The 57,026-nt window shown below is 64.9% G+C and carries 52 protein-coding genes (1 of these 52 running past the window's edge); 24 read left to right on the top strand and 28 right to left on the bottom strand.

Translation table 11 applies throughout. The features are described 5' to 3' along the window. Positions 1-125, bottom strand: partial view of an acyl-ACP desaturase gene (locus tag Q0D45_RS01080; RefSeq protein ID WP_293387403.1) — the beginning only. 862 nt of this gene lie to the left of the window's left edge; 125 of the gene's 987 nt are visible here — the first part of the coding sequence; the start codon lies at positions 123-125; its stop codon lies beyond the left edge, outside the window. Positions 126-252: 127 nt separating this feature from the next. After that, entirely contained in the window at positions 253-807 is a 555-nt protein-coding gene (folE, locus tag Q0D45_RS01075) for a GTP cyclohydrolase I FolE (RefSeq protein ID WP_273453450.1), read from the bottom strand. A gap of 147 nt (positions 808-954) precedes the next feature. On the opposite strand from folE, the gene Q0D45_RS01070 reads away from it, so the two are divergent. The 3 genes from Q0D45_RS01070 to Q0D45_RS01060 all read left to right on the top strand — a co-directional run bounded on the left by Q0D45_RS01070 (position 955) and on the right by Q0D45_RS01060 (position 3,211). After that, positions 955-1,755: a ParB/RepB/Spo0J family partition protein gene (locus Q0D45_RS01070; protein WP_293387401.1), complete on the top strand. Its 801-nt coding sequence runs from the start codon at positions 955-957 to the stop codon at positions 1,753-1,755. Positions 1,756-1,925: 170 nt separating this feature from the next. Then, positions 1,926-2,708 (top strand): SprT family zinc-dependent metalloprotease, encoded by a 783-nt coding sequence (locus Q0D45_RS01065; RefSeq protein ID WP_293387399.1) that lies wholly within the window; start codon positions 1,926-1,928, stop codon positions 2,706-2,708. Between the two features lie 101 nt (positions 2,709-2,809). After that, positions 2,810-3,211 (top strand): CBS domain-containing protein, encoded by a 402-nt coding sequence (locus Q0D45_RS01060; RefSeq protein WP_293387397.1) that lies wholly within the window; start codon positions 2,810-2,812, stop codon positions 3,209-3,211. Positions 3,212-3,233: 22 nt separating this feature from the next. On the opposite strand, the gene Q0D45_RS01055 is transcribed toward Q0D45_RS01060, so the two are convergent. The 6 genes from Q0D45_RS01055 to Q0D45_RS01030 all read right to left on the bottom strand — a co-directional run bounded on the left by Q0D45_RS01055 (position 3,234) and on the right by Q0D45_RS01030 (position 12,885). Next, positions 3,234-5,555, bottom strand: coding sequence for a Calx-beta domain-containing protein (locus tag Q0D45_RS01055; RefSeq protein ID WP_293387395.1), 2,322 nt, complete (start codon positions 5,553-5,555; stop codon positions 3,234-3,236). 96 nt (positions 5,556-5,651) lie between these two features. Further along, positions 5,652-6,122: a DUF3617 domain-containing protein gene (locus Q0D45_RS01050; protein ID WP_293387393.1), complete on the bottom strand. Its 471-nt coding sequence runs from the start codon at positions 6,120-6,122 to the stop codon at positions 5,652-5,654. 157 nt (positions 6,123-6,279) lie between these two features. Further along, positions 6,280-9,030, bottom strand: a complete 2,751-nt coding sequence (locus tag Q0D45_RS01045) for a hypothetical protein (protein WP_293387391.1) — start codon at positions 9,028-9,030, stop codon at positions 6,280-6,282. A gap of 179 nt (positions 9,031-9,209) precedes the next feature. After that, entirely contained in the window at positions 9,210-11,096 is a 1,887-nt protein-coding gene (gene mnmG, locus Q0D45_RS01040) for a tRNA uridine-5-carboxymethylaminomethyl(34) synthesis enzyme MnmG (RefSeq protein ID WP_293387389.1), read from the bottom strand. Positions 11,097-11,161: 65 nt separating this feature from the next. Beyond that, entirely contained in the window at positions 11,162-11,494 is a 333-nt protein-coding gene (locus tag Q0D45_RS01035) for a DUF962 domain-containing protein (protein ID WP_293387387.1), read from the bottom strand. Between the two features lie 26 nt (positions 11,495-11,520). Continuing rightward, a complete protein-coding gene (locus Q0D45_RS01030; RefSeq protein ID WP_293387385.1) occupies positions 11,521-12,885 on the bottom strand; it encodes an NADH:flavin oxidoreductase/NADH oxidase family protein in 1,365 nt (454 codons plus the stop codon). A gap of 127 nt (positions 12,886-13,012) precedes the next feature. Between Q0D45_RS01030 and Q0D45_RS01025 the strand changes: the two genes are divergently transcribed. Then, positions 13,013-15,802 (top strand): hypothetical protein, encoded by a 2,790-nt coding sequence (locus Q0D45_RS01025; protein WP_293387383.1) that lies wholly within the window; start codon positions 13,013-13,015, stop codon positions 15,800-15,802. Between the two features lie 9 nt (positions 15,803-15,811). Here Q0D45_RS01025 and mutM read toward each other — a convergent pair whose 3' ends face one another. From mutM to Q0D45_RS00980, 9 genes are all read right to left on the bottom strand, one after another. Next, positions 15,812-16,630, bottom strand: coding sequence for a bifunctional DNA-formamidopyrimidine glycosylase/DNA-(apurinic or apyrimidinic site) lyase (mutM, locus tag Q0D45_RS01020; protein WP_293387381.1), 819 nt, complete (start codon positions 16,628-16,630; stop codon positions 15,812-15,814). A 34-nt stretch (positions 16,631-16,664) separates the two neighbouring features. Further along, the gene (locus Q0D45_RS01015) at positions 16,665-16,958 is read right to left on the bottom strand and encodes a type II toxin-antitoxin system RelE/ParE family toxin (RefSeq protein WP_293387379.1); all 294 of its coding nucleotides are present in this window, start codon (positions 16,956-16,958) and stop codon (positions 16,665-16,667) included. Next, positions 16,955-17,179: an addiction module protein gene (locus tag Q0D45_RS01010; RefSeq protein ID WP_293387377.1), complete on the bottom strand. Its 225-nt coding sequence runs from the start codon at positions 17,177-17,179 to the stop codon at positions 16,955-16,957. The genes Q0D45_RS01015 and Q0D45_RS01010 overlap by 4 nt, the downstream gene beginning before the upstream one ends. 125 nt (positions 17,180-17,304) lie before the next feature. Next, positions 17,305-17,697: a DUF3427 domain-containing protein gene (locus Q0D45_RS01005; protein ID WP_293387375.1), complete on the bottom strand. Its 393-nt coding sequence runs from the start codon at positions 17,695-17,697 to the stop codon at positions 17,305-17,307. Between the two features lie 115 nt (positions 17,698-17,812). Then, a complete protein-coding gene (locus tag Q0D45_RS01000) occupies positions 17,813-18,718 on the bottom strand; it encodes a DUF4340 domain-containing protein (RefSeq protein WP_293387373.1) in 906 nt (301 codons plus the stop codon). Between the two features lie 16 nt (positions 18,719-18,734). Beyond that, complete coding sequence (locus Q0D45_RS00995; protein ID WP_293387371.1) at positions 18,735-20,120, bottom strand: DUF4350 domain-containing protein; 1,386 nt, start codon at positions 20,118-20,120, stop codon at positions 18,735-18,737. 5 nt (positions 20,121-20,125) lie between these two features. Then, complete coding sequence (locus Q0D45_RS00990) at positions 20,126-20,872, bottom strand: ABC transporter permease (protein ID WP_293387369.1); 747 nt, start codon at positions 20,870-20,872, stop codon at positions 20,126-20,128. Next, positions 20,872-21,822, bottom strand: a complete 951-nt coding sequence (locus Q0D45_RS00985; protein ID WP_293387367.1) for an ABC transporter ATP-binding protein — start codon at positions 21,820-21,822, stop codon at positions 20,872-20,874. Before Q0D45_RS00985 ends, Q0D45_RS00990 begins: the two co-directional genes overlap by 1 nt. Before the next feature lie 30 nt (positions 21,823-21,852). Continuing rightward, entirely contained in the window at positions 21,853-22,734 is an 882-nt protein-coding gene (locus tag Q0D45_RS00980) for a lysophospholipid acyltransferase family protein (RefSeq protein WP_293387365.1), read from the bottom strand. A gap of 37 nt (positions 22,735-22,771) precedes the next feature. On the opposite strand from Q0D45_RS00980, the gene dtd reads away from it, so the two are divergent. From dtd to Q0D45_RS00950, 6 genes are all read left to right on the top strand, one after another. Continuing rightward, a complete protein-coding gene (dtd, locus tag Q0D45_RS00975; RefSeq protein WP_293387364.1) occupies positions 22,772-23,218 on the top strand; it encodes a D-aminoacyl-tRNA deacylase in 447 nt (148 codons plus the stop codon). A 24-nt stretch (positions 23,219-23,242) separates the two neighbouring features. After that, the gene (locus tag Q0D45_RS00970) at positions 23,243-23,422 is read left to right on the top strand and encodes a hypothetical protein (RefSeq protein WP_293387362.1); all 180 of its coding nucleotides are present in this window, start codon (positions 23,243-23,245) and stop codon (positions 23,420-23,422) included. A 124-nt stretch (positions 23,423-23,546) separates the two neighbouring features. Continuing rightward, positions 23,547-24,434, top strand: coding sequence for a tRNA 2-thiocytidine(32) synthetase TtcA (gene ttcA, locus Q0D45_RS00965; protein WP_293387360.1), 888 nt, complete (start codon positions 23,547-23,549; stop codon positions 24,432-24,434). Beyond that, entirely contained in the window at positions 24,424-25,386 is a 963-nt protein-coding gene (locus tag Q0D45_RS00960) for a TraB/GumN family protein (protein ID WP_293387358.1), read from the top strand. The genes ttcA and Q0D45_RS00960 overlap by 11 nt, the downstream gene beginning before the upstream one ends. Then, positions 25,364-27,151 carry an autotransporter assembly complex family protein gene (locus tag Q0D45_RS00955; protein ID WP_293387423.1) on the top strand — a complete coding sequence of 596 codons (1,788 nt, stop codon included), beginning with the start codon at positions 25,364-25,366 and terminating at the stop codon, positions 27,149-27,151. Before Q0D45_RS00960 ends, Q0D45_RS00955 begins: the two co-directional genes overlap by 23 nt. A 23-nt stretch (positions 27,152-27,174) precedes the next feature. Next, entirely contained in the window at positions 27,175-31,176 is a 4,002-nt protein-coding gene (locus Q0D45_RS00950) for a translocation/assembly module TamB domain-containing protein (protein ID WP_293387356.1), read from the top strand. A gap of 114 nt (positions 31,177-31,290) precedes the next feature. Here Q0D45_RS00950 and Q0D45_RS00945 read toward each other — a convergent pair whose 3' ends face one another. Continuing rightward, positions 31,291-31,965 carry an alpha/beta hydrolase gene (locus Q0D45_RS00945; RefSeq protein ID WP_293387354.1) on the bottom strand — a complete coding sequence of 225 codons (675 nt, stop codon included), beginning with the start codon at positions 31,963-31,965 and terminating at the stop codon, positions 31,291-31,293. A gap of 116 nt (positions 31,966-32,081) precedes the next feature. Here Q0D45_RS00945 and Q0D45_RS21565 point away from each other — a divergent pair, with 116 nt between their 5' ends. The 3 genes from Q0D45_RS21565 to polA all read left to right on the top strand — a co-directional run bounded on the left by Q0D45_RS21565 (position 32,082) and on the right by polA (position 36,493). Beyond that, entirely contained in the window at positions 32,082-32,327 is a 246-nt protein-coding gene (locus Q0D45_RS21565; protein ID WP_366946298.1) for a lipoprotein, read from the top strand. Positions 32,328-32,338: 11 nt separating this feature from the next. Next, positions 32,339-33,586, top strand: a complete 1,248-nt coding sequence (lysA, locus tag Q0D45_RS00935) for a diaminopimelate decarboxylase (RefSeq protein WP_293387352.1) — start codon at positions 32,339-32,341, stop codon at positions 33,584-33,586. A gap of 72 nt (positions 33,587-33,658) precedes the next feature. Next, a complete protein-coding gene (polA, locus tag Q0D45_RS00930) occupies positions 33,659-36,493 on the top strand; it encodes a DNA polymerase I (RefSeq protein WP_293387350.1) in 2,835 nt (944 codons plus the stop codon). A 426-nt stretch (positions 36,494-36,919) separates the two neighbouring features. On the opposite strand, the gene yihA is transcribed toward polA, so the two are convergent. Continuing rightward, on the bottom strand, positions 36,920-37,519 hold the full coding sequence (yihA, locus tag Q0D45_RS00925; RefSeq protein WP_293387348.1) for a ribosome biogenesis GTP-binding protein YihA/YsxC: 600 nt from the start codon (positions 37,517-37,519) through the stop codon (positions 36,920-36,922). Between the two features lie 176 nt (positions 37,520-37,695). Between yihA and Q0D45_RS00920 the strand changes: the two genes are divergently transcribed. From Q0D45_RS00920 to Q0D45_RS00910, 3 genes are all read left to right on the top strand, one after another. Continuing rightward, positions 37,696-38,325 carry a c-type cytochrome gene (locus tag Q0D45_RS00920; RefSeq protein WP_293387346.1) on the top strand — a complete coding sequence of 210 codons (630 nt, stop codon included), beginning with the start codon at positions 37,696-37,698 and terminating at the stop codon, positions 38,323-38,325. 18 nt (positions 38,326-38,343) lie between these two features. Next, on the top strand, positions 38,344-38,994 hold the full coding sequence (locus Q0D45_RS00915) for a thiol:disulfide interchange protein DsbA/DsbL (protein WP_293387344.1): 651 nt from the start codon (positions 38,344-38,346) through the stop codon (positions 38,992-38,994). 130 nt (positions 38,995-39,124) lie between these two features. Continuing rightward, a complete protein-coding gene (locus Q0D45_RS00910; RefSeq protein ID WP_293387342.1) occupies positions 39,125-39,442 on the top strand; it encodes a hypothetical protein in 318 nt (105 codons plus the stop codon). A 12-nt stretch (positions 39,443-39,454) separates the two neighbouring features. Here the strand turns inward: Q0D45_RS00910 and apaG are convergent, their stop codons facing one another. Together apaG and sufT are read right to left on the bottom strand one after the other, a co-directional pair. Further along, complete coding sequence (gene apaG, locus Q0D45_RS00905) at positions 39,455-39,838, bottom strand: Co2+/Mg2+ efflux protein ApaG (protein ID WP_293387340.1); 384 nt, start codon at positions 39,836-39,838, stop codon at positions 39,455-39,457. Further along, the gene (gene sufT, locus Q0D45_RS00900; RefSeq protein WP_293387338.1) at positions 39,835-40,383 is read right to left on the bottom strand and encodes a putative Fe-S cluster assembly protein SufT; all 549 of its coding nucleotides are present in this window, start codon (positions 40,381-40,383) and stop codon (positions 39,835-39,837) included. Before sufT ends, apaG begins: the two co-directional genes overlap by 4 nt. Before the next feature lie 188 nt (positions 40,384-40,571). Between sufT and Q0D45_RS00895 the strand changes: the two genes are divergently transcribed. From Q0D45_RS00895 to Q0D45_RS00885, 3 genes are all read left to right on the top strand, one after another. Next, on the top strand, positions 40,572-41,318 hold the full coding sequence (locus Q0D45_RS00895) for an SIMPL domain-containing protein (protein ID WP_293387336.1): 747 nt from the start codon (positions 40,572-40,574) through the stop codon (positions 41,316-41,318). Positions 41,319-41,465: 147 nt separating this feature from the next. Then, positions 41,466-41,933, top strand: a complete 468-nt coding sequence (gene purE, locus Q0D45_RS00890) for a 5-(carboxyamino)imidazole ribonucleotide mutase (protein WP_051144382.1) — start codon at positions 41,466-41,468, stop codon at positions 41,931-41,933. A 17-nt stretch (positions 41,934-41,950) separates the two neighbouring features. Next, positions 41,951-43,051, top strand: coding sequence for a 5-(carboxyamino)imidazole ribonucleotide synthase (locus Q0D45_RS00885; protein WP_293387334.1), 1,101 nt, complete (start codon positions 41,951-41,953; stop codon positions 43,049-43,051). 19 nt (positions 43,052-43,070) lie between these two features. On the opposite strand, the gene Q0D45_RS00880 is transcribed toward Q0D45_RS00885, so the two are convergent. Further along, positions 43,071-44,123: an alpha/beta fold hydrolase gene (locus tag Q0D45_RS00880; protein ID WP_293387332.1), complete on the bottom strand. Its 1,053-nt coding sequence runs from the start codon at positions 44,121-44,123 to the stop codon at positions 43,071-43,073. Positions 44,124-44,257: 134 nt separating this feature from the next. On the opposite strand from Q0D45_RS00880, the gene Q0D45_RS00875 reads away from it, so the two are divergent. Next, on the top strand, positions 44,258-45,226 hold the full coding sequence (locus Q0D45_RS00875; protein ID WP_293387330.1) for a C-terminal binding protein: 969 nt from the start codon (positions 44,258-44,260) through the stop codon (positions 45,224-45,226). A 20-nt stretch (positions 45,227-45,246) separates the two neighbouring features. Here Q0D45_RS00875 and Q0D45_RS00870 read toward each other — a convergent pair whose 3' ends face one another. The 6 genes from Q0D45_RS00870 to dnaA form a co-directional block, all read right to left on the bottom strand. Then, positions 45,247-45,996 (bottom strand): ParA family protein, encoded by a 750-nt coding sequence (locus tag Q0D45_RS00870; protein ID WP_293387328.1) that lies wholly within the window; start codon positions 45,994-45,996, stop codon positions 45,247-45,249. 66 nt (positions 45,997-46,062) lie between these two features. Further along, a complete protein-coding gene (locus Q0D45_RS00865) occupies positions 46,063-47,910 on the bottom strand; it encodes a PQQ-binding-like beta-propeller repeat protein (RefSeq protein WP_293387326.1) in 1,848 nt (615 codons plus the stop codon). Positions 47,911-48,039: 129 nt separating this feature from the next. Continuing rightward, entirely contained in the window at positions 48,040-50,460 is a 2,421-nt protein-coding gene (gene gyrB / locus Q0D45_RS00860) for a DNA topoisomerase (ATP-hydrolyzing) subunit B (RefSeq protein WP_293387324.1), read from the bottom strand. Next, the gene (gene recF / locus Q0D45_RS00855; RefSeq protein WP_293387322.1) at positions 50,457-51,536 is read right to left on the bottom strand and encodes a DNA replication/repair protein RecF; all 1,080 of its coding nucleotides are present in this window, start codon (positions 51,534-51,536) and stop codon (positions 50,457-50,459) included. Before recF ends, gyrB begins: the two co-directional genes overlap by 4 nt. Before the next feature lie 30 nt (positions 51,537-51,566). Next, positions 51,567-52,667 carry a DNA polymerase III subunit beta gene (dnaN, locus tag Q0D45_RS00850; protein WP_293387320.1) on the bottom strand — a complete coding sequence of 367 codons (1,101 nt, stop codon included), beginning with the start codon at positions 52,665-52,667 and terminating at the stop codon, positions 51,567-51,569. A gap of 260 nt (positions 52,668-52,927) precedes the next feature. After that, positions 52,928-54,259, bottom strand: coding sequence for a chromosomal replication initiator protein DnaA (dnaA, locus tag Q0D45_RS00845; RefSeq protein WP_366946299.1), 1,332 nt, complete (start codon positions 54,257-54,259; stop codon positions 52,928-52,930). A 233-nt stretch (positions 54,260-54,492) separates the two neighbouring features. On the opposite strand from dnaA, the gene rpmH reads away from it, so the two are divergent. The 4 genes from rpmH to yidC are packed head-to-tail and all read left to right on the top strand — an operon-like array spanning position 54,493 to position 56,916. Beyond that, positions 54,493-54,630 carry a 50S ribosomal protein L34 gene (gene rpmH, locus Q0D45_RS00840; protein ID WP_022976731.1) on the top strand — a complete coding sequence of 46 codons (138 nt, stop codon included), beginning with the start codon at positions 54,493-54,495 and terminating at the stop codon, positions 54,628-54,630. A gap of 24 nt (positions 54,631-54,654) precedes the next feature. Further along, on the top strand, positions 54,655-55,050 hold the full coding sequence (rnpA, locus tag Q0D45_RS21560) for a ribonuclease P protein component (RefSeq protein WP_366946297.1): 396 nt from the start codon (positions 54,655-54,657) through the stop codon (positions 55,048-55,050). After that, entirely contained in the window at positions 55,002-55,217 is a 216-nt protein-coding gene (gene yidD, locus Q0D45_RS00835; protein WP_022976729.1) for a membrane protein insertion efficiency factor YidD, read from the top strand. Before rnpA ends, yidD begins: the two co-directional genes overlap by 49 nt. A gap of 4 nt (positions 55,218-55,221) precedes the next feature. After that, positions 55,222-56,916, top strand: a complete 1,695-nt coding sequence (gene yidC / locus Q0D45_RS00830; protein ID WP_293387314.1) for a membrane protein insertase YidC — start codon at positions 55,222-55,224, stop codon at positions 56,914-56,916. Positions 56,917-57,026: the final 110 nt, after the last annotated feature.

Raw genomic sequence — 57,026 nt, 5'->3', positions numbered from 1 at the left:
GGGAACCACAGCTTGCGGCGTTCAAGATGCTCGGCGGTCTGCCGCTCGACAAAGGCTTGGAGATCGACCATGACGGCGATCTGGTCCGGCGTGCCGAACGTGTGACGAGGCGCTGCGCTGCCCATGGTTTCTGACTCCGGTATACAGGACGCGGCAATCGATGTGATGACTGCGCCGGTTGGAACTGCGGCGATTATACGAACGTGACGCCGGCCCGTAGCAATCGATACGGTGCCCGGCCCCCGATCGGATTCAGCCGCGGATCAGGGTCAGGAACTCCTGGCGGGTGCGCGGATCGTCCCGAAAGCGGCCGAGCATCATCGATGTGGTCATCGACGAGTTCTGCTTTTCGACGCCACGCATCATCGCGCACAGATGTTTCGCTTCCACGACAACAGCCACGCCCTTGGCGTCGGTCACTTCCTGCACGCAGTTGCCGATCTGCTGGGTCAGCTTCTCCTGAATCTGCAGGCGGCGCGCGAACATGTCGACGATGCGCGGAATCTTGGACAGACCGATGACCTTACCGTTCGGCAGATAGGCAATATGAGCCCGCCCGAGGAAGGGCAGCAGATGGTGTTCGCACATCGAATACAGCTCGATGTCGCGCACGATCACCATCTCGTTGTTCGAGGTGGTGAACACCGCATCGTTGACCAGTTCTTTCAGATCCTGCTTGTAGCCCTGGGTCAGGAATTCCATCGCTTTTGCGGCGCGCTGCGGCGTGCGCAGCAGACCTTCGCGATTCGGGTCCTCGCCAACGGCTTCGATGATCGCCTTGTAGTGCTCTTCCACGGACGTTCCTATTGAATGGCAAATAATTCGGGGATAGGTCCGGCGCGCAGATTGCAGCGACTCAAGGACCGATGTTCGGATGGCGACCCGCGCCGACCGCATGGCCGCGCACTTTGATGGTTCAATATCGGGATTATCCCACAGGGATCAAGCTACCCCTTGACCGTTCCGGGCGAAACCATCCGCCGCATTCCGCTGGACCTGATCCGTCCGGGCACCACCCAGGCCCGGCGCCGCTTTGCGGCCGATGCGCTGCGCGAGCTGGCCGAGTCGATCCGCGAGTCCGGCATCATCCAGCCGCTGGTGCTGCGCTCGCTCGGCCACGGCCCGCGCCGTGAGTACGAGCTGCTGGCCGGCGAACGCCGCTGGCGCGCCGCGCAGCTGGCCGGCCTGCACGAAGTACCGGCGCTGATCCGCGACGATCTCGACGAAGCCGAAGCCCGCGTGCTCGGACTGATCGAAAACCTGCAGCGCGAATCGCTGTCGCCGATGGAAACCGCCGATGGCCTGCGCAAGCTCGGCGAGGCGCACACGCTGACTCACGAAGCGATCGGCACCCGCATCGGCAAGTCACGCGCTTACGTCACCAACTTCCTGCGTCTGCTGGCGCTGGCGCCGGCGGTGCAGACGATGCTCGATGAAGGCTCCCTGAGCCTCGGTCACGCGAAGGTGCTGGCCGGGCTGCAGACGCACTCGCAACTGCGCTGGGCCGAAGCCTGCGTGCGCGAGCGGCTCAGCGTGCGGGCGCTCGAACGACGGCTGGCCACCGGTGCGCGCGTGGTCGCCGCATCCGCCAAGCCGGACGACTGGCAGAAGCTTGCCGACAAGCTGTCCGATCATCTTGGCTACACCGCCGCGTTCAAGCCGGGCAGCGCCGGCAGCGGCGAGCTGCGCGTGAAGTTTCATGACCTCGACGAACTCGATGGTCTGCTCGCCCGCATCGGCTATCGCGAAGGCTGAAGCGGCTGCGCTGCACCGTTGGTAGCGTCCGTTGGCACGTTTGCCGCGTAGCGCGAATACAATTCTCCAACTGTTGCAGCCTTGCGCCTCATGATCGCTTCCCTCTCGATGAACCCCGCAGTGACCCGTGAAGCTTCGGCTCACGCTGGCTGCGTGGCCCGGTAGTCCTGATGGCCGATCTGCTCGGACCTTTTGCGCCGCTGCAGCTGACTGAACGAGTCAGCGCTCGCGCCCGCAACATCCGCATCGAAGTCCGGCCCGACGGCAACGTGCTGCTGGTGATTCCCAAGCGTGTGCCGCGCAGCACTGCGCACGCCTTTCTGAAGAGTCGCGAGGAATGGATTCGTCGCAAGCTCGTCGAACTGAAATCGCGCGCTGCGCGCCTGCCAACACACACGCCGCTGCGCTGGGATGGCAGCGACACCATTCCGGTACGCGGCGAGCAACTGCCGTTGCGTATCGTGCTGTCGCGCCTCGCGCGGCCGATGCTCCGCTTCGATCATGAAGTCAGCCTGTTCTGCTCGCCCGCCGATAGCGTCGACACCGAACTGCTGGCCCAGACGCTGCGCGCAACGCTCAGCAAGCTAGCCCGCAGCGATGCCCGCAGCCTGCTCGAAAGCGAATCGCAGCGCCTTGGCGTCAGCTTCATCGGCCCACGCATCGCCGATCAGAAATCGCTGTGGGGCAGTTGCACGCCGGATGGGCTGATCAGCCTCAACTGGCGGCTGGTGATGGCGCCACGCGAGGCGCTGCGCTACGTGGTGATCCACGAGCTTTGCCATCGTCGCCATCTCGATCACTCGCCGCGCTTCTGGCGGCTGGTCGAAAAGCAGATGGACGATCACGTGCACTGGCGCGGCTGGCTGCGCGAGCATGGCGCCGCTCTGCATGCGGTGCTGCCGAAAGCCGGCATCGAACCGCCGCCGTCCGGATTGTTCGACGGCGCGCTATGACGGGAAAAACGGGCGAGCCCCTACGTCGAATCTAATGATTCCGGTTGTTTCCGCTGCACCCCCGCGCTACTGTCGCTGCAGGTGCAGGGGAGAAAACTAGAATGGCAACGCTTGATTCGGTCAAGGTCCGCGATTACATGACGACGAAGCTCGTCACCTTCCGGCCGGACATGGAAGTGATGCACGCCGTACACACGCTGGTCGAGAAAGGCATCTCCGGTGCGCCGGTGGTCGATGCCAAGGGCAACCTGGTCGGCATCCTGTCGCAACGCGACTGCCTCGAAGTGGCGCTGACCGCCGCGCAGGACACCTGCATCGCCGGGCCGGTGGCCCAATACATGAGCGAGAAACCGGTGACCGTCGATCCGGAAACCAATCTCACGCAACTGGCGACGATGTTCACCACCGCGCCATTCCGCCGCTATCCGGTGATCGAGAACGGCCAGCTGGTCGGCCAGATTTCACGCTCCGATGTACTGAGGGCGATCAGCCACATGTGCTGATCGCCCCCGAGTAAGGCCTGGCTTATCTTCCGAACTGGAATTCGAGCTGGCCGTAGACCTGGGTGACGGCGCCCTGGCCGATCGGATCGTAGAACTGGCTGCCGAATCCGAGAGTCAGGTTCGAGGCCAGGTTCAAACTCAGACCAAGGCCGCCCGTCAACGCCGGCAGATGCTCGCGATCGATCGCGAGCACGGTGCCGTCGGCGTTGTGCAGCGTCCGCTTCTCAGCCAGATAGGCCGCACCGAGCCGGGTTTCCAGTGCCAGCCCCGGAAACAGCAGCAGCACGCCGTGCCAAGCGGCGGCAGCGCCCCGGCCGGAACGCGGTGCCAGCTTCACGGCATCATCGGCCAGCCGCTGCTGATCGGCCTCGTTACTGTCGATCCCGATGTGGAAGCGGCCCAAGTCGTAATAGCTGATCTCCAGCCCCAGCGCCTGACTGAACTGATAGCCGCCATAGAACGAAAAGCCGGTGGTTTGATGTTCGACGTCGACCGTCGCGACATGACCTTCGGCGCTCAGTTCGCGGCTGAAATCCTCGTTTCTGCGGGTCGAGAAACTAGCGCCGATGCGACCACCGGCAAACCAGCCGGTAGTGCTGTCGGCAACTGCGGGCAGCGGCAGCGCGGCGGCGACAATCGCCAGACCCGTCGTGCCGGCGACGATCGCCAGGCCCGAGCGCAGCCCGCGACGACGCCGCAGCCAGCCGGCCACCGACAGCAGCAGCAGCAAGGCAGGCGAACCGGCACCGCCGGAGTGGCCGCGCAGCTGGCCCCCGGTCGGCGATGGGTTCGGCGGCGGTGGTGGTGGCGGCACCACTTCCTGATCGTTGTCGACGATGGTCACGGTGGCCGTAGCCGGCGCGCCGAGCGTGCAGGTGGTCTCGCCGAGGAACAGCCCGACGCTGAGGGTTTCGTTACCTTCAACGGCGGTGTCATCGCTGATCGGCAGGCTCACGGTCTTGGCGGCCGTGTCGCCATCGGCGAAGACCACCGAAACATCGACCGCCGCATAGTCGCTGCCAGCCCTGGCGCTGCCATCGCTGGTGCGCAAGCTCAGGCTGCAGGTGCCGGCGCTGCCGCCGCTGCGGGTCACGCTCAGACTCAGGCTGCCGCCGTTCTCGTCGACCGTATAGCTCGCCGCCGACAGCTGTGCGGAACCGGCGCTGACGGGAGCCGCGATGACCGTGTAACCGTGGCTAAGCGTTGCCGTCGGCGATCCCTGGCCGTTGCCCTGCACGGCAGTGACATCGCGCGCACCAACGGCGGCGTCGGCAGCAATGCTCAGACTGGCGGTCGCCGTGGTCGGACTGACGATGACCAGATTGCCGACGCTGATGCCGGCGCCGAAGCCGAACGTGGTGCCGGCCTGAAAGCCGATACCGGTGATCGTGACATTGACCGCCTGCCCGGCCTGGCCGCTGTCTGCAGCGACCTGGGTGACATTGAACTGGGCAATCGACGGAATCGTGCCGAACGAGGTCACCGCCTGGATCGACACATTGCTGCCGGCCGGGATCGTGCGGTTCCATTGCAGTCCGGCACCGTTGTCCTGGCAACCGGTGTTGATCGCGCTGTCGAGGGCCGCGTTGCCGATCTGGCTCCAGACGTTGCTGTAAGCCGTGGCGCTGAAGGCATCGGCCGGCGTTTGCGGAATCAGCAGAATGAAGTACAGCGGTGTCTCGCCGCAGTCGCTGCCACCCGGAGAGCCGGAGTTCGGCTCGCGATACGGGATACCACTATCGCTGTTGGCCAGATAGATATCGGCGGCCAGGAAGATGCGCACGGTCTGACTGGCCGTACCGTTGTTGGCGACGGTCAGCAGCTTGGTGAAGTAGTTCTGGCCGTTGACGTAGCTGACCCGCATGGTTTCGCGCATGCCGCTGTCGCCGAGATCGTTGACCGTGGTCACCAGGTAGGGATCGGTGGTGGTGCCGCTGCCACTGACCGGGCTGATCGAAACCGGCGTGTAACCGGTATAGGTTCCGAGGCTGTTGGTGGCGCTGCCGTCGACGTGCTCGTTGAAGCGCGGCGCATAGAGCGTGGTGCCGTCGTCGACGAACCAGCCCATGTCGGCCGGGCCCGATGAATCGCTCGGAAAGATCTGGCCGATACCGGGGTTGTCGGCATTGAGAATCTGGAACGAGGTATCGGAGCCGATCCTGATCGTCAGCGGCGTGCCGCTGATGGTGGCCATGGTCGGTGCGGCGTTCGCTTCGACGCCGGTCGGGTCGCTGCTAGCCTGCCCTTTCCGGGCATGGGTGGGAACCGAGGTGTTGATGGCCAGTGCAGCTCCCAGCGGTACCACGCAGGCCAGCAAAGCCTGCCAGAACCTGTAGCGTTTCATTGGAATTCTCCTGTTGTCCCCGAGGTACCTGGCGGACCACGAGATCCGTCAGGCGATGCTCTTCGTTGCGCGCAATCAAGCTCGAACGGCGGTGATCTAGTTCGGGCAGGGCCCGAGATATTTGCCGGTCGAGTTCATGGTCATGTCCATCGGCTGGCCGTGGGCCGTGCCGTGCATGTGGAACTGGCTGGTCATGGCATCGCCGCTGTAGGTGGCCTTGCCTTCGCCATCCATCACGCCGCCGTCCTTGCCCGTACAGTGCGTCGCCCACTCGAAGGTGTCGCCGTGGAATTTCTTTTGGGTCATCTCGCAGTCAAGATCCGAGCGGCTGTTGGCCGGGGCTGCCTGGTCCTTCTTCAGGCATTGCTTGGCGGTAAAGCCGCTACCGCCGACACCCGGTAACTTCACTCCAGGCGGCAGCTTCACGCCGGATGGCAGCTCCGGCATCTGGGGCATGCCGGGCATGTCCATCTTGGTGGTGATTTCCCACTGGCCTTCCTTGAAGCCCTCGGCATGGGCGGCAGTGAAGGCGAGAACGGCCGCCAGGAATACGAGTTTGCGAGGCATGAGCGGACTCCGCGGCAAGGGTCGACGCCGGACGGCGCTCGAGACCGGTGCAGCGTTGCTGATGGCAGGTAACGGATCGGTAACGGATCAGCGCCCGTTCGATCCTTGCTTCGATAAATTCATACCAGTGGCTGCGCAATCCTTGCGCTGCGTCACGCTAAAGGCCTCGCAGCTGCTGCAGGCGCCGTCGTAAGGCCAGCACCGGTGGCGACTCGAAGCCGGACAGCACGCGCGACGCACCATCGAGCTGCGGCCGATCGAGCCAGCACCAGAGATCGCAGCCAACCTGCAGCGGGTTCAGGCTGACGTTGCGGTCCCGCACGGTGATGGCTTCGGCACCGAGCCAGAGCCGCAGCCGGTGGATCGCGGTTTTCAGCGCGGCGGCAGCGCGGTCGCCATCGGCCTCCGGCCACAGCCATTCGCCGAGATCACCCTGACTGGCACCATCGCGCTCGGCGACCAGGATCGCCAGCAACTCGCGCAGCTTCATCGGCGGCTTGGTCCGTTCCGGCTCGCCGTCGAACACCTGTACGCTGAGGCCGTTGAGGGCGGCGATCTGCACCGGCATCGGCCAGCCCGGCACGGCTCGACCCGGCGGCGGCACCCGCTTCTCGCGGATCCACTGCTGGGCAACGGCCGGTTGGATGCCGTGCTCCAGCGCATGCGACAGCACCTCGGCCATCATCGGCGTGCGCCAGCCGCAGGTGCTGTGAAAGCCGCCGAGCTGCTTGACCGTCAGTATCCGCTCGACCTGCTTGCTCAAGGCTTCCCGGTCCTTGCGCGCCAGCGCCAGCTCGGCCCCGGCGCAGAAGGCGATGAAGCTGAAGGTCGGATTGTTCGCGGCCTTGGCCAGCGCCAGCTGCTGGCGATAGGCCCATTCGGCGCCGTCGAGATCGCCGCAGTGCACGCGCGCCGGGGCCAGTGCCGACAGCACGATCACCAGATGGAACGACGAACCCATTGCCTCGGCCATCGGCAAGGCGGCTTCAGCATGGGCGAGTGCCGTGCGGGCATCGCCGCGCGACAGGCAGTACCAGCTGCAGAAGAAGTGATGAACCATCACGTCGAGCCGCTTGTGGGTGCGCTCGGTGCGCGCCAGCCGATCCAGATAGCGCTCGGCGCGCGGCCAGTCGCTCTGCGACAGCGCGCAGAAGATGCCCTGGGTCAGCAGGAGGAAATCGCGGACGTGGATGCCGGCTTCCTCGGCCAGCGCCAGGCCGCGATCGACCTTGTCGTAGCAGCGGGCCGGATCGCCGCATTGCCAGTCGACGATCGCGGCATTGCTCCACCAGATCAACCGCGCCAGCGACGACAGGCCGGTACCGGCTTCGGCCGCCGCGTCGAAGCTGTTGTACAGCGCCCGGCCACCGGGAAAATCGCCGGCCCACCAGAGCTTGTAGATCAACAGCTGGCCGGCGGCGGCGATGCGGCTGTCGGCGTCCGGCGCTTGGTCCAAGGCCTGGCTGGTGGCCAGTGCATAGCGCAGCAGGCGGGGATCTTCGGGGCGGCCGTACATCAGCGCGGTCAGCGCATCGGCGGCAGTGCGGAAGGCCCATTCGCCGGGCGGTGCGCCGAGTTCGGCGATCAGCGCTTCGAGCACATCGACCCGCTCCGCCAGCCCCTGCACCGCCCCCCATTGCACGACATAGCTGCCAACCTCGCCGCACCAGGCGCGGCAGGCCAGGCCGGCATCGCGCTGCGCCGCGAACAACAGGCGGCACTCGGCGAACAGCGGCCGTGCCTGCTCGGGTTCCAGCGGCAGCAGCGCTTCGGCCTGCCACAACAGCAGGCTGGCGCGGACGCTGCCGCCGTCGCTTTCGTCAGGCAGCAGCGCCGCGATCCAGCCGAGGATCTGGCGATGCCGGCCGCGCTCCAGCCAGCCCTGACCGCGATGCGCGAGCAGCGTGACGGCCTCGTCGACATCGCCGGCGGCGACCAGCAAATTCATCGCCGTTTCCGGTGCCTCGGCGGCTATCCATCGCGCCAGCTCGCGCCGGGCGGCAGCCAGTTCGGCTGGCGTATCGGTGGCGTTGTTGATGGCGCGCAGGCCGTCGCGCAACAGGTCGTGCATGCGCCAGGCTGCGGCGGCGCCGTATTCGACGAAGTAACGCCGCCGTCCGAGGTCGTCCAGCAACCGCCCGGTCTGCGGCGCCACACGGCCGGCGATCAGCAGCCGGCGCGGAATTTCCGGCAGTTCCGCCAGCCGCCGGAACGCGGCGCGCTGGTCTGCCGGCATCATCAGCAGCAGTTCGTTGGCGAGGTAGTCGCCGACCAGCGCGGCGGCGCCCGGCGGCGGCGGCACGTCGTCGAGTTCCGACGATTGGGAAAGCGCCATGACGTGCGCCATCCAGCCCTGGGCTTGCTGCAGACGCTCGGTCTGCGCCGGGCTCAAGGCGCGGCCGGCCACCTTCTGGGCGATCTCGCTGGCCTCGTCGAGCGACAGCTTCAGATCATCGAACACCGTCAGCCAGCCGGCGACCTGGCCGCGCGCCAGTTGCGGCGGCGGCGGCCGACGGCTGATCAGCAAGAGATGCAGGCCGTCACCGAGCACTTCCCTCGCAGCATCGAGCATCTCGAAGAACAGGCCGGTTTCGCCGATGCGGTGGCAGTCGTCGAACACGATGTTGAGCATGCCGGCACTGGCCAGCGTGCCGAAGAAGCGCCGGGAGAAGCTGCGCAGTTCAGGTTGATGGTCTGGCGACCAGGCCGGCAGCCGGGTACGCAGTTCCGGATCGGCCGAATGGCGCAGGGCATCGAAGACGCCGGCGACATCAACGTCCTCCTCGTCGAGCCGATACCAGACCGGCTGTTCGCCGTCGATCTGCGCCTGGTACAGGGTTTGCGCCGCCAGCGAAGTCTTGCCGGCACCCGGCAGCCCGACCATCCAGACCAGCGGTGCATTGCGCATCCGCAGACGCAGCGCATCGATCAGCCTCAGCCGCGTGACCTGGCCGGCGACACCGGGCAGCGCGAGCTTGAAACTCTGGGCCAGATTCTGGACTTGGGTCGAGGTTTCGACGGCAGTTGCTCCGTGGCTGTCGGAGTCTACTAGCGTCTGTCGGTACTGCCTGCGACCTGCAACACGGTCTAGGCCTGCCGCGTCAGCGCCGCCGTCTTCTTCAGGTGGACCAGCAGCAACGAAATCGCCGCCGGTGTGATGCCGGAAATGCGGCCGGCCTGCGCCACCGTTTCCGGCCGATACGCCGCCAGCTTGCTGCGAACTTCGTTGGACAAGCCGCGCACCGCCGCATAGTCGAGATCGACCGGCAAAGGTGCCTGTTCATAGCGCGCCGCGCGGTTGATCTCGACCTGCTGGCGCTCGATGTAGCCGGCGTACTTGACGCGAATTTCGACCTGTTCGGCGACCGCGTCGTCGATGTCCTCGCGCATCAGCCCGAAACGCTTCAGCGCCGCGATGCTGGCTTCCGGCCGGCGCAGCAGGTCGAGTGCCGAAGCGCCGTTGTCGGCCGACGCCGGACCAAAGGCTTCGACCATCGCCGGCGTGCCGAGCTGCGTCGGCTTCAGCCAGTAAGAAGAGAGCCGCGCGCTTTCGGCGTCGATCGCATCGCGCTTGCGGCTGAACGCTTGCCAACGGGCATCGTCGACCAGATTCATCTCGCGGCCGACTGGCGTCAGCCGCAGATCGGCGTTGTCCTCGCGCAGCAGCAGGCGATGCTCGGCGCGCGAGGTGAACATGCGGTAGGGCTCGGCCGTGCCGCGGGTGATCAGGTCATCGACCAGCACGCCGATGTAGGCCTCATGCCGCGCCGGGCACCACGGCGCTTCCTCGCGTGACTTGCGGGCGGCGTTGATGCCGGCCAGCAGACCCTGCGCCGCCGCTTCTTCGTAACCGGTGGTGCCGTTGATCTGGCCGGCGAAAAACAAGCCGGCGATGAGCTTGGTTTCCAGGCTCATCTGCAGATCGCGCGGATCGAAGTAGTCGTACTCGATCGCGTAACCCGGCCGGGTGATGTGGGCGCGCTCGAAGCCCTTGATCGAGTGCACCAGCGCTTCCTGGATGTCGTACGGCAAGCTCGTGGAGATGCCGTTCGGGTAAACCTCGTGGGTGTTCAGGCCTTCCGGTTCGATGAACACCTGATGCGAAGTCTTGGCCGCGAAGCGATTGACCTTGTCCTCCACACTTGGGCAATAGCGTGGCCCAGTGCCTTCGATGACGCCGGTGAACATCGGGCTGCGATCGAAGCCGCTGCGGATGATCTCGTGGGTGCGCTCGTTGGTATGCGTCATCCAGCACGACACCTGGCGCGGATGCTCGGCCACCGAACCGAGGAACGAGAACACCGGCGTCGGCGTGTCGCCCGGCTGCTCGCTAAGGCCGTCGTAGTTGATCGTCCGGCCATCGATGCGTGGCGGCGTGCCGGTCTTCAGGCGGCCCACGCGCAGCGGCAGTTCGCGCAGACGCGCGGCCAGCGCATTGCTCGGCGCATCGCCCGCGCGGCCGCCCTGATGATTGACCATGCCGACGTGAATCTTGCCGGCGAGGAAAGTGCCGACGGTCAGCACCACGGCGCGCGCGGTGAAGCGCAGGCCGGCGCGGGTGACGACGCCGCGCACCGCTTCGCCTTCAACGATCAGATCATCGACTTCCTGCTGGAACAGCGACAGGTTCGGCTGATTCTCGAGCCGCTCGCGTACCGCGGCGCGGTAGAGCATGCGATCGGCCTGGGCGCGGGTCGCGCGCACCGCCGGGCCTTTCGAAGCATTGAGGATGCGGAACTGGATGCCGGCGCGATCGGCGGCATGCGCCATCGCGCCACCGAGGGCATCGATCTCGCGGACCAGATGGCCCTTGCCGATGCCGCCGATCGCCGGGTTGCAGGACATCTGCCCGAGGGTCTCGATGTTCTGGGTGACCAGCAAGGTGCGGGCGCCACTGCGGGCAGCCGCCAGCGCGGCTTCAGTGCCGGCGTGGCCGCCGCCAATGACGATGACATCGAAATGCTGCTGCGACATGAGACCACCCGAACGAACTGCGCGCCCTGCGCGGGGCGAATTCTACGCCCCGTGTCCGCTCGGGTTCAGAACGGGATGCGCCCGGTCAGCATGTCCTTGAACATCACGAAGTCGCCGGCGAGGCTGTAGAACGGCGCCTTGAAGGTCGCCGGACGGTTCTTCTCGATGAAGAAATGGGCGACCCAGGCGAAGCCGTAGCCGAACAGCGGCATGAACCACAGCGCGGTGTAACGGCCGGTGAGCAGCGCGTAGACGGCCGTCGCGATCACCAGGCTGGTGCCGATGAAGTGAAGCCGTCGGCAGCTGCGGTTCGAGTGCTCGCCGAGGTAGAACGGATAGAACTCGCGGAAGCTCGCGGTGGGTGGATTGGCTGATGCTGCGTCGCTGGTCTTGCTCATTCGCTGCTCTCCTCGCTTGAAAGCGGTCAGGCGGATTTCGCCGCCGCACGCCGGGCGCTGTGCATGCGCCAGGCTTTCTTGTACTCGTCGAACAGGTAGCCGACAAATGCGCCGAACACGCCAAGCTTGAAGTTCGGCTTCAGGCCATCGGCCAGGCGCATCACCTGCAGGTAGTACCAGCCCTGCTGGCCGAAGACGTTGATCAGCCGCAGCATGTGGACCTTGGTGGTCGGCGCGAAGATGCCGGGACCGAGCTGCATGCGCTTCTCGTAGCGCGGCAGCTCGCTGATCGCGCCGCTGAGCAGGCGCTTGGGCAGATCCGGCTCGCCGCACAGCGGCCGGCCAAGGCCGATCAGATCGCAATCGCCACTGGCCAGCGCTTCGTCCATGCCGGCACGGGTGCGGAAACCACCGGTGACCAGCATCGGCATGGTCGCGACCTTGCGGATGGCCGCCGCGTACTCGAGGAAATAGGCCTCGCGCTTGCGCGTGCTGTCCAGCTGTTTGGGGAGCTGCGGCTGCGCTTCGGCCTGATCCGGTGCGCGATAGCCAGCCACATCCTTGGCCTTGCCCTCGTAGCCGAGCAGGCGCGGCTGCTCGTAGCTGCCGCCGGAGACTTCGAGCAGATCGATACCGGCCGCATTCAGCCAATCGACCACCGTCAGGCATTCCTCGTTGCTGAAGCCACCTTTCTGGAAGTCCGCCGAGTTCAGCTTGACGCTGATCGGGAAGTCCGCACCGACCGCCTTGCGCGTCGCCTTGATCGTTTCCAGCAGCATCCGCGCCCGGTTCTCCAGGCTGCCGCCCCAGGCGTCGGTGCGCAGGTTGGTGACGCCGGACAGGAACGACGACAGCAGATAACCGTGCGCACCATGAATCTGCACGCCGGTGAAGCCCGCTTCACGCGCAGTGGCGGCGACGTTGGCATAGCGCTGAATGAAGTCGAGAATCTCAGGCTCGGTGAGCGCGCGCGGCTTCGCGTAGTTGGCCAGCAGCTTCAGCTGCACCGCGCTCGGCGCCAGCGGCTCCATGGTCACGTACATCGGCGACTGCCGGCCGGCATGGCTGATCTGCATCCACAGATGATTGCCGGCGACGGTGCCGGCCTTCGCCCAGGCCTTGAGCCGCTGCATCGTCTCGGCATCCGGCCGCGCCGGGTCGATCGCGACATTGCCCGGCCGCTCCAGCACCCGGCGATCGATCTGCACATTGCCGGTGATCAGCAAGCCCGCGCCGCCTTCGGACCACTGGCGATAGAGCAACTCGTGACGCGAAGTCGGCCGCAGATGTTCATCGGCCACGCCCTCGGTCATCGCGCTCTTGCACAGGCGGTTGGGCAGCACGGCGCCGCAGGGAAGGGTGAGCGTGTCGGCGAGTTGCGGGATGGGCACTTCGAACTCCTGATCAATCGACAATGCTGCGATTTCGGCGGCGGCTGCGAACCGGATCACGAAATCCCGATGCAGCGCGCGAAGACTAGAGGCAAAGTCGGCACTGACGCCACGGCAGGGGAACGTCATGCTCGATCAAGACCAAAAAGCCCAACAAGCAGAAAGCAAGAAACCCAGCGCGGACTGGCAGCGGGTTTATCCGCAGGCGCTGCGCGAACTGGAGCAGACGCGCCAGATCCAGCGCCGTACCAAGGTCAACGCAAGCGGGACTGACGCGCAGAAGATCGAACCGTCTGCGCCCAGCGTCGGTTTCGCACTGTCCGGCGGCGGCATCCGTTCGGCAACGTTCTGCCTCGGCATGTTTCAGGCGCTGGCCAAGCTGCAGCTGATCCGCCGCATCGACTATCTGTCGACGGTCTCCGGCGGCGGTTACTTCGGCAGCTTTCTCGGCCGCTTGTACGCCCGCGACTACGCAAGCCCGGGTGCGGTGGAAACTCTGCTCGATCCATCGCAGGGCACGTTGAAGGTGGAGCGGCAAGACAAGAAACCGCCGGTCACCGTCAATCCGGTGCGCTGGCTGCGCCTCAACGGCCGCTACATGGCGCCGAACGGCGGTGGCGATCTGCTCAGTGCGGGCGCGATCGCGATTCGCAACGCGGTGGCGCTGCATCTGGTGTTCGCCAGCAGCTTGCTGCTGGCCCTGTTGCTGCTGCAATTGCCGGTGATCGCGCTCGAACGATGCGCCACCATCCAGCCGCTGCTGGCCTTGCTGCCGGGCCTCGGCGTCTGGCTGCAAAACAAGCTGTCGCTGCTCGATCCCAGCCCTTATTTCGATCTGCTGCCGCTGATGCTGGCGTTGCTGGTGATCCCGCCCGGCTGGGCTTACTGGCTGATCGAACGCCGCCAGCGGAACGCCTTCCATCCGTTCTGGGGACTGCTGATCGTGCTCGTGATCGGCGTCGCCGGCCTGCTGTTCGGGCTGTTCCGGCCGGACGTGATCGGCGGCAACGCGCGGGCTTTCTTCACGGCGGTGGTCACCCTGCTGGCGATCGCGCTGCTGACCGTGATTGCCGAATGGCGCGCCTCCCGCTGCCAGGATGGCCACGGCAGCACAGAAAGCGAGAACCTGGAGCAGATCACGCCGGAAGCATTGTTCCAGCTCGCCAGTGCCCGCAGCGCGGTCACGGCATCGCTGGCTCGCGCACTCAAATGGACAGCGGTGGTCGCGGTCATCGCGGTGCTCGATACGCTGGGCCTGAGCCTGTATCGCAGCAGCCACACCGAAGGCGGTTTTCCGTTCGGCTGGATCGCCGCCGTGATCGCCGCGCTGGCGCCGATCGCCACGCGCTTCGGCAGCCTGCGCAGCCTGCTGACCTCGGTCGGCGGCAGCAAATCGGCGTGGCGACTACCGATCAACGCCGTCGTCACCGTGGTGGCCATCGCCGCCTGGGCGATCTTGCTGATCGCGCTGTCCTGGCTCGCGCAGGCAATCGGCCACGGCTTCGAGCCGATCACAGTCGGAACCGCGCGCGACTGGCTGCCGACCTTGATCGGCCTCGCCACGCTGGCCACGTTCACGCTGATGTTCAGCCACACCTGGACCTTCCTGAACCGCTCCGCGCACTCGGCCCTGTATGCCGCACGGCTGACCCGCGCCTACCTCGGCGCTTCGAACCCGGAACGTTTCGAAGCCGGCATGCCGTCGTCGGTCACCGAGCCGCTGATCGATGACGACAGCAGCATCCCGGCCTACACCAAGGGGCTGCTCGCCAACGGCGGGCCGCTGCACCTGATCAACGTCACCGTCAACGAAACCTCCAGCACCGACGGCAAGACCGTGCTGCGCGATCGCAAGGGCATCGGCATGGCAGTGGGGCCGTTCGGACTGTCGGCCGGCGCCCAGCATCACGCAGTCCATTTGCAGACCGTGGATGCCGCCGCCGCACACCCCCACTGGGTCGCGAATCTTTCGCCATTGCGGCAAACCCCGAACGCCTATTCGATGTTCGCCAGCCCCTGCGAACCGCAGGCACCGGTCACGCCGGAGCGCATGTCGCTCGGGCAGTGGATCGGCATTTCCGGCGCCGCGTTCTCGACCGGGCTCGGCAGCAACACCGCACTCGGCATGAGCCTGCTGTTCGCGTTCGCCAACGTCCGTCTCGGCTACTGGTGGGACAGCGGCCGGAAGATGAAGCGGAAGCTCGACATCAACGGCCTGTTCAATCTGCTGCTGCCGGTGCAGGGTCATCTGATCGACGAGATCACTGCCAGTTTTCGCGGCCCGGAGCGCCGCCACTGGTATCTGTCCGACGGCGGCCACTTCGAGAACATGGCCGCCTACGAATTGATCCGCCGCCGGCTGCCGCTGATCGTCATCATCGATGCCGAGGCCGATCCGGACTATCGCTTCGAAGGCCTCGCAAACCTGGTCCGCAAGGCACGAATGGATTTCGGCGCCACCATCGAGGTGCTCGATGACTCGGCGCTCGACACACTGGTGAACAAGTCCATTCGGCCACTGTTCGGCAACTTGGACGAGCTACGCCCGCAACCGCCAGACAAGTTTTCGAAGACCCGTGCCGTACTCGCCGAAGTCCGCTACGACGACGATCCGACCTGCCGCTCGCTGATTGTCTACATCAAGCCGACGATGACCGCCGGCGACCCGACCGATGTCCGCGAGTACCACGCCCGCAACGACAGCTTTCCGCAGCAGACCACCGCCGACCAGTTCTTCGACGAGGCGCAGTGGGAGAGCTATCGCAAGCTCGGCGAAGTGATCGGCAGCCAGGTGTTCGCCGCGGTCAGCATTGCCGACGACGACCCCCATTTCGTGCCGGCGCGCCTGCGACCAACCTCGTTCGCGGAAATCGACGCCTGGGCAGTCAAACAGGCCAAGCGGCAGGTCACCAAGTAGAGCCGATGCTCAGCGCTGGCAACCCGGGCACCAGCAACTCGCCCGGTTGCCCAGCCGCAGTCCCTTGATCGTGGTGCCGCACTTCCGGCAAGCGAGACCCTCGCGGCCGTAGACGTACAGGTCCTGCTGGAAGTAGCCGGAGGCACCATCGGCACCGGCGAAGTCGCGCAGCGTCGTGCCACCCTGAAGGATCGCTTCGCTCAGCACCGCGCGAATTTCGGCGGCTAGGCGTGCGTACTCGGCACGGGTGACCCGGCCGGCGGCGCGCGTCGGGCGCATGCCGGCCCGGAACAACGATTCCGCCGCATAGATGTTGCCGGCACCAACCACCACCTGGCCGTCCATGACGAAGCTTTTCACCGCTACCTTCTTGCCGCGCGAACGCTGGTACAGGTAGTCGCCGCTGAAGGCTTCCGAGAACGGCTCGGGACCCAGGGTATCGATCAGCACATGGCCAATCTCGGCTTTCGGCCAGGGCAGCACGGCACCGAAGCGGCGCGGATCGTGATAGCGCAGCAGCCGGCCGTCATCTAGCACCAGATCGACGTGGTCGTGCTTCTTCAACGGATGGCCCGTTTCGAGCACCAGCACCCGGCCGGTCATGCCCAGGTGGACGATGATCCGGTCACCGCCAACGAGTGCGAACACCAGATACTTGCCGCGCCGCGTGACGCCCTCGATCCGCTGCCCCAGCGCATACACCGCGAAATCCGCCGGCACCGGCCAACGCATCCGCGGCTCGCGAACCACGACCTCGGTGATGCGGCGGCCGACGACATACGGCTCGACGCCGCGGCGGACGGTTTCTACTTCGGGGAGTTCGGGCATGGGGGAAGCTTACGGCGTCTGCTGAAGCGTCTGACTAAAGCCTGCCCGACCAGTAACTCGGCCGCCGCCGATGCGCGGCAACGACCAGCACCTCGACGTCCGCACCTGCCTGCCGATACAGGATGTTGTAGGGGAAACCTGGCACTCGATAGCGCCGAATATCAGGAGGAAACTCAACACGATGACGCTGCGGCGCCTCGCAGACCTTGACCATCGCCGCATCAAAGGCCGAGAGATAACGTGCACCGAGTCCTGACTGACGAGCCTCGTAATAGGCCACGTGTTCTAGGTGCTCGACGCGCGCTACCTCATTGAAGAAGTAACTCACTTGAGGAGTGCTTGAGCCTCAAGACGCACGACATCCGCAGGAATGCGCTTGCCGATCCCCTGATCCATTTCGGCAGCCCGGCGCGCTGCTTCCTGAAACCAGAGCTGCTCCGTTTCAGCCTCCGACAAAGCATCAAGACTGGACAGAAGCTCCTCCGCCAGTTCGGCTCGCTCTTGAACCGAGAGGGATAAGGCTTCGCGACGGATGGTTTCGATGTTCATAGGGCAAAGATTAGCACCGGCGGTTGGTACGCTCTAACCATTTCAGAAAAGCGCTGAATGAGCTTGCCCGCTGTAGCTCTGCAGAAGGCGGGATGCGCCTTCGGCTTTCCCGCCCTTGTGGCTCTTCAGCTGACTGCGTACTCAAAGTAACTTGGAGCCTTGGTTCTCCGCTCGAGCCTGATTAGCTTCACCTGGCCGAGATAGTAGAAGTCCATGTGGTGACGCATGCGGTGGAATAAATGGATTTCGTCCCCAGTCGTTTCCGCCGCCGAGATTCGATCTTCTGCGAAGTGGTCATCTGGACCCTCTGTCTTCAGCACGTTCCCTGCGAGGTGATCGGCATATTGCCGGGATGAGCTTTGCTTCTCTTCGGTTATGAAGATGACAATCTTGTTATCACCTTGTGGAGTCACGATTCCCCGGGCAATAGCGTGGAAACTCTTGTAGCCCCACATCGTGGCCAGATCATTACGCGAGTACGCGGTGCCTGGTTTTATAGATTTGAAATTGACGGGCACTGGGACTCCTGGAGTTTGTAAGGCCTAACAAGTCCAATGGGGAAATAGCCGAAAGGCGTATTCCGCCTTCCGTGTGCAATGTATATCGAGGCGCAACCATTCTGGCTACGTCACATCAGGGTGCAGCCGTCGCGGCAGGCGCTGTTGCCAGCTTCAACAAGCCCTCAGCAAACCCCGGATCCAGCTGATAACTCAACGGCAGATCAAGCCGCTGCAGATAGCGGCCACCCGCCTTGTCGATCAAGGCGTAGCGGTACTCGCTGCCATCGGCGAGCCCGATGCGGACATCGGCTTTCGCCGCGGCGCTGCCTTCCACCAGCGGCGGCAAGGTGGCGATCGCCCGTGCGCTGCGCCAGCCGTCGGCGAAGGCTTGCAGCGCGGGCGAGGTCGCGGCTTCGGTGGTCGGTGTTGAGGTCCAGCCGGGGCCGACCTGGCTTTTCGAGACGATCAGTCCCGGCACTTCGATGCGGGTGATGTCCGCCTCGAACGGCAGCAGCGCCTTGTTGGCGAGATCGGTGAATTCGCCGTCGACCAGCTCGGGCGGGAAGTCATTGATCAAGCGGATGTGCGCATCCGGCTTGCCGGGATTCACTTCGACGTAACGGCTCTGCTTCAGCGGTTCGATGTCACCGATGGCGAGCACGGTGCCGTCGAGTTCGATAGTGCTGCGCGGCGGATCGAGGCCGAGCTTGGCGCGCTCGATCTTGCTGGCGTCGATATCGCCATGGGTTTCGGCGCCGAGCAGTTCGGTGATGGTGCCGATCTCGACCAGATCAGCCGGCAGCTTCACTGGCGCGGTCAGCTGCCAGCCGATCGCGGTCTTTTCGAGCTGGATGTCCGGGCTGCCAGCGTTGTGCAGAACGATGCGGCGCACGGCATTGCCATCGATGGCGGTCAGCGGCGGCTTCGGGGCGATCGCGGCGGACAGCTTCGCTTCCTGCTTCGTCTGGTCGACGACGACGAGACTGGCGAGGCCGACGGCAGTGACCGCCAGCAGCAGGTTGACGGTAGCGGTTTTCATGGCGGGTTTCCGGGGGTCACTGGCGGCGGCGAATCAGCCAGCGGCCGATGCCGAAGCCGAGCAGCAACAGCGGAATGATCGCGGTGAAGCCGGCGCCGGCCAGCCAGAACGCCCAGGGCGGCAGGTTCAGGGCGATGTCCGGGGCGCGCGGCACGTCGACGTCGATCAGGGCATCGCGCGACGACAGCCATTGCAGCAGAGCGACCGCGAGGGCCTTGTTGCCGTCGCGCTCCAGCATCAGATCGGACAGGAAATCGCCGTCGCCGAACACGGCGACGCGCTGGTTCCGCTTGGCCTGCTCGCCAGCGGCCGGCAGCTCGCGGCTCATGCTCAGGCCGATGGTCAGCGGGCCGCGGCGGTCGACGTCCTTGTCGAAGGCCACCTCGCCGTCGATGCTGCCGGTCTCCAGCCAGGCGTCGGCCTGGGTCTCGATGATCGGCGCGTAGCGCCAGCCGGCAGCCTTCGGCAACTCGGCTGTGTCGAATTCGAGCGCGCGTGCCAGCGGGAACGAGGTGATCTTCGCGAACTGCCCGGCGGAGGTTCCGGTGATCGGGTTCGGCGGATAGCTGGCGGTCAGGAACACGGCCGGGCTCGGCGAGCCGACGGCGGTGTAGTTGGCGAAGATCACCGTGCCATCGAGCCAATGGATGCCCAGCGCTTGCGCGAGTGGGGCGAGGCCGGCGGGGTAGTCCGGATCGGTCAGCCACAACAGGTTGCCGCCGCGTTCGACGTAAGCGCGGATGGTCGCGATTTCGCCGTCGAGCAAGGCTTGTGTCGAGCTGGCGATGACCAGCGCCGAGGTGTTGTCGGGAATCTTCGGCGTGGTCAACAGGTTCAGCGGCAGCACTTTCAGGCCTTTTTCGCCGAGCGCTTCGGCGAGTAGCGTGAGGTCGTACTGGGTAGCACCTGGCCCCGGCATGATCGAGCGTTCGCCGTGGCCCTGCAGGAACAGCACGTAGCGCTCGCCGGCATCGGCAAGGCGCTGCAGGCTGGCGGCGATTTCGGCTTCGCCGAGTTGCTCCAGCGTCTCGTGGCGACCCTGGTATTCGAGCACCGCAACACCCGGCCTACTGATCTTGTAGCTGCGCGCCTTGATCGGCTCGGCACCGGGATCGATGAACTCCAGCGACAGGTTCTTTTTCACCCGCTGATAGCGCGCCACCAGCGCCTGCACTTCGCCGCGGGATTCGCTGTTCGGGTAATCGAAGACCAGCACGCGGATCGCATCCGGCATCGCCGCCAGCTGGCGGCGGCTGCCTTCGGTCAGCGTGTTGCGATTGCCATAGGTCCAGTCGACCTCGATCTTGTAGCGCGTCGACACCATGGCGGCGAACAGCACCACGAGCACGATCAGCACCGTGTTCAGGCGGCGCTGGAAACGGCGGCTTGCGAGCGTCTTCATGAGCTTCATCCGTTGCGCTCGCTGTCGAGCTGCAGCACGGCCAGCCACAGGAACAGGACCGTGAACAGCAGGTAATAGACGATGTCGACCGAGGAAAAGATGCCGCGCCGCAGGTTCTCGAAGTGGCCGACGATCGCCAGATAGCCGAGCAACTTGCCGATCCAGCCTGGCTGCGAACTCAGCACCTGCATCAACCACAGCATCAGCAGCAGGCCGAAGCTGGCGACGGCCGCAATCGTCGGTTCACGGGTGAGGGTGGAGACGTACAGGCCGGCGGCGCCGAGCGCCATCATCATCAGGCTCAAGCCCAGCAGCCCGGCGGCGATACGGCCGAGATCGAGGTTCGAGCCGACCAGCAGCATCAGCGGCATCGCCGCCAGCAGCAGGGTCGCGGCGGCGATAAATGAAAATAGCCCGAGAAACTTGCCGAGCACGATCTCGATCAGCGACACCGGCGATGCCAGCAGCAAGGTCAGGCTGCCGTTCTTCCGTTCCTCGGCGAACAGCCGCATGGTCAGCAGCGGCATCACCAGCAGCAGGACCAGGGTGGCGAACGAGTACAGGCCGCCGCCGATGTAGTCGGACAGTCCAACCGAGGATTCCGGCCCGCGCGGGTTCTGCGCGTAATCGAGGATCAGCAGCAGGAAGACCACGCCGAGAATGCTCTGCAGCACGGCGAGCACGGTCCACGCGAGTGGCGAGACGAAGATGCGCCGCGCCTCGGCGCGGGCAATGGTCAGTACGAGCGACATCAGGCGGCTTCCTGCAGGGCGTGAGCATCGCCCGTGCTCAGTTCGACGAAGATTTCTTCCAGGGTCCGCCGTTCGGCATGCAGCTCGATCAGGCCCCAGCCGTGGGTGGCGGCCGCTTCGGCGATCGCAGCGCGCGGATCATCGCCTGCGTTGTCGACCGTGATGCGAATCTGGCTGCCGGTCAGGGTTTCGATCTCGCCGACACCGGGCAAGCTCAGCAACACATCGAAGGCCGGCATCCGCAGGAAGCCGGCGATGATCGTCCTGAAGCCTTCGCTGCCTGCCGTGGCAAGCGGCTCGGCGTACACCAGACGGCCGCGGTGAATGATCATCACCCGAGCGCAGACCGCCTGAATCTCCGGAAGGATGTGGCTGGACAGGATCACGCCATGCTCCTGGCCCAGCGTCTTGATCAGGCGACGGATTTCCAGGATCTGGATCGGGTCGAGGCCGACCGTGGGCTCATCGAGGATCACCACCGCCGGGCGATGGATGATCGCCTGGGCGATGCCGACCCGCTGCTGATAGCCCTTCGACAGATTACCGATCAACCGCCGCGACACTTCGCTCAAGCCGCAGGACTGCTTCGCCCGCTGCAGGGCCGCTGCACGTTCGCTGCGGCGCAGGCCATGCAGGCTGGCGCAGTAGCGCAGGTATTCGTCGACGGTCAGCTCCGGATAGACCGGCGGCAGCTCGGGCAGATAGCCCAGGCTCTGCTTGGCGCGTTTCGGATCATCGGCCAGCGACACGCCGTTGATCATCACCGTGCCGGCACTGGGCGCAAGCACGCCGGCGAGCATCTTCATGGTCGTCGACTTGCCAGCGCCGTTCGGGCCGAGCAGGCCGAGGATTTCGCCCTTGCGCAGTGACAGGCTGATGTCGTTGGCGGCGACGTGGCTGCCGTAACGACGGCTCAGGCCGCGTGCTTCGATCAGGAATTCGTGGGCCATGTTTACGGAGTGGTTGGACAGGACACGGTTCTACGGCGAGCGATAGAAATCCGGCTCGCCCGGCGGCCGCCGACGATAGCGCTTGTAGCTCCACCAATACTGCTCCGGGAATGCCCGCACGCAGGTTTCGACCGCGGTGTTCATCACTGCCGGGCCCGTTGCTGGATCGGCGATGTCGGCGGGCGCCGGCCACAGATGGAAGCGGAAGCCGCGCGCCCCGGGCAGACGCTCGGCGACGATCAGCAGCACCGGCGCACGGCTGCGGGCGGCAAGCTTGGTGACCAGATCCATGGTGTTGGCCGGAATGCCGAACATCGGCGTGAACACGGTGCCGGACGATTCCGGCGGATCGTGATCGGGCAGGATGCCGACCATCTCGCCGCGCTTCAGCGCCGCGAGTAGCGCCTTGACACCGGCGCCAGTGGTCGGCACCGGCGTCACCGGCGCGCCACGCGCACGGCCTTCGCGGATCAACGCATCGGCAGCACCCTTCTGCGGCTTGTAGAGCACGGTGATCGGCGCGGCCTGCGCGCAGAAGAAACTGGCCAGCTCCCAGGCGCCCTGATGCGGCGTCAGCAGGATCACGCCTTTGCCTTGTGCTTGGGCGGCGCGGATCGTCGCCAGCGCCGCCGGATCGGCCAGCCAGCGGCGGCGGCGACCGAGCGGCCCGAACCAGATGGCCGGCGCCTCACACACCGCTTTCGCGCTTGCGATCAGGCTGGCGCGGGCGATGCGGCCACGGGCTGCGTCATCGAGCTCCGGCAGGCAACGGGCCAGATGCAGCTCGGTGATCCGCCGGAGTCCGTTCGGCAACCACCACAGCAGCCGGCCCAGCACGCTGCCGAGCAGGTGCAGCACGGCCAGCGGCAGATAGCCGAGCAGGAGGAACAGCGCGCGAAGTACAGTCTGCATCCCGCCATTATTGCCCGACCGCCTCTCCACGCTCTCGATGATCGGACTCCTGCAACGCGTACGCCGCGCCAGCGTCGAGATCGACGGCCGGACGATGGCGCGCATCGAACGCGGCCTGCTGGTGCTGATCGGCATCGAACGCGACGACACCGCCGCCCGTGGCACGCGCCTGCTCGAACGCCTGCTGAGCTATCGCGTGTTCGAGGACGACACCGGCCGGATGAACAAGAGCCTGCGCGATCTCGGCGCCGAACGCGGTGGCCTGCTGCTGGTCTCGCAGTTCACCCTGGCGGCGGATACCCGCTCCGGCACCCGCGCCAGCTTCACACCGGCCGCAGCTCCGGACGAAGCCCGGGCGCTGTACACCGGTCTGGTCAGCGAAGCCCAGAAAATCTGGCCCGGCACCGGCAGCGGCGTATTCGGGGCGGACATGCAGATCAGCCTGGTCAACGATGGGCCGGTGACGTTCTGGCTGGAAGCCTGAAGCGCAACCTCAAGGAGCACACGGATGAACGACAAGCCCGAGCACGATGACGACGATCAGGCCAGCGCCGACGAGCAGGGCCGCACCCCTGTCGATCCCGAGCAACTCGCCTTCCTGACCCGTCACATGGGCCGAGTGATCGGCAACGACGAGTGGGGTGCCGCGCTCGGTCGGCCGAAGGACAAGCCGCCGGGCGGCAGCTGATGGGCGATCCCGGCTTTCGACAAGCCGGCTATCGCTACCGCATCATTCGGTCTCGCCGTTTGCCCAAGTGTTCCGTATGTCTGCCGTAAGCCTTTCCGACCTTGTCGCCGAATCCCCATCGGCCATGACTCCCATTGCGCCGCCGATCGATCGCGATCCGCGCCAGCGCCTGGAGCGCAACAAGCTGGTCAAGCGCCTGCGCCGGCAGATGGGCCAGGCGATCATGGATTACCAGATGATCCGTGACGGCGATCGGGTGATGGTCTGCCTGTCCGGCGGCAAGGACAGCTACACGATGCTCGACGTGCTGCTGATGCTGCGCGATGCGGCACCGGTGAAGTTCGAGATCATCGCGGTCAATCTCGACCAGAAGCAGCCGGGCTTCCCGGAACACGTGCTGCCGGAATACCTGGAAGCGCGTGGCGTGCCGTTCCACATCATCGAGCAGGACACCTATTCGGTGGTCAAGCGCGTGGTGCCGGAAGGCAAGACCATGTGCGGCCTGTGCTCGCGGCTGCGGCGTGGCGCGTTGTATTCGTGGGCGGAGGCGAACGGTTACAACAAGATCGCGCTCGGTCATCACCGCGACGACATCGTCGCCACCTTCTTCCTGAACCTGTTCTTCAACGCCAAGCTGGCAGCGATGCCGCCGAAGCTGAAGAGCGACAACGGCAAGCACATCGTCATCCGGCCACTGGCCTATGTGCGCGAGGCGGACATCATCGAATACGCGCGCATCGCCCAGTACCCGATCATCCCCTGCACCCTGTGCGGCTCGCAGGATCAGCTGCAGCGGGTGCAGGTGCGCAAGCTGATGAGCGACTGGGAAAAGACCCATCCAGGCCGCATCGAGCACATCTTCGCGGCGTTGCAGAACGTGGCGCCCTCCCAGCTCGCCGATGCGAAGACCTTCGATTTCGCCGGCCTGGATGGCGGTCTCGATGGGGCTGCGCTCGGCAACTGGCTGAAATCGGACAGCAGCACGGCCACCGAAGCTGATGATGCTGCTTGAGCCGCGGTATCGCGGCCGCGTGGTGAACGCTGCGCGCGGCTTGCTGCTGGGGCTGTGCGCGCTACTCGCCAGCACGGCAGCCCGCGCCGCGTCCGATGCACCGTTCCTGTGGCAGGTGAAGGGCGCGAAAGCCACCCACTACCTGCTCGGCTCGGTGCATCTGCTGCCGAGTGCGGCGGGGCGCCTGCCGACGGGCATCGTCCAGGCCTATCGCTCGGCCGATGCGCTGGTCTTCGAGTCCGATATCGACGCCTTGCAGGGCCGCAAGCTCAGCGCGCAGCTGCTGGAAGCGGCAACAGCGCCGAACGGCATCGCCGCCGAAGTCGATGTCGGCACCCTGCGCCGGCTGCGCCAGCGGATGCGCACTTTGCGCATGCCGACGGCGCAATGCGAAACCTATCGGCCCTGGTTCTGCGCGCTGTCGCTGGAGCTGTACGCCTACCAGCGCGCCGGTTTCAGCGGCGAGTACGGCCTCGACCGCCGCCTGCACGATGCCGCACTGGCCGATGGCCGGAGCATGGCCTGGTTCGAGGCACCCGAGCGTCATATCGCCCTGTTCACCGACATGGCCAAGCCGCTGTCGACGCAGTTCCTTGATGCCGCGCTGGCCGAAAACGGCCTGAAGGCCGAGGAGCCGGTCGAGATGTATCGCGCCTGGCGCGACAACGACAGCAGCGGCATCGAAGCGCTGATCGCCGAGATGAAGCATGACTATCCGGCGGTCTACGAACATCTGCTGGCCGGCCGCAACCGCGCCTGGCTACCGGAGCTGAAGCGCCGGCTGAAATTGCCGGAGCGGCAGCTGATCGTCGTCGGCGCAGCGCACTGGCTAGGGCCGGATGGCCTGCTCGCCAGCCTGACCGCCGCCGGTTATCAGGTGCGCCCGTATCTGGCGATCGACATCGATCAGAAAGCAGGCCTTGAGCTCGATGCCGTCGTCGCGCGCCGCTAGTCACTGGCTGCTGCGCGGCTGGCTGGCGGGCCTCGTGCTGCTGGCCGCTGCCGCACCGGCGCGCGCCGGTGTCGACGTGCGCGTGCGCGGCCTCGGGCCGGACGAGCGCAACAACGCCTACGCGAAGCTGTCGATCCTCGAATACGCCAAACGCATCGACGCCAACAAGGGGGAATACGACAGCAGCGACGTCGAGCGCCTGTTCAAACAGGGCGAGCGGGAACTCCTCGGTTCTCTGCAGCCGTTCGGCTGGTACAACGCCAAGGTGACGGCCAAGCTCGAAGGCGCGAAGCCGGACTGGGTCGTCGAATACCAGGTCGATGCCGGGCCGGAGACGGCGATCTCGCTGATCGATTTCCAGGTCATCGGCGATGGTGCCGAGGACGAAGCCTTGAAGCTGATCAAGAACCGGCCACGGCCGCTGAAGCTCGGCGAGCGAATCAAGCACGAGGAATACGAGACGCTGAAGACGCGCATCGTGCAGACCGCGTACAGCCTGGGCCTGCTCGACGCCAAGCTGACCCGGCGCGAGCTGAAGATCGACGTGCCGAACAACAGCGCCGAAATCCTGCTGACGCTCGACAGTGGCCGCCGCTACCAGTTCGGCGAGATCAGCATCGAGCAGGAAGGCGGCCTGGCACTGCGCGAGGCTTTCCTGCGCAACTACCTGACCTTCGAACCCGGCGAAAACTACGATCCGGCGAAGGTGCTCAGCACCCAGTTCGCGTTCAGCGATCTCGACTACTTCCAGACCGTCGACATCGAAGGGCTGAAGGACAAGGCCGACGAAGACGGCCGCATCCCGATGGTGATCAACACCACCGAACGCGCGCCGCGCAGCTATCGCTACGGCCTCGGCTACGGCACCGACAGCGGCCCGCGGGCTTCGGTGGGCGCTGATTTCCGCCGCCTCAACAGCCTCGGCCACAAGCTGCGTACCGATCTCCGCGTGTCGCCGCGCATCTCTACCGCAGTGGCCGAATACCGTGTGCCATTCGGCCATCTGCCCAGCGATTCGGTCAGCTTCACCACCCAGGCGCTGACCCAGGATTTCAGCGACATCAAGGAAACCCTGTATCGGGTCGGCACCAGCTACAACCGGCGTGGCAAGACCTGGCAACGGCGCGTCTATCTCGAATACACCTTCGACGAATATTCGATCAAGGAAAGCCCGCGTCAGCGCTCCAAGCTGCTGGTGCCCGGCATTTCGCTCGACCACACCGAGGGCGATGATCCGATCTTCCCGAGACGCGGCTGGTACGCGTTCACCGATCTCCACGGCGGCTCGGACCTGTTGCTGTCCGACACCAATTTCGTGCAGGGCTCGATCAAGCTGCGCGGGGTGCTCGATCTCGCCCGCAGGCTGTTCCTGCGAGTCCGCGTCGATCAGGGCGCGACCTGGGTCGGCAGCTTCAACAACCTGCCGCCGTCGCAGCGCTTCTTCGCCGGTGGTGATGGCAGCGTGCGCGGCTACTCGTACCAGTCGCTCGGCCCGCGAGACGCCAACGGCCGGGTGATCGGCGGCCGCTATCTGACCACCGCGAGTGCCGAACTGGACTGGTACTTCCTGCAGGAATACGGCGTGGCCGCGTTCGTCGATGCCGGCGACGCCAACGACAAGCCGCTGGTCGACCCGAGCGTCGGCGCCGGCCTCGGCTTCCGCTATCGCGCGCCGTTCGGTGCCTTCGCGCTCGATCTCGCCCATCCCTTCGATCCGGGTTCGGCGCCGGTGCGGCTGCACCTCGGCGTGCAGGTGGGCCTGTGAGCACGACCACGCCAGACAGCGCCATGGAAAGCCCGCCGCCGCGGCCGCCATCGCGCTCACCTGTGCGCTGGGGGCGCTGGCTGTTCGCCGCGCTGAGCGTGCCGGTGCTGCTGCTGATCGCCGCGCTGATCTTCGTCATCGGCAGCGAACGCGGCCTGCGTTTCGGCCTGGCGCAGCTCAGCAGCCTGAGCGGCGGCATGATCACCGTCGGCCGCGCCAATGGCCGGCTGCTCGACAACGTCGAGCTGCATGACTTCCGCTACACGAGCAGCAGCGGCCTGCTGGTCACCATCGGCCGGCTGAAACTGCGCCACCAGCCGGGCAGCCTGCTGCGCGGCCGTCTGCATGCGGAGCTGATCGAGATCGACGCGCTGGCGGTGACGCCAGGCCGGCCGGCCGAGCCGGTACCAGCGCCGACGCCGACCCGGCTCCCGGCACAGTTGCCGGTCGATGTGGTCATCGACAGCGCGAGCCTGACCGGCTTCGTGCTGCACGCCTCGGCCGATGCGCCAGCCGGCAGCCCTGACGTCATGGTGATCGACAGCACCCGTCTGATCGCCAGCTGGCTCGGCAGCCAGCTCAGCATCACCACGCTTACGACCAGCGGCCTGCCGATCACCGGCCCGCTGCAGGCGAAGGCCGAAGCGCAGATGGGCGCCGAGCAGATCGATTTCCAGCAGCTCACCGTGACCGGCGACGATCCGGCGGCGGACGGCTACCGCCTGCACGCCAAGGGCCGTTATGGCCTGAACGCGGTGGCCAGCGCGCTGAAGCTGGAGTGGACCGGCCTGCACTGGCCGCTGGTGCTCGAAGACCAGCAGCCTCCGATGGTCAGCGACCTGATCGGCGCCGCGACTTTCGACGGCAGCCTCGACGACTACCGCTACACCCTGGCGACCAGCGCGACGATGCAGGCGTTCTCGGCGAAGCTCGCCACTGGCGGCAGCGGCAGCCTGGTCAGCGCCAAGATCGACTCGCTGACGCTCGACGCCCTGCCGGTGGCACTCGCGGCGAAAGACAACAAGCGCAAGGCCGCGCCGCAACCCGGTTCGATCAAGGCCAGCGGCGAAGTGCGCTGGTCGCCGGCGCTGTCGGCGGAGATCGTCGCCCGCTTCGAGCATGTCGATCCCTCGTGGTTCGTCGCCGATTTTCCGGGTGATCTGAACGGCCGGATCACCACCACCACCAAGATGATCGGCGAGGAACCGCAGATCGCTTTCGATGGCCGCTTCGAGAATTCCTCGCTGCGCGGCCAGCCGTTCAGCCTCGATGCCAACGGGCTCACCGATACCCGTGAAGCCCAGCTCGAAGCGCTGAAGCTGGTCGCTGGCAAGGGCAAGGTCGAAGCCAGCGGCAAGGTCCGCTGGGCACCGGAACTGAAGCTGAACTTCCAGGCGCTGATCAGCCATCTCGATCCCGGCCTGATCGCACCCGACTGGCCGGGCGACATCAACGGCAAGGTGCTGATCGCCACCGACGATGCCAGCGCAGCGCCGCTGCGCTTCGACGCGCTGATCGATCAGTCCCGCCTGCGCAAGTATCCGCTGAAGCTCGCCGCCGTCGGCAGCGCGCTGATTGCTCCGGAAAATACGCTGGTCACGCTCGACACCGTGCAGCTGGAAACCGGCGGCACCAAGTTGAATCTGTCCGGCCAGCCAACGCCGCCGTTCGCGCTGCGCGGCAGCTTCAACAGCCCGGATCTGGCCGCGCTGCTGCCCGAGCTGCGCGGCCGCGCCGCGTTCGATTTCGCCCTCGACGGCAGCATCGAGCAGCCGCATCTGGTCTCCAAAGGCGAGCTCGGCAACATCGTGTTCGGCGAGCAGACCGTGCAGCACCTGAACTGGACGGCGGACCTCGATCCGCTGATCCCCACCTCGAACCTGAAAGTGACGCTGCGCGAGGCCAATGTCGGCCTGAAGATCGCCAGCGCCAGCCTGACCGCCACGGGACAGGAGGTCTATCACGGCGTGGTGCTCGAAGCCGCAACCGAGCGCGGCGGCGCCAAGCTCGGTCTGCAGGGCGGTTATGACCGCGTGCGCGGCGAGTGGGGCGGCGAATTGAACCAGCTGTCGCTGGCGCCAGATGGTCTGTCGGCCTGGGCGCTCGACAAGCCGGCCGGCATCCTGGTCGGCGAGAAACGGCGCGCGCTGGAACTGGCCTGCCTGACCGGCACGGACGGACGCGCCTGCTTCAATCTCGAACAGAACGTGCTGGCCGATGGTGCCCGCGTCGGCTGGAACATCGATCGTCTGCTGCTCGCAGCACTGCAGCCGTTCCTCGATCCGAAGATGCGCATCAGCGGCAGCATCGACGGCAGCGGTTCGATCGATTTCACCAGCGGCAATCTGCAGAAGGCGGAGGCGGCGTTGAATCTCCGAGACGCCTCGCTGCAACTGCCGGACGCACCGCTGCTGAAACTGGAGACCGGCAGTGTGCAGGCGCACCAGATCGCGGGTCGGCTCGAAGCGACGGCGGATCTGAAGATGGCCGGCGCGTCGCTGGAAGCGAAACTCGACGCCGCCCCGGGCGATGACTTCAAGGCGCGCGCGCTCGGCGGCAGCATCCGCCTCGAGGTGCCGAGCCTCGCGTTCCTGGAACCGCTGCTGCCGCAGCTCGACAAGCTCGACGGTCGGCTGGCAGGCGATTTCGCCCTGTCCGGCGTGGTTGGCGAACCGCGCCTGGAAGGCGATCTGAAGCTCAGCGACGGCCGCGCCAAGCTGGTCATCGCCGGCATCGACGTCACCGATATCGCGCTGCAACTGCATGCACGGAATCAGGCACCGCTGGCGCTGGAGGGCAGCCTGAATTCAGGCGGCGGCAGCTTGAATATCGCCGGCACGCTGGACCCGTACTCGACGCCGCTGTCCGCCGATTTCACCATCAAGGGCAAGGACGTGCAGGCGATGAACACCGCCGAAGCGCGTGCCTGGATCGACGCTGACCTGCGCCTGATCCGCAATGCCGAAGGCGCCCGTCTGACCGGCGAACTCGGCGTGCCGCGTGCCGACATCACGCCGAAGGGTCTGGGCGGCGACAGCGGTATCGATGCCAGCGAAGATCAGGTTCTGGTCGGCGTCGTGGTGCCGCCGAAGGAAGTGCCGCTGCCAGTGTTCGTCGAACTGCGCCTGACCTTGGGCGACAAGGTGCGCATCGAGGGCTTCGGCCTGAAGACGCGCATCGAAGGCGGTGTGACCGTGTCCCAGCGGCCCGGCTTCGATGCGCTCGGCCGCGGCGAGCTGCGCCTGATCGATGGCCGCTATCAGGCTTACGGCCAGGATCTGAGCATCGAGACCGGGCGGCTGATCTTCAGCGGCGGGCCGGTCAAGACGCCGGCCGTCGATCTCTACGCCACCCGTCAGCCGCGCGAGGACATCAAGGTCGGCGTGCGGGTGCGCGGAACGCTGGCCAAGCCGGAGCTGAGCCTGCAATCGAGCCCGACATTGCCGCGCGAACAGCAGCTGAGCTGGCTGGTGCTCGGCCGTTCGCTGGAAACCAGTTCGTCACAGGATCGCAGCATGGTGTCGAGCGCCGCACTCAGTCTCGGCCTCGGCGGCGGCGACTATCTGGCCGGCCTGCTCGGCAAGAAAGTGGGGCTCGACGAGCTGTCGGTCGGCAGCGCCACCGGCACCAACTCCGAGGTGGCCGCGAACGCCCAGAGCATCAGCGGCTCGCAAAGCACCAGCGGCGCCGATGCCAGTGCCCAGGCTGCCCAGCTGACCCTCGGCAAGTATCTGACGCCGAAACTGTTCGTCAGCTACGGCATCAGCCTGTTCCAGGAGGGCTACACGTTCCGGATGCTGTACACGCTCGGCCGCGGTTTCAAGCTGTCGACCGAAAGCGGCACCGCCAGCGGCGGCGATCTCATCTACACCACCGAACGCGGCTTGCAGAAACCAGCCAGCAACCCGCGGCCCGGTGTCGATGCCGTGCCCAGTGCCGGGCCGGCGCCGGACCCGGAACGCAGCCCGGATGCCGTCAAGCCCAAACCGGTGCTGGAGCGCGAGCCGGAGCCTGCCAAGCCGTAGGGCGGGAAAGCGCCGAGCAATTGCTCGGCCACCGCGCATCCCGCCGACTTCGGTGCAGCTCACCCGCGTCGCCCATCTTTCAGCCGGCATCGAACCCGGCAGCTTGCACCCGCCCTACACCAGCACCTTGGCCAGCCAGGTCGAGATGTCGTCGACTTCCTCGGCGCAGACCGAGTGGCCCATCGGGTATTCGCGCCAGTCGATCTTCAGGCCCCAGCCGCGCAGGCCGTCGCGGCTGCCGGTGCCGAGCGTGAGCGCCAGCACCGGATCGGCGGTGCCGTGGCACATCAGGATCGGCGTCGCCTTGCCGGCTTCGGTCAGCTCTTTCGGCAGCGTGTCGTGCAAGGGCAGATAAGTCGACAGCGCCATGGTGCCGGCCAGTGGTTCGGCGAGTCGGCAGGTGGCGTGCAGCGCGATCGCGCCGCCTTGGGAAAAGCCGGCGATGACGATGCGCTTCGCGGCGATGCCGGCCTTGCGCTGCTCCGCGATCAGCGCCATCAAGGTCGCTGCCGAGGCGCGGATGCCCGCATCGTCCTGCTGATCGCTGCGGGTCAGGCTCTTGATGTCGTACCAGGCGCGCATCCGGGCACCGCCGTTGAGGGTGACCGCGCGCATCGGTGCATGCGGAAAGATGAAGCGGGCCTCGATGCCGGCCGGCAGGCTCAGCTCGGGGACGATCGGCACGAAGTCATGGCCATCGGCACCCAGGCCGTGCAGCCAGATCACCGCGGCGTTGGCGGGCGCTGCCGGTTCCAGCGTGACGGCGGCTTCGGTTTCGGTCTTTTTCACGCGGGAGTTCCTGAAGTTTTCGGTTCGGCCGCGATTGTGTCGGCGCGCAGGGGCCACGGCAACGGCTGCTAAACTCTTGGCCGCTGTTTTGCCATCGCATCATTCGGGGTTCTTCGATGTCTGCTCGCGCGCTGCTCGCCGTTTCGCTGCTTGCCACGCTGGCCCTGAGCCAGGTTCTGGCCGGCTGCGGCCAGACCGGCCCGCTGCATCTGCCGGCCGATGCGCCGGCTGGCGAGGGCTACCTGATCGGCAGCAATCCGAACGTCAAGAAGAAAGCCGACGCCAAGCCCGCTGCCGCTCCCCCGGCCGCCGCAACGCCTGCCGCCGCTCCAGCCGAAGCACCCGCCTCGACCACACCCTGATCGCGTCATCCATGGACTCATTCGAATACCGCGACGGCGCGCTGTGCGCCGAAGCCGTGCCGCTGTCGGCGATCGCCGCCGCTCATGGCACGCCGACCTACGTCTATTCCCGCGCCGCGCTGGAACGCCACTACCGCGCCTTCGATGAGGCGCTGAACGGCGTCGAGCATCGTGTCTGCTACGCGGTGAAAGCGAACTCCAACCTCGCCGTGCTGCAGGTGCTGGCCCGGCTCGGTGCCGGCTTCGACATCGTTTCCGGCGGCGAACTGCAGCGCGTGCTCAAGGCCGGTGGCGATCCGGCGAAAGTGGTGTTCTCCGGCGTCGGCAAGACCGCGGCCGAGATCGAGCTGGCGCTGAAGGTCGGCATCTACTGCTTCAACGTCGAGTCGGAAGTCGAGCTGCATCGCCTGTCGGCACTGGCGACGAAGCAGGGCAAGACCGCGCGCATTGCCTTCCGGGTCAATCCGGATGTCGATGCCAAGACCCATCCGTACATCTCGACCGGGCTCAAGGAAAACAAGTTCGGCGTCGACATCGCCGAAGGCGAACGCCTGTACCAGCTCGCCGCGAGCTTGCCCGGCATCGCCATCGACGGTGTTGCCTGTCACATCGGTTCGCAGCTGCTGGAGCTGTCGCCGTTCCTCGATGCCCTGGATCGGGTGCTGGCGCTGATCGATCGGCTGGCCGAGCGCGGCATCGTGCTGCATCACATCGATGTCGGCGGCGGCCTCGGCGTGCGCTATGACGATGAAGTGCCGCCCACGCCGCTGCAATGGGCCGCGGCGATCAAGCCGAAGCTCGCCGGCCGCAAGCTGGTGGTGATGACCGAACCGGGCCGCGCCATCGCCGGCAATGCCGGCGTGCTGCTGACCCGGGTCGAGCTGCTGAAGCCGGGTGCGCACAAGAACTTCGCGATCATCGATGCCGCGATGAACGATCTGATCCGGCCCAGCTTCTACGATGCCTGGCATGCAGTGCTGCCGGTCGCGCAGGACAGCACGACCGTCGCGAAGACCTGGGATCTGGTCGGCCCGGTCTGCGAGACCGGCGACTGGCTGGCTCGCGATCGCCAACTGGCACTGGCCGAAGGTGATCTGCTGGTCTTCCGCACCGCCGGCGCCTACGGCTTCACGATGAGCAGCAACTACAACTCGCGCGGCCGCGCCGCCGAGGTACTGGTCGATGGTGACACCCTGCACCTGGTCCGCGCGCGGGAAAGCTTCGACGATCTGGTGCAGAACGAGACGCTGCTGCCCTGATCGCCGGAGTTGTCGCCCGGTTCATCGGGCCGCTGAGTTAGGCTTTGCGGCCGTGAACCCGAGGCTGTCGCGATGACGAAAGACCCTGCTGCCAAGCCCCTGGTGCTGATCGACGCTGCCGGCTGGCTGTTTCGCGCCTATCACGCGCTGCCGCCGCTTTCGAACCCGCGTGGCGAGCCGACCGGGGCTATTTTCGGCATGGTCAACATGCTCAAGCGCCTGCAGAAGGACTATGCGCCAGAGCGCATCGCGGTGATCTTCGACGCGCCGGGCAAAACCTTTCGCGAGGACATCTATCCGGCCTACAAGGCCAATCGTGATGCGACACCGCCGGACCTGCTGCACCAGTGGCCGATCATCGTCGAGATGGTCAAGGCGATGGGCCTGCCGGTGCTGTCGGTATCCGGTGTCGAAGCCGATGACGTGATCGGCACGCTGACCCGGATCGGCGAAGCCGCCGGCCACGAGGTGCTGATCGTCACCAGCGACAAGGACATGGCGCAGCTGGTCAACGAGCGCGTGAAGCTGGTCGACACCATGAAGAATCGGGTGATGGACCCGGCCGGCGTGGTCGAGAAGTTCGGCGTGCCGCCGGAACGCATCGTCGATTACCTGGCACTGATCGGCGACACCAGCGACAACATTCCGGGCGTGCCGAGTGTCGGCCCGAAAACCGCCGCGAAGTGGCTGACCGAGTACGGCTCGCTGGACGCGATCATCGCCCGGGCCGAAGAGATCAAGGGCAAGGTCGGCGAGAAGCTGCGTGATGCGATCCCGCAGATTCCGATGTCGCACGATCTGGCAACGATTCGCTGCGATGTCGAGCTGCCGCTGAAGCTCGAGGAACTGGTGCCGGGTGCGCCGGACATCGACAAGCTGGCGACGATCTATCGCAATTCCGGCTTCCATCGAGCACTGGAAGAACTCGGCAATCTACCGCCGTCGGCATCTGCCGCGGCCGTCCCCGCGGCAGCCGCGGGCGACAGCTCGCAGACTGAACTGACGGTGCTTCCCGAGTTCAGCCCGGAATCGGTTTCGGAGGTTGTCGAACTGCCGGCATCGGCCAAGACCCAGGCCGTCGCCGTCCTCGACGAAGACGCGCTGGCCGACATGATCGCCAAGCTCGAAGCCGCCGAGCTGATCTGCGTCGATACCGAAACCGATGCGCTTGACGCGATGCAATCCGGCCTGGTCGGTCTCGCGTTCGCGACCGAAGCCGGCCACGGCTGGTATGTACCGCTGACCCATGACTATCTCGGCGCGCCGCAGCAGCTTGATCGCGCGGCCGTGTTGAAACGCGTCAAGCCGCTGCTTGAAGATCCGAACAAGCCGAAGGTCGGCCAGCACATCAAGTACGACCTGAACGTGCTGGCGCGCCACGGCGTCAATGTGCGCGGCGTGGCTTTCGACACCATGCTGGAAAGCTATGTGCTCGATGCCGCCGGCAATCGCCACGACATGGACACGCTGGCCGAGCGCTACCTCGGCCACAAGACCATTTCCTTCAGCGAGGTGGCCGGCAAGGGCAAGAGCCAGATCACCTTCAACCAGGTGGCGATCGAGGAAGCGACGCAGTACTCGGCCGAGGACGCCGACATCACCTTGCGCCTGCATCAGACGCTGTATCCGAAGATCGCGGCGGAAGCGTCGCTGAAGTCGGTGTTCGACAGCATCGAGATGCCGCTGGTGCCGGTGCTGGCGGCAATGGAATTTGCTGGCGTGAAGGTCGATGCGCCGCTGCTGGTCAAGATCAGCGGCGAACTGGCGCGGCGCATGGACGAGCTGCAACTGGAGGTGTTCAAGGCCGCGGGCGGCGAGTTCAACCTCGGCTCGCCGAAGCAGCTGCAGATCATCCTGTTCGATCAGCTGAAGCTGCGGGTGGTCAGCAAGACGCCGAAGGGCGATCCGTCGACGGCCGAGAACGTGCTCGAGGAACTGAGCAGCGAGCATCCGCTGCCGCGCCTGATCCTCGACTGGCGCGGCCTGGCCAAACTGAAATCGACCTACGCCGACAATCTGCCGAAACAGGTCAATCCACAGACCGGGCGCATTCATACGTCTTACCACCAGGCGGTAGCGCAGACCGGGCGGCTGTCGTCGAACGATCCCAACCTGCAGAACATTCCGGTGCGTACTGCCGATGGTCGGCGTATCCGCCAGGCGTTCATCGCCGAGGACGGCAACGCGCTGCTGTCGATCGACTATTCGCAGATCGAACTGAGGCTGATGGCGCATTTCTCCGGCGACGAGCGCCTGCAGGACGCGTTCCGGCGCGGCATCGACATTCATCAGGCGACTGCCGCCGAAGTGTTCGGCCAGCCGCTCGATCAGGTCAGCGCCGAATCGCGGCGCTCGGCGAAAGCGATCAACTTCGGGCTGATCTATGGCATCTCGGCCTTCGGCCTGGCCAAGCAGCTCGGCATCGGCCGCGGCGACGCGCAGGACTACATCGACCGCTTCTTTGCCCGCTATCCGGGCGTCAAGCGCTTCATGGAGACGACCAAGGCACAGGCCCACGAACTCGGCTACGTCGAAACCATGTTCGGACGTCGTCTGTATCTGCCGGAAATCCAGAGCCGCAACGCCGCGCAGCGCCAGTACGCCGAGCGCACCGCGATCAACGCACCGCTGCAGGGCACCGCGGCCGATCTGATCAAGCGGGCAATGATCGATGTCGCGGCCTGGCTGCCGGCCCACGCGCCGGACCTGCGGATGATCCTGCAGGTGCACGACGAACTGGTGTTCGAGGGGCCGCGCGCGCAACTTTCCGAGCTGGGGCCGACGATCGCTTCCCGGATGTGCCAGGCCGCGCAGTTGGCGGTGCCGCTGGTTGCCGACTGGGGCATCGGCGCGAACTGGGATGCCGCCCATGTCGCGACCGGTCATGCGAGCAGTGCGGCGAGCTGAGTTTTTACCGGGCTGGGGACGTCAGAAACGACAAGGCCGGCCCCCCCCGGGACCGGCCTTTCACAGCTTTGCAGCGCCACAACCCCAAAATTCCGAAAATACTTCGAAAAACAATTCTTTCAAAATCCGCCACTTGCGATCTTTTTGAAAGAATTTTCGACTTTCGCCGAATTTTTTCGCAACTCCCGCCGAACTAATTCCACGGGCCCCAGTCTGATATTGCGAATGGTGACTCCCTTCCCATTCTCCGCCCCCACTCCCTGGGCGGATGCCCCTCCGGCTCCCCCAAGCCGGAAATCGTTGCCCGGTGGATTCCCCCGATCCACCGGGCATTTTTTTGCCCGGCGATCAGCGGCCAGTGCCCGATGCTAATCGAGCGCAGGCAAAGCTGCCAATCCGTTCAGGCTGGTTGTAATTGCCCGGGTGTCATTCGGCTTCGTCGACCGGCTCCGAAACAGGCGCTGCGAACCCCAGCCAGTCATCGAGCCGTGCACGCGCTTCGTCAACGCCAGTCTTGGCGGTCGCCGAAAACATCTGCGTGGTCATGTTGGGATCGAAGTCCTTCAACTCGCGCTGCACTTTCAGCATGGTGTTCTTGGCGGCGCCGTAGCTGAGCTTGTCGGCCTTGGTCAGCAGCACGTGGGCATTGAGCAGGCGATCGCGACACCATTCGAGCATCTGCACGTCCAGCTCGGTCAGCGGATGGCGTATGTCCATGACCACGATGATGCCTTTCAGCACGTCGCGCTTCTCGACATAACAGCCCACCAGCTGGCCCCAGGCATTGCGGACTGCGATCGGCACCTGGGCGAAGCCGTAGCCGGGCAGATCGATGAGGCGGGCGCGATCCTCGATGTCGAACAGATTGATCAGCTGGGTGCGACCCGGCGTTTTCGACACGCGCGCCAGTCCATGCTGCTGGCAGATGACGTTCATCGCACTCGACTTGCCGGCGTTCGAGCGGCCTACCAGCGCCGCTTCCGGCCAGCCGTCCGTCGGCAGCTGGCTCAGCTGGGCAGCGGACATCCGGAACCTCGCCCGGGCGTAGATATTCGGCGGCGGGGTCGGGGCCGGCTCTTTACTCGCCGCTTTCCTTATTGCTTTCGTTGTACCGGGGGTCATCGTGTAAGATTCGCGTTCCAATTGATCATTATGCGCGTAGTGCGGCCTGCACCACGCGCCTTTGCCTGCCGGAGTGTTTCATGAAGCGTGTACTGCTCGCCCTCGCACTGTGCGTCCCTGTCGCCGCGTTTGCTGAAGGCGCCGCCCAGGATCCGTTCGTCAAGGGCGATGCTGCCGCCGGCGCGACCAAGGCTGCTGTCTGCGGTGCCTGCCACGGCGCCGGTGGCAACGGTGGTGTCAATCCGGAGTGGCCGAAGCTCGCCGCCCAGGGTTCGAAGTACGTTCACAACCAGCTCGTCGCCTTCAAGGGCGGCAAGCGTGCCAACCCGGTGATGGCTGGCCAGGCGGCAGCGCTGTCGGATCAGGACATGGCCGATCTGTCCGCTTACTTCGCTGCCCAGCCCGCCGTGCCGGGCGTCGCCAGCGAAGCCTCGGTGCCGGTTGCCCAGAAGCTGTATCGCGCGGGTGATGCTGCACGCGGCCTGGCGGCCTGCTCGGCCTGCCACGGCCCGACGGGCGCGGGCAATCCGGCAGCGGCCTATCCGCATATCGGCGGCCAGAACAGCGGCTACGTGGCGACCCAGTTGCGCGCTTATCGCGCCGGGGAACGCGGCAAGGAAGGCAATGGTCTGATGATGGCCGCCGTTGCGAAGCATCTGACCGATGCCGAGATCGACGCGCTGTCTTCCTACCTGTCAGGCCTGCAATAAGGCCACCCAAGGAGCCTCATGCGTACCCTCAAGAACTTCCTCGCTGGCGGCCTGCTGGCCACGCTTACCTTGTTCAGCGTTGCCTGCAGCGCCGCTGACAGCACTCCGTCCGGTGATTTCCAGCTGGGCAGGGACTACACCGAAGTGCCGTCGCCTCAGAAGCCGGCAGATTCGAAGCGGATCACGGTGGAGGAGTTCTTCTGGTACGGCTGCCCGCATTGCTTCGCGCTGGAACCAACCATCGAAGCCTGGCTGAAGACCAAGCCGGCCGATGTCGATTTCATCCGCGTGCCGAACACGCTGGGACGTCCGGAAGGCGAAGTGCATGCTCGCGCGTTCTACATCGCCCAGACGCTCGGCATTCTCGACAAGACCCACAAGCCGCTATTCGCAGCGATTCACGAGCAACACCAGCAGATGGCGTCGCTGGAAGCGATCCGCGAGCTGTACGTAGCCGTCGCCGGCATCAAGCCGACTGATTTCGATGGCATCGCCGCCAGTTTCGTCGTCGATTCCGGCATGCGCCGCGGCGAAGCGCTGGCTCGCACCTACGTGATCCGCAGCGTGCCGATCCTGATCGTCGGTGGTACCTACGCGGTTCCGGGTTCGCCGACCGCTGCGAAGACCGTCGATTTCCTGATCGACAAGATCCGCAAAAGCCGCAAGTAAGTACTAGATCCCCAAGCTCCGAGCACAGAGCCTGGGGATTTAACTGTGGGAACGGCCGGCTCTCGCTGACGGTCTTAATCGTGTTGTCCGCATCATCTTCGATGCGGCCATGACGGAGGAGAACCCCGCGATGAACAGAATCCTTGGCCGCCAGCTGCTGGCCAGCCTTGCGCTCAGCACACTGATGCTTGCCGGAGCGTTTGCGGCTGAACCGGCAAGCCCGTCGATCCCGACCGATTCAACTCCCGCCAGGAACGACGGCGACGCCGAAACCCGTCAGCCGAATTGCGTGCGCGATACCGGCACCCGGATCAAATCGAAGAAGCGTGACTGCCTTGGTGTTGCCGGGCGCAGCTACAGCGCCGAGGAACTGAGGCAGACCGGCGAGACCAATCCGCTGGATGCGCTGCGCCGCATGGACCCGAGCATCACCGGTTCGGTTCGCTGAAGCGCGTTCGCGTCAGTTGAGAACGCGCGGCACTGCGAGCCGGAACGGCTCGATCAGCGCATCGAAGTTGTCGCCACCATCAGTGACCATCTGGTAGCTGCCATGCATGGTGCCGACCGGCGTGGTCAGCGGGCAGCCGCTGGTGTACTGGAACTGCTCACCGGGTTCGAGCTTGGGCTGAAAGCCGATCACGCCCGGGCCGCGCACTTCCTCGGTCTTGCCTTCGCCGTTGGTGATGATCCAGTGCCGTGACAGCAGCTGCACGGTCTCGTCGCCATCGTTGCGGATCGTCACCTGATAGCTGAACAGGTAGTGCGAACGCGAGGGCTCGGACTGCTCCGGCACATAGCGGGGCGCCACGATCACGCGTACGCCGCGGGTCAGGGTGTCGGTCACAGGAAGCCCGCCTGCAGCTTGGCCGCGTCGCTCATCATGTCTTGCGTCCACGGTGGATCAAAGGTCAGCTCGACGTCCGCCTCGCGCACCATCGGCACTTGCAGCGCCTTGGTCTTGACGTCGTTGACCAGCACATCGCCCATGCCGCAGCCGGGCGCGGTCAAGGTCATCACCACGTGCAGCTTCCAGCCCTCGTCGGCGGCCGGTTCGAGACGGCAGTCGTAGACCAGGCCGAGCTCGACGATGTTGATCGGGATTTCCGGGTCGTAGACCGTTTCCAGCTGCTTGCGCACGGCGGCGGTCACTTCCTCTTCGCTGGCATCGGCTGCAAGAACGATGTCGCCGGTAGGCTCGAAACCGAGCGCATCGGCATCCTTGCCATCGATGCGGAACAGATGGCCCTGCACCTCGACCGTATAGCTGCCGCCCAACGCCTGGGTGATCGTGGCATCCGCGCCCTCGGGCAGCTCGACCCGCGTGCCGGCGGGAATCAGCACGCCGATCACTTCTCGGCTCAGGATCACGGTTTGGTGCATGTACGACATGGGCAGCTCAGGCTCGGAATCAAACGCAGGCACGCCGGACATCCGGGCGTATCCCATCAAGTTTAGCCCTTGTCTCCGAACGCCGGGGATTCGTGAACTTGGCCTGAGCTCGAAAGCAAAGCCGCGCTTGCCGTTCGCGGCCGGGCGTTGCAGCATCCGGGCTCGTTCCGAAGACTGCCCGAACTGCCATGCGCCCCATTACTGCTTCCGCGGCCCTGTTGAGCTGTGTCTTTCTCGTCGCCACCTCGCTGCCCGTGTCCGCCGATACCTTGCCGGACCGTCGCTCGGTCAATGTCAGCGGTCGCGGTGAAGTGACCGCCACGCCGGATCGCGCCCGCATCTCGATGCAGGTTGAAACCACCAAGCTCGATCTGCGCGCCGCGCAGGATCAGGTCAGCCGCATCGTTCGCGACTATCTGGCGCAGGTGAAGGCGCTGGGCATCGCCGATGCCGACATTTCGACTGCCGGCCTGAGCATCCAGCCGCAGTACGACTACAGCTTGCCTAAGGGCGGGCGCAAGTTTCTCGGTTACCAGCTGACGCGCGGCATCGAGATCGTCGTGCGTGATCTCGACAAGATCGGCGACGTGCTGCTGAAAGCGACGACTGCCGGCATCAACAACGTGTCGGACCCGCAGCTGGAATCGTCGAAAGCCGAAGCGCTGACCCGCGAAGCGCTGGCCAAGGCGGCCGAAGACGCGCGCGCCAAGGCCAAGGTACTGGCCGATGCGCTGGGCGTGAAACTCGGCGCCGTGCACACGCTGAATGCCAATGCCGAGTTCGTGCCGGCGCCGATGGCGCAGAAGGCCCGCTTCTCGGTGATGGCCGCTGCCGATGCAGCGCCGGAGTCCGGCAACGAAGCACTCGGCTTCTCAGCCGGGCAGATTCGCTACAACGCCAGCGTCAACGCCGATTTCGACCTCATCGCGCCCTGATTCCAGCGCGATCGTCTCTCACCGGCGACAAGGTGCGGTTTGCCCGCGCCGGTGAAATAATCGCCGCCCCCTAGCACTAGCCGTCACCGGAATTCCCGCAACGTGTCCGAACCTGCGCCTAAGCCCTCGCCACTGGTGGGCGTCATCATGGGGTCCCGCTCCGACTGGGAGACGATGGAACACGCGGCGCGCATGCTCGGCGAGCTCGGCGTGCCCTACGAAACCCGCGTGGTTTCCGCGCATCGCACGCCGGATCTGCTGTTCGACTACGCCGGCAACGCCGCTGCCCGCGGCTTGAAGGTGATCATCGCCGGCGCTGGTGGCGCCGCTCATTTGCCGGGCATGGCGGCCTCGAAGACGCGCCTGCCGGTGCTCGGTGTGCCGGTGCAGTCGCGGATGCTGTCGGGGGTCGATTCGCTGCTGTCGATCGTGCAGATGCCTGCGGGTATTCCGGTCGCCACCTTGGCGATCGGCGCTGCCGGTGCGACCAATGCCGCGCTGCTGGCCTGCGCGATTCTGGCGACGGCTGATCCGGTGCTGGCCGCCAAGCTCGACGCCTTCCGCGCCGCCCAGACTGCGAAAGTGCTGAACGACGGCGCACTGCCGCTGCCCTGATCCGCGACCACGCTCCGATGAAAACGGGAATGAAGATCGGCGTCCTCGGCGCCGGCCAGCTTGGCCGCATGCTGGCGCTGGCCGGCTATCCACTCGATGTCGATTTCGTGTTTCTCGATCCCGCATCGGAAGCCTGTGCCGCGCCGCTGGGTGAGCACATCCACGCCGACTACAGCGACGAAGCCGCGCTCGCCGAGTTCTGCTCGCGGGTCGACATCGCGACCTACGAATTCGAGAACGTGCCGAACGCGGCCGCCGAATTCGTCGCCGCCCGCGTGCCGCTGCATCCGGCGCCGCGAGCGCTGACCGCCGGCCAGGATCGACTATCGGAGAAAGCGCTGTTCGTGTCGCTGGGCATTCCAGTGCCGACGCACGCCGCGGTGGATTCCCGCGCCGATCTCGATCGCGCCGTGGCCATCACCGGCTTGCCGGCAGTGCTGAAGACGCGGCGCATGGGCTATGACGGCAAGGGCCAGGCGGTGCTGCGCATATCGACTGATCTCGATGCCGCCTGGGCCGCGATCGGCAGCCAGCCCTTGATCCTGGAAGCCTTCGTGCCGTTCGAGCGCGAGCTGTCCTGCCTCGCGGTCCGCGCACAGGATGGCCAGATGGCCTTCTATCCGCTGGTCGAGAACGTCCACCGTGCCGGCATCCTGCGTACCGCCACGCCGACCGTGAACGATCCGCTGCAAGCGCAGGGTGAGGACTACGCGCGCCGCGTCGCCGAGCATCTCGGCTATATCGGCGTGATGGCTTTCGAGTTCTTCGTCGCCGGCGGCAAGTTGATCGCCAACGAGATCGCGCCCCGAGTGCACAACTCCGGGCACTGGACCATCGAAGGCGCGGAAACCTCGCAGTTCGAAAACCATCTGCGCGCGATCGCCGGCCTGCCGCTCGGTTCCACCGCGCTGCGTGGCGCCTCGGTGATGGTCAACTACATCGGCCTCGCGCCTGAGCTGGAAGCGGCGAGCGCCTTGGAAGGCGTGCACACGCACCTGTACGGCAAGATGCCGAAGCCGCAGCGCAAGATCGGTCACGCGACAGTGACCGCCCCGGACGCTGCCGCCCTCCAGCTTCGGCTCGCCAAGCTGCTGGCGATCCTGCCGGACGGCGGCTAGGGCCGATTCGCAAGCCGGATCAGACCGGCGTCGCGAGCAGCTCGGCGAGATTCTTGTCGAGCTGCGGGATGTAGCCGGGGTCCGCCCCGAACAAGGCCAGATGACCGTCGATCGACTGGATCGGCCGGAATTCCGCCCCCGGAATCAGCTTCGCTTCGCGTTCGCAATCGACCGGTGGGAAGAACATGTCGCTGCTGATCGGCATGACGAAGGTTTTCGCCTTGATCCGCCCGAGTGCCGCCGCCAGATCACCGCCGGTGTGACGGCTGACATCGCCGTTGCGCCACTTCCAGGCCATCGCCAGCAGCGCGTTCGGGTCCATGACGCCGAAGAAGCCGTTCATGAAGTTGGTGACGAAATCGTCAAGCGACGAGAAACCGATCGCGGCCATGCGGCCCTGGGCGTAGAACTCGGTGCTCCAGCCCATCAGGCCCCAGAGCTTCGCGTGGCGGCGCAGGCCGGCGCGAACATCCATGTGCGAGCTGTACCAGCCGTTGTTGTAGCCGGGATCAGAGGTGATCGCCTCACACAAGGTGTCGGCGAACAGCTGGTCGTGGATGGTGTTCTTCGCGGTGCCGGCCAAGGGCGCCGCGCGCTTGACCATGTCCGGATAGCGCACCGCCCATTCGTAGGTCTGCTGGGCGCCCATCGATCCGCCGGTGACCAGTGCCAGTTCGGTGAGGCCGAACTTCTCGGTCAGCAGCTGGTGCTGGGCGCGCACGTCATCGCCGATCCGCACCTTCGGAAAGTTGGCCATGCCGGCCGGGAACGGCGTGTTGTGCGGGGACGATGACAGGCCGTTGCCGATCTGGTTGACGATGACGATGAAGTACTTCGCCGGATCGATCGCCCGGCCGGCGCCGGTGTAGACCTGCTCCATGATCTTCGAGGTACCCGAAAACCAGGTCGTGATCAGGATCGCGTTGTCCTTGGCCGCATTCAGGGTTCCGAAGGTCGCATAAGCCAGTTGGCAGCCGCGGATAGTACCGCCGTCCTCGAGCACAAAATTGCCGAGGTCGAAGCTTTCATACGGGCCGTGCACGGCCTGCGAGTAGTACGGGTTGTCGATCATGCGGTCTCCTCCGGTTTGGCGTGTCGTTATGACCAGGAGCCTAGCCGAGTGCGATGGCTCGTCAGGCTTCTAATCAAAGCCCTAGGGTTTGCCCGCGCCCGTAGCGTCAGCATTGATCTGCTACGTTCGCCGCCGTGAAAAAGACCATCTTCATCACCGATCATCCATGGCCCGATCTCGATTTCGAGCGCGAACGATTCGAAGCCGCCGGCCATCGACTGGTCTCGGGGCGTTCCGCCGCCTTGCCAGGCCGCGAAATCGAAGCGATCGCCGAACGCGAACGACCGCAGGCGATCATGACCTGCTGGGCCGAAGTCTCCGCCACCGCGATCGGCCATTGCCGCGATCTGGCGATCGTCGCCCGCTATGGCGTCGGCCTCGACAACATCGCGCTCGACGCGGCCTGGGCCGCCGGCGCCCGGGTCACCAACGTGCCCGACTACTGCGTCGAGGAAGTGTCCGACCACGCGGTGGCCATGCTGCTGGCCTGGTCGCGCGGAATCGTCCAGTGGGACCGCGAGGTCAAGCGCGGCGTCTGGGATCCCTCACAGGCCCGCCTGAAGCGCACACGCGGGCTGACGGTCGGCCTCGTCGGCTACGGTCGCGCCGGCAAGCTGGTGGCCCGCAAGCTGTCGGGGTGGGGCCTGCGGGTGATCGCCTGCGGTCGCACCCCGCCGGCTGGCGATGACGCCGCCCAGGTCGAGTGGATGACGCTAGACCAGCTGTTGCCGCAGGCAGATGTCGTGATCGCGCTGTTGCCGCTGTCACCTGTCACCGCGAACCTGTTCAATGCCGATCGTTTCGCGCAGATGAAGCGCGGCGCGCTGTTCATCAACGTCAGCCGCGGCGGGCTGGTCGACAACGCGGCGATCCTCGATGCCCTCGATTCCGGTCAGCTCGATACCGCGGCACTCGATGTGATCGCCGGCGAGCCGAATCCGCCGGCCACCATCACCGCGCATCCAAGGGTGATCGCGACACCGCACATCGCGTTCTCCAGCCCGGACGCGATCCAGGAACTGCGCGAGCGAACCGTCGAAGAGGTGTTGCTGGCGCTGCGCGGCGAACCGGCGCGAGTGCTGGTGCGGCCAAGCGGCCGCTAATGGCGCGGCCGATCGGAAGATTAGCCTCGCCGCAGGTAGTTCGCGTTCTCGGCCCATAGCGCCCGGTAGCACTCGGACGCGTCGCTCGAAGGCTCGCTGATCACCACAGGCGCCCGCGTTTCGCCCATGCGTTCGATCGACGAGGCGTAGGGAATCACCGCCTGACAGACGTCCTTCATCGCCTTCGGGGGCTGCTCGATCAAGCCCTTGTGCAGCAGGCGACGACGATCGGCCATCGACCAGAACGGCCGCAGCCGTGTACGCGGCAGTTCGTTGGCCTTGAAGTAGTCGATCAAGGTCATCAGCGCGCGCAAGGACAGATGCGTCGGCACGGTCGGCACCAGGATGCGATCGACGGCGGCGAAGATGTTGTCGGCCACGTGCGACAGGCTCGGCGGGCAATCGAGCACCAGCAGCGAGTACTGCTCGGACAGCGGCTCGATCAGGTTCTTCAGCGTGTCGTGACTGTTGTTGTCCTTGCGCAGCCAGACATCAAGGTGACGCGCTTCGAGATCGGCCGGAATCAGATGCAGAAGCTCGTGATGCGGGGTCTCGACGATGCGCTTGCCGATCGGCGCAGTACCGCGCCAGATCGCCTTGTCAGGCGCCTTGGCGCCATCGCCATGCAGGTACCAGGTGGCAGCACCCTGGGGATCGAGATCCCAGAGCAGGGTGTGCAGGCCGGACTCGGCAGCGAGATAAGCCAGATTGACCGCAGCGGCCGTCTTGCCGACGCCGCCTTTGACGTTGTAGATCGCCAGCGTTTTCATGCGCGCCTCCGGAAAATGCGAGCGTGAATGTCCCGCAGTTCGGCTGCGGTATCAATGCTCGCTGGTTCAGAACGTCTGCACGTGCGCGGCGACGGCTTTCACTGACGTTTCATCGAGCGGCGACGGATACAGCTTCGGCATCTTGTTCGATGGCTGCTTGATCCATTCGATGGTCTTGTTCAGGTTCTGGCGCTTGGACAAACCCTTCAGCGAAGGGCCGACGCCGCCTTCGCCACCACTGCCATGGCATGCGGAGCAGACCTTGCTGTAGATCGAGCTTCCAGACGCCGTGCTGGTGCTGTCCGCAGGCGATGCATTGGACACCAGCCGGCCTTCGCCCTTGCCGCCGAGCTTGTAGAGGATCAGCGTCGGCACGCCGCTGCCGCCGAAGGTTGCGCGCGAAACATTGCCCGAGGTCGCGGCCACGTACTGGGTACCTCCCAGCGCGTAGCTGATCACGCCACCGGCGACGGCGCCGCCGGTGGCGGTCTTGTACAGAACCTGGCCGTTGGCGCTGTCGAGCGCGAAGAAGTTGCCGGCCATGTCGCCGCTGAAAACCACGCCGCCCGCGGTCGGCGTGACGCCGGCGACGACCGGGCCATCGGCCTTGTAGCTCCAGCGGATCTTGCCGTTGTCCGGATCCACCGAATGCACCCAGCCGTAGGACTCGTCGTCCATCTTCCAGGTGCCGCCGAGCATGAACTGGCCGGGGATGAAATCCTTCTGCGGCTTCGGCGTGATCGTCGAGCACCAGTCGACAACGCCGACGACGATCGCCTTGTTCTTGGCATCGAAGGCCGGGCCGTTCCATTCGACGCCGCCGAGCACGCCCGGACAGGTGCGCAGGCCGGCTGTCGTCGCCTGCACACCTTCGTTCTCGATGCGGGCGATCGGCGTATCGAAGACGCGCTTCTGGGTTTCACGATTGACGCCATACAGATGGCCGTTCTTCGAACCGATCGCGGCAATCGGGTGGCCGCTGCTGTCGTGGTAGAGCATTGGCGCGGCGCCGAGATCGAGGTCGTGGCCATCGTTCGAAACGATCTGGTGATACCACTTCAGCGCGCCGGTGCGGGCATCGAGCACCAGCATGCTGTCGGTGTACAGATTGGCGCCTGGGCGATGACCCGGCAGGATGTCCGGCGCCGGATTGCCGACCGGCACGAACACTTCGCCAGTCGACATGTCGATCGAGTAATGGGTCCACGAACCGCCGCCACCGTAGCGGGCAGTGCCGCGCTCGTGCCAAGTCTCCGCACCCGGTTCTTTGCCACGCGGAATGGTGTTGAAGCGCCAGGCCTCGCGGCCGTTGGCCTGGTCATAGGCCATGATCCGGCCTCTGACGCCCCAGTCGCTGCCGGCACTGCCGATGATCAGCAGGCCCTGCCAGACGATCGGCGCAGCGCTGAAGAACTCGCCCTGCAAGGGATCGCCGACCTGCTGCTGCCAGAGGGTCTTGCCGGTCGCTGCATCAATCGCCAGCAGGCGGCCGTCCGGCGTGCCGCGAAACAGCTTGCCGTTCGCGTAGGCGACGCCGCGATTGACCGGGAAGACCTCCGGTTGCTCGGGCTTGTAGTGATGACGCCAGCGCTGCGTGCAGTTGCTGGCATCGAGCGCGATGGTGTCCTGCGCCGTAGTCAGGTACAGCACGCCATCGAGCTGGACAAGGCCGGTGTGAAACGAGCCGGTGTCATCGAGCTTGATCCTGCAGTGCTCGGCCAGCAGGCCGGCATTGGCCGGGGTGATCTGCGCCGGCAAGGCATAGCGTTGACCATCCGCCGTGCCGTTGTAGCTCAGCCAGTTGCTGTCGACTGGCGCGGCAGGTTCCTGAGCTTGAGGCGCTGCCGCGATCAATGCCAGTGCAATACCGGCAAACAGGCGCGAAGCCTGGCTCGCGCCTTTCGAATGCGTCATTCCCATCTCCTCACAGCGTCATGTCGGTCAGCAGTTCTTGGACTGCTTGCGTCACGACTCTAAGGAGCCGGAACCGATTTGAATAGCGGGGTCAGCCCGCTGTTCAAAGTGGCTCGGTGATCGCCAGCCTCAGACGTCGAGGTTGCCGACCAGCAAGGCGTGTCGTTCGATGAAATCGCGGCGCGGCTCGACGTCTTCGCCCATCAGGGTGGTGAACATCTGGTCCGCAGAAATGATGTCTTCGACCCGAACCTGCACGAGGCGGCGCACGGTCGGGTCCAGCGTGGTTTCCCAGAGCTGTTCCGGGTTCATCTCGCCCAAGCCCTTGTAGCGCTGCACGTGCAGGCCGCGGCGAGCTTCAGCAGTGAGCCAGACATAGGCTTCAGCGAAGCTCGACACCGTGCGCGTGCGCTCGCCACGACGCGCCGTGGCGCCGGCATTGATCAGTGTCTTCGCCTCGTTGTTGAAGCGGCAGACCAGCTGGTATTCCGGCGTATTGAAGAAATCCTCGCCGAATACGTAGCGGTGCGCCAGACCGTGCACCAATTGGTTCACGATCAAGGAATTTCCTTGCATTTCAACGATATAGCGCTGAACGGCGACGCCGGCGTTGAGGCTGGCGGCGAATTCCGCGAGCCAGGCCTCGCGGCTGGCTTCAGGCGCGATCGGGGCATGATCGAACAGGCGTTCGAGCACGTGACGATCGTAGTGACGGGACAGACGCTCGATCGCACTCTGGATGCGCGAGGTGTCGCGGACCAGCTGGGCGAGCTTGTCGGTCGGCAGCGCCGGCGCATCGGCCGCCGTGGTCAGCGAGGCTTCGTCGAGTGCGGACTTCAGCAGCCAGTCTTCGAGCTCGTTGTTGTCCTTCACGTAAGTCTCGTGCTTGCCGCTCTTCAGCTTGTACAGCGGCGGCTGCGCGATGTAGACGTGACCGCGCTCGACCAGCGCATACATATGCCGGTAGAAGAAGGTCAGCAGGAGGGTACGGATGTGAGCGCCGTCGACGTCGGCGTCGGTCATGATGATGATGCGGTGGTAGCGCAAGTTCTCCGGCTTCATGTCGTCACGGCCGATACCGCAGCCCAGCGCGGTGATCAGCGTGCCGACTTCCTGCGAGGACAGCATCTTTTCCAGACGCGCCTTCTCGACGTTCAGGATCTTGCCCTTCAGCGGCAGGATCGCCTGGAAACGGCGATCGCGGCCCTGCTTGGCGCTGCCGCCTGCCGAGTCACCCTCGACCAGGAACAGTTCGGACTTGGCCGGATCCTTTTCCTGACAGTCCGCGAGCTTGCCCGGCAGGCCGGCGATATCGAGCGCGCCCTTGCGGCGATTCAGATCGCGCGCCTTGCGAGCGGCTTCGCGAGCACGCGCGGCTTCGACGATCTTCATCGCGATCGCTTTCGCTTCACGTGGACGTTCGAGCAGGAACTCGGCGAGCTTCTTGTTGAGCACGCTTTCCACCGCGCCCTTGGCTTCCGAGGACACCAACTTTTCCTTGGTCTGCGACGAGAACTTGGGATCGCGCAGCTTCACCGACAGCACGGCGGTCAGGCCTTCGCGGGAGTCATCGCCGACCGGCTCGACCTTTTCCTTCTTGGCCATGCCTTCACGCTCGACGAACTCGTTCAAGGTGCGGGTCAGCGCGTTGCGAAAGCCGGTCAGATGCGTGCCGCCATCCTTCTGCGGGATGTTGTTGGTGAAGCAGAAGACATTTTCCTGATAGGAGTCATTCCATTGCAGCGCCGCTTCAACAGCGATGCCATCGATTTCGGTGTTGATGTACAGCACCGTTTCGTGCAGCGCGGTCTTGTTGCGGTTCAGGTATTCGACGAAAGCCTTGATGCCGCCGATGTACTCGAACACGTCTTCGCGGTTGCTGAGTTCTTCACGCAGCACGATGCGCAGCCCCGAATTCAGGAACGACAGCTCGCGCAACCGCTTGACCAGAATGTCGTAGTGGAACTCGAGATTGGTGAAGACCTTGCCGCTCGGATAGAAGCGCACCGAGGTGCCGCGTTTCTCGGACGGACCGACCACCGCCAGCGGCGCCTGCGGCACGCCCATCCGGTATTCCTGATGGTGGTGATTACCGTTGCGGTAGATGTCGAGCATCAGCACTTCAGACAACGCGTTGACCACCGATACGCCGACGCCGTGCAGACCGCCTGAGACCTTGTAGCCGCTGCCGCCGAACTTACCGCCGGCGTGCAGGATGGTCATGATCACTTCGGCTGCCGAACGGCCTTCTTCCTCGTGGATGTCGACTGGAATACCGCGACCGTTGTCAGTGACGGTGACGCTGCCGTCGAGCTGCAAGGTGACGGTGATTTCCGTGCAATGACCGGCGAGCGCTTCATCGACCGAGTTGTCGACGACTTCGAACACCATGTGATGCAGGCCGGTGCCGTCATCGGTATCGCCGATGTACATGCCCGGGCGCTGACGGACCGCATCCAGGCCTTTCAGCACCTTGATCGCGCTGGCGTCGTAATTGCCGCTGGCAATGTGATTCTGGGTAGGGCTCGGGGCGTCGTGCTGATCGGTCATATCGTCTTCTTCAATGTGATCTCGCCATGTTCCACGTGGAACATGGCATGGTCGTTCGTGGCTTGAAGCAATGGGCTGTAATCGAGCGCGGTGATCACACTCTGCCCAGGCCAGGCTTGCAGTTGAGTCAGCAGCCGCTGCTGGGAGTCCATCGACAACTCGGCTGCAAAATCATCGAGCAGCAGCACAGGGGCATCGTCGTGCTTCTGTCGATACAACTCGCCCTGCGCCAGCATCAATCCGGCAATCAGCAGCTTCTGCTGACCCCGGCTGACTCGTTCCTTCAACAGTGAATTGTCGCTCAATACGCGAAGCTCTGCCCGGTGCGGGCCTTCGCGGGTATGGCCAGCGTTCCGGTCACCTTCCAGCGTCCTTATCAGGGTATCGGCGTAGCTTTCGCCATCTCGCCAGCCTCGAACAAAGGCGAGTGTCCAACCAGTTTCGTCGACAAGGGATTGCCAGTACTTAGGCGCCAGTTGGCTCAATCGATCTAGGTAGTGCTCGCGCATCACCGTAAGCGCATCCGCGGTCACCGCCAGTTCCGGCGACCAGCTGTCAATTTCCCGGACGCTGGCTTGGGCTCGCAAGGCGGCGTTGCGTTGACGCAATGCGCGATTGAAGCGTCGCCACTGATCATGGAATTGCTGTTCCATGTGGAACACGCCCCAATCGATGAAGCGCCGACGGATGCCAGGACCTTCCTCGATCAAGCGGTGTGTCAGAGGATCAATCAGCAAAACCGGCATTCGGCGAACCAGATCGGAAAGCCCGGCAGGTTGATCGTTGATCCGAACTGCGACGCGGCGATCCTGCCAGCGCACTTCGACCTTATCGTCCGGACGGCCTTCGACGCCGGAGATTCGGGTATCGATCAGGAAGGATGATTGGCCATCGGTAGCCAACGTCGAGATGGCACCACGGTGGCTATCCCCGCGAGCGGCGACATATAGCGCTTCGAGGAGACTGGTCTTGCCGGCGGCATTGGCCCCGGTAACGAAGTTCAGCCGGGGATGCGGCTCGAAATCGAAAGCCTGAAACAGGCGAAAGTGTTGCGCCTTCGCCCGGCGGAAACGCATCGCTTCATGAGTCGCCGATCAATACGGCGATCAGAGCCGCATCGGCATGACGACGAACTTGCCGCTGGCTTGTGCCGCGTCATGGATCAAGCCGCTGGCATCCGGGCTGCGCAGTTTGAAGATGAACTCTTCACCTTCGATCGCGTCCAGCGCATCGAGCAGATAGCTGACGTTGAAACCGATCTCCAACGGCGCACCGTTGTATTCGATCTCGACTTCTTCCTCGGCTTCTTCCTGCTCCGGGTTCTGGGTCTGAATGCGCAGCATGTCGGCTTCGAGCGTCAAGCGCACGCCGCGAAACTTCTCGTTCGACAGGATCGCCGCACGTGCGAGTGCCGCACGCACTTTCAGGCGACCGCACTTGATGATCTTGTCCGAGTCTTCCGGAATCACGCGCTCGTAATCGGGGAAGCGACCTTCGATCAGTTTCGAGGTCAGGCGCAGGTCTTCGAGATCAACCTGGATCTGGTTGCTGGTCAGCGATAGCTTGACTGGCGCATCGCTGACGTCGAGCAGACGCTGCAGCTCAATGACCGTCTTGCGCGGCAGGATCACCTGAGTGTCTTTCTTCGCACTCAATTCGCGATTCAATTCAGCCATCGCCAAACGATGACCATCGGTCGCCACGGTGCGCAAGCGGCCCGGACGAATCTCCAGCAGCAAGCCGTTCAGGTAGTAGCGAACGTCCTGCTGCGCCATCGCGAACTGCGTGCGGGCTAGCAGGTCCTTGAGTTCGCGGTTGCTCAATTCCAGCTGAACGTCGGTCGGATCCGTCGAGAAAACCGGAAACTCTTCGGCCGGCAAGGTGGCGAGTGCGAAGCGGCTGCGGCCGGATTTCAGGGTCAGCTTGTTGTCCGCATATTCGAGGCTGAGCATCGCGCCTTCCGGCAAGCCGCGGCAGATGTCATGCAGCTTGCGAGCAGGGGCGGTGATGCGGCCCGGTGCCAGGTTCTGCACACGAACCATCCGTTCGACCTGCAGTTCCAGATCGGTGCCCGTCAGGCTCAGACGATCGTCCTTGGCCTCCAGCAGCAGATTTCCGAGGATCGGCAGTGACTGCCTGCGTTCGACCACACCAATGACCGACTGCAGCGCCGACAGCAGCTCACCGCGAGAAATCTGGATGTTCATGAGCAGACCAATTGAATAAATGGTTTTAAATCTTAAAAGATCAGTTTTAGTAGTCTGGCACCGAAACTGGGGATAAAAGCTGTAATCGCTTTCTTATCAAGGTTTTATCCAAGCAATCCTGGTGGCATTGGACACCCCAGAAGGCTGTCGAAATACCGGGATAAACCTGTGGATAAAAAGCCGTCCCGAGGCGGTGAAACGATTATACACAGCTTGTTCTACCGTCCTTTCCACCATTTTTGCAGCGTCTTGACGAGGTTTCAGTTGGTCAGCTGACGAAGCAGATTTTCGTAGTCTTCCTTGAGCCGATCGTCTTCCTGGCACAGCTCGGCGATCTTGCGAACCGCGTGCAGCACGGTGGTGTGGTCCTTGCCGAAAGCCGAACCAATTTCTGGATAGCTGTGTCGGGTCAGTTCCTTGGATAGCGCCATCGCCACCTGACGCGGACGCGCCAGGGTGCGGGTCCGGCGCACCGAGTTCAGATCGGTCAGACGGATGTTGTAGTAGGCCGCGACGGTGCGCTTTATGTTCTCCAAGGTCACCGCCCGGTCATAGGACGCCAGCATGTCCTTCAGGGTGACTCGGGCGAATTCTGTGGTGATCGGCGCGCCGGTCAGCCGTGCCGAGGCGTTCAAACGGTGCAAGGCACCTTCCAGCTCGCGAACATTGGAGCGAATGCGCTGGGCGACCAGCACGGCAACATCTTCTGGCAGCCGCACGCCGAGCACATCAGCCTTGGCCAGCAGGATGGCGATGCGGGTTTCGAACTCGGGTGGCTCGATCGGTACCGACAAACCCCAGGTGAAACGCGACTTGAGGCGATCGTCGAGCGCATCGAGCTCGCGCGGATAACGATCGCAAGTCAGCACGATCTGCTTGCGGCCATCGATCAAGGCATTGAAAGTATGGAAGAATTCTTCCTGAGAATGCTCTTTTCCGGCCAGGAAGTGGATGTCGTCGATCAGCAGCGCGTCGACCGTGCGATAAAAGTTCTTGAACTCGACCTGCCGACCGTAGCGGATCGCCGACACCATCTGGTTGAACCACTGCTCCGCGCCGACGTAAACGATGCGAGCGTTGGCCTTGTCGGCAAGGATCGCGTTGCCGATGCCGTGCATCAGATGGGTCTTGCCGAGGCCTGATTCGCCGTAGATCAGCAAGGGGTTGTAGATGCCACCGGGTGCGGAGGCGACCTGCAGGCCGGCAGCACGTGCCTGGGAATTCGATTTGCCTTCGATGAACGAGGACAGCGTGTAGCGCGGGTCCAGCTTGCCGCGGCCGTACGGCATGCTGTCGTCGACGGCGGTCGCGTTACCGCCGGTGCTGGCATTGCGAACCGGCTCGGCGTTGTTGACACCGCCAACGGCGATGTTGACCACCACGTCGTAAGCCGCGAGGCTCGACATGGTGCGCTGGATGCGGCCGAGATAATCGCTCTTGACCCGATCCATGACGATGCGATTCGGCGCCAGCAAGGTCATCTGGTCTTCGGACATCACCACGCGCAATGGCCGGATCCAGGTGCTGATCTCCTTTTCGGGAAGATCGGCTTCGAGCCGGGCAATGCAGCGGTCCCACAGGTCTTGATTCAGCATCGGGCGAAAACGAGGAAGGCGAAGAATGACGACGGAGGGCCCGATCGCGATCGGATGCCGGCCGGGAGCCGGGATCGCGTTGGAGGGCCAGTCTATAGCCTGCCCGCCGTGCTTATCCACAGGCACCGCCCAGGGGTCTGGAATGGTCGGCCTGCCGGACGGCATCGGCTGCGCTTGAAGATTCGGGTCGTCAGCGGCTAGAATCGCGGCCCGCTATCGAGTAGACCGTCATGAGCAAACGCACTTTCCAGCCGCACACCCTGAGCCGCAAGCGCACCCACGGCTTCCGTGCCCGCATGGAAACGGTCGGTGGACGCGCAGTGCTTGCACGCCGTCGTGCCAAGGGCCGCGCGCGTCTCATTCCGTAAAGCAGCATCGTCTCGACAGGTCTGGTGCTGGGTCCGGCGAGCTTTCCGCCGTCGGTCCGGCTGCACAAACCAGCCGAGTTCAAGCTGGTTTTCGCGGAAGGACGCAAGCTCCGACGCGCGCCCATAGGCCTCAGCTACAGGCCGAACGGTACACCGCAGGCCCGACTCGGGCTGGCGATCGCCAAGAAAGCGGTGGCAGCGTCACACGATCGCAATCGGATCAAGCGCCTCATACGCGAGGATTTCCGGCACAATCGCGCTCGGCTACCGATGGTCGATCTGGTGTTTTTCGCCCAGCCAGGCCTTGCCGATCTGAGCAACACCGCGCTGCGGTCGCTGCTTGCCGACCTCTGGACTCAAGTGATCGAACGATGCGCGCGTTCCTCGTCGGCCCCATCCGCGCCTACCAGCGCACCCTGAGCCCCTTGCTCGGGCCGCGCTGTCGTTTTCATCCCAGCTGCTCGCACTACGCGGTCGAAGCGATCGAACGCTTCGGTGCCGCGCGCGGCAGCTGGCTCGCCCTTACCCGTATTTGCCGCTGCCATCCATTGAATGCTGGCGGCTTCGACCCTGTTCCGGAGCGCTAGACCCATGGAAACTCGCCGCATGGCACTGATCGCGGTGCTGGGCGTGATCCTGTATCTGATCTACACCGCCTGGATCACCGATCACCCCTCCGTTGCAGCGCCGACTTCGGTCAGCGCAGCTGCAGCCGCGGTTCCGGCCGATCCGACCGCACCGCCGGTGCCTTCGGCTGCATCGACGGACGCTTCCGGCGCCGCACCGACCGTGGCCGCCGCCGCACCTGCGCTTTCGTCGCAGACGATCAAGGTCAAGACCGATCTGATCGATGCCGAGTTCGCGACTGCGGGTGCCGAACTGCGCCGAGTCGAGCTGAAGGCGTTCGCGCTCGACAAGAAGAATCCCGAGGTCAAGCTGCCGCTGCTGAATGATCGCGACGGTGTCGTGTTCACCTTGCAGAGCGGTCTGGCTGCCGTCGAAAAGCCGCTGGCCAGCGGCAGCACGGTATTCACGACTGCGCAGACGAGCTACGAGATGGCGGCCGGTGTCGACAGCGTCGACGTGCCGTTCGAGTACGTCGACGCCAGCGGCTACACGCTGACCAAGACCTACCGCTTCAAGCGCGGCAGCTACCAGGCCGAACTGATCCAGACGATCTCGAACAGGACTGGCACCGCGCTGAACGTCAGCCCGTACGCGCGCTGGCTGCGCAACCCGGTGTCGGCGGAGAAGGCGCAGAAGTTCATCGTCACCTTCCTCGGCATGGGCGTTTACGAGCAGAAGCCGGGCACTGCCGAATACCGCTTCAAGAAGATCAAGCTCGGCGCGCTCGACGACAAGCCTTACGAGTCGAAGCAGACTGGTGGCTGGCTGGCGATGATCCAGCACTACTTCATCGCCGCGATCATTCCGCCGGCCGACGAAGCGCTGACCATGTCCGGCAAGCCGGCCGGCGGCGGCAACTATCTGAGCCAGTATCTCGGTGCAACCAAGCCGGTCGCCGATGGTGCCGACGCCAGCTACACCACGGGCCTGTACATCGGCCCGAAATCCCAGGGTGCGCTTGACGACGTCGCCAAGGGCCTGGCGCTGACCGAGGACTACGGCATCCTCACGCCGATCGCCAAGCCGCTGTTCTGGACGATGAACTTCTTCCACGGCCTGGTCGGCAACTGGGGCTGGTCGATCATCCTGCTGACGTTGCTGGTCAAGCTGATCTTCTATCCGCTGACGGCTGCGCAGTACAAGTCGATGGCGAAGATGAAGAAGTTCACGCCGCGCATCGCCGAACTGAAGGAGCGCTACGCGGATGACCGCGAAAAGCTCAGCAAGGCGATGATGGATCTGTACAAGAAGGAAGGCTTCAACCCGCTCGCCGGTTGCTGGCCGATCCTGGTGCAGATGCCGGTGTTCTTCTCGCTGTACTGGGTGCTGGTCGAAAGCGTGGAGCTGCGCCAGGCGCCGTTCATGCTCTGGCTGCAGGACCTGTCGGCGGCTGATCCGCTGTACATCATGCCGGTGCTCTACGGCGCCTCGATGTGGCTGCAGCAGCGCATGTCCGGCCAGTCGGCGACCATGGACCCGATGCAGGCCAAGATCATGAACGTCATGCCGATCGCGTTCACCGGCATGTTCCTGTTCTTCCCGGCCGGCCTGGTCGTCTACTGGTTCGTGTCGAACGTCATCGGCATCGCCCAGCAGATGTTCATCACCAAGCGCATCCAGGCGGCAGACAGCAATCGCCAGGAACTGAAGAAGGCCTGAGTTCGCTGACCGGAGCCAGACGATGAGCCGCAGCGACACGATTGCGGCCATCGCCACGGCACCGGGCCGTGGCGCGGTCGGCATCCTGAGAGTGTCGGGTGTCGACGCTT

Source organism: Nevskia sp. (genome assembly GCF_023266035.1).
GTDB lineage: Bacteria > Pseudomonadota > Gammaproteobacteria > Nevskiales > Nevskiaceae > Nevskia.
The sequence above is the reverse complement of the archived record's forward strand: the minus strand, read 5'-3'. Positions and strand labels throughout refer to the sequence as shown.

Coding starts and splice junctions, on each gene's coding strand:
- Q0D45_RS01065 (WP_293387399.1), top strand. CDS start 1,926: ATGGCCGATCTGCTCGGACCTTTTGCGCCGCTGCAGCTGACTGAACGA.
- Q0D45_RS01060 (WP_293387397.1), top strand. CDS start 2,810: ATGGCAACGCTTGATTCGGTCAAGGTCCGCGATTACATGACGACGAAG.
- Q0D45_RS01055 (WP_293387395.1), bottom strand. CDS start 5,555: ATGAAACGCTACAGGTTCTGGCAGGCTTTGCTGGCCTGCGTGGTACCG.
- Q0D45_RS01050 (WP_293387393.1), bottom strand. CDS start 6,122: ATGCCTCGCAAACTCGTATTCCTGGCGGCCGTTCTCGCCTTCACTGCC.
- Q0D45_RS01045 (WP_293387391.1), bottom strand. CDS start 9,030: ATGCGCAATGCACCGCTGGTCTGGATGGTCGGGCTGCCGGGTGCCGGC.
- mnmG (WP_293387389.1), bottom strand. CDS start 11,096: ATGTCGCAGCAGCATTTCGATGTCATCGTCATTGGCGGCGGCCACGCC.
- Q0D45_RS01035 (WP_293387387.1), bottom strand. CDS start 11,494: ATGAGCAAGACCAGCGACGCAGCATCAGCCAATCCACCCACCGCGAGC.
- Q0D45_RS01025 (WP_293387383.1), top strand. CDS start 13,013: ATGCTCGATCAAGACCAAAAAGCCCAACAAGCAGAAAGCAAGAAACCC.
- mutM (WP_293387381.1), bottom strand. CDS start 16,630: ATGCCCGAACTCCCCGAAGTAGAAACCGTCCGCCGCGGCGTCGAGCCG.
- Q0D45_RS01010 (WP_293387377.1), bottom strand. CDS start 17,179: ATGAACATCGAAACCATCCGTCGCGAAGCCTTATCCCTCTCGGTTCAA.
- Q0D45_RS01000 (WP_293387373.1), bottom strand. CDS start 18,718: ATGAAAACCGCTACCGTCAACCTGCTGCTGGCGGTCACTGCCGTCGGC.
- Q0D45_RS00995 (WP_293387371.1), bottom strand. CDS start 20,120: ATGAAGACGCTCGCAAGCCGCCGTTTCCAGCGCCGCCTGAACACGGTG.
- Q0D45_RS00990 (WP_293387369.1), bottom strand. CDS start 20,872: ATGTCGCTCGTACTGACCATTGCCCGCGCCGAGGCGCGGCGCATCTTC.
- Q0D45_RS00985 (WP_293387367.1), bottom strand. CDS start 21,822: ATGGCCCACGAATTCCTGATCGAAGCACGCGGCCTGAGCCGTCGTTAC.
- Q0D45_RS00980 (WP_293387365.1), bottom strand. CDS start 22,734: ATGCAGACTGTACTTCGCGCGCTGTTCCTCCTGCTCGGCTATCTGCCG.
- dtd (WP_293387364.1), top strand. CDS start 22,772: ATGATCGGACTCCTGCAACGCGTACGCCGCGCCAGCGTCGAGATCGAC.
- Q0D45_RS00970 (WP_293387362.1), top strand. CDS start 23,243: ATGAACGACAAGCCCGAGCACGATGACGACGATCAGGCCAGCGCCGAC.
- ttcA (WP_293387360.1), top strand. CDS start 23,547: ATGACTCCCATTGCGCCGCCGATCGATCGCGATCCGCGCCAGCGCCTG.
- Q0D45_RS00960 (WP_293387358.1), top strand. CDS start 24,424: ATGCTGCTTGAGCCGCGGTATCGCGGCCGCGTGGTGAACGCTGCGCGC.
- Q0D45_RS00955 (WP_293387423.1), top strand. CDS start 25,364: ATGCCGTCGTCGCGCGCCGCTAGTCACTGGCTGCTGCGCGGCTGGCTG.
- Q0D45_RS00950 (WP_293387356.1), top strand. CDS start 27,175: ATGGAAAGCCCGCCGCCGCGGCCGCCATCGCGCTCACCTGTGCGCTGG.
- Q0D45_RS21565 (WP_366946298.1), top strand. CDS start 32,082: ATGTCTGCTCGCGCGCTGCTCGCCGTTTCGCTGCTTGCCACGCTGGCC.
- lysA (WP_293387352.1), top strand. CDS start 32,339: ATGGACTCATTCGAATACCGCGACGGCGCGCTGTGCGCCGAAGCCGTG.
- polA (WP_293387350.1), top strand. CDS start 33,659: ATGACGAAAGACCCTGCTGCCAAGCCCCTGGTGCTGATCGACGCTGCC.
- yihA (WP_293387348.1), bottom strand. CDS start 37,519: ATGTCCGCTGCCCAGCTGAGCCAGCTGCCGACGGACGGCTGGCCGGAA.
- Q0D45_RS00920 (WP_293387346.1), top strand. CDS start 37,696: ATGAAGCGTGTACTGCTCGCCCTCGCACTGTGCGTCCCTGTCGCCGCG.
- Q0D45_RS00915 (WP_293387344.1), top strand. CDS start 38,344: ATGCGTACCCTCAAGAACTTCCTCGCTGGCGGCCTGCTGGCCACGCTT.
- Q0D45_RS00910 (WP_293387342.1), top strand. CDS start 39,125: ATGAACAGAATCCTTGGCCGCCAGCTGCTGGCCAGCCTTGCGCTCAGC.
- sufT (WP_293387338.1), bottom strand. CDS start 40,383: ATGTCGTACATGCACCAAACCGTGATCCTGAGCCGAGAAGTGATCGGC.
- Q0D45_RS00895 (WP_293387336.1), top strand. CDS start 40,572: ATGCGCCCCATTACTGCTTCCGCGGCCCTGTTGAGCTGTGTCTTTCTC.
- purE (WP_051144382.1), top strand. CDS start 41,466: ATGGGGTCCCGCTCCGACTGGGAGACGATGGAACACGCGGCGCGCATG.
- Q0D45_RS00885 (WP_293387334.1), top strand. CDS start 41,951: ATGAAAACGGGAATGAAGATCGGCGTCCTCGGCGCCGGCCAGCTTGGC.
- Q0D45_RS00880 (WP_293387332.1), bottom strand. CDS start 44,123: ATGATCGACAACCCGTACTACTCGCAGGCCGTGCACGGCCCGTATGAA.
- Q0D45_RS00870 (WP_293387328.1), bottom strand. CDS start 45,996: ATGAAAACGCTGGCGATCTACAACGTCAAAGGCGGCGTCGGCAAGACG.
- Q0D45_RS00865 (WP_293387326.1), bottom strand. CDS start 47,910: ATGACGCATTCGAAAGGCGCGAGCCAGGCTTCGCGCCTGTTTGCCGGT.
- gyrB (WP_293387324.1), bottom strand. CDS start 50,460: ATGACCGATCAGCACGACGCCCCGAGCCCTACCCAGAATCACATTGCC.
- recF (WP_293387322.1), bottom strand. CDS start 51,536: ATGCGTTTCCGCCGGGCGAAGGCGCAACACTTTCGCCTGTTTCAGGCT.
- dnaN (WP_293387320.1), bottom strand. CDS start 52,667: ATGAACATCCAGATTTCTCGCGGTGAGCTGCTGTCGGCGCTGCAGTCG.
- rpmH (WP_022976731.1), top strand. CDS start 54,493: ATGAGCAAACGCACTTTCCAGCCGCACACCCTGAGCCGCAAGCGCACC.
- yidD (WP_022976729.1), top strand. CDS start 55,002: ATGCGCGCGTTCCTCGTCGGCCCCATCCGCGCCTACCAGCGCACCCTG.
- yidC (WP_293387314.1), top strand. CDS start 55,222: ATGGAAACTCGCCGCATGGCACTGATCGCGGTGCTGGGCGTGATCCTG.